Raw genomic sequence first — 49,431 nt, forward strand, 5'->3', positions numbered from 1 at the left:
GGGCGATCGTTGGACGAACCGTTCACCCGACCTCGGGAGGAGCACCATTCCGCGATGACAGTCACCGAAACCTACGAGCGGCGCTCGTACGGGCTCTGGCAGAAGCCGCGCAGCGCAGGTCTTTTCGGCCTGCGCTGGGAGGAGACCGTGCTCGGCTTCGCGGTCGTCATCACGGCGCTGATCACCGCGATGGTCGGCGGCTTCCAATGGGGTGTGATCGTCGGCGGCACCGGTGTCGTCGTGATGGTCCCACTGGTGTGGCGGACCGGAGGTCGTTCGGGCTACGAGACGGGATTGATGATGTTCAATTGGATGCGTTCGCGCAGTCGTGGCGAGCACGTGTACCGCGGTGGCCGCTTTTCCCGGATCCCGGGCGGCGTCACCCGATTGCCCGGACTGCTGGCGCCCTCCAAGTTGTACGAGGGCATCGACGCGGGTGGCTACAGCTTCGGCATGATCCATCTCCCGCAGTTCGCCCAGTACACGGTGGTGCTGCGCGCTTGGCCCCAGGGGCACGAGGCGGTCGACCAGCCCGTGATCGACCGCTGGGTGTCGGCGTGGGGCACCTTCCTGGCCTCGGTCGGCCAGACCAGCGACATCATCGCCGTCGTCCCGGTCATCGATACCGTCCCGGAGACCGGAAACCGGTTGCTCACCGAGGTTTCCGCGATCACCCGGCCCGAAGCGCCGGAGCTGGCGCAGCAGGTGATGTACGAGCTGGCCACGGAGCTGCCGCAGGAACGAGTGCAGCTACTGCCCCGCGTGGCGATCACGTTCAAGGCCACCACCGCCGAACGCCGCAAGAACCCGGCGGAGGAAGCGGTCGAGATCGGCCGCCGACTGCCCGGCATCTGCGCCGCGCTGGCCGAGGCCGGCGTGCGCGCGCAGCCGATGTCGGCCGATGAGGTGATCGCGTTCATCCGGCGCAGTTACGATCCTGCCTCGCAGGCCGATCTGGAAGTCGCCGCGGGGGAGCCCGACGGGCACGGCCTGGATTGGGCGGACGCGGGTCCGGTGTCGCATGACGAGAAGTGGGATTGCCTGGTGCACGACGGCGGCCGGTCGGTCACCTGGGAGATGGACGCGGCCCCGGAGGGCGCGGTCGACGAGCGGGTGCTGCAGCGGTTGCTCGCGCCGAATCCCGAAGTTCCGCGCAAAAGGATCGCGATCGTGTACCGTCCGCACTCGGCCGCCGACGCCGCCGAAATCGTCGACGACGATTTCAAGAACGCGTTGGTGGCCCAACAGAGCGAACGCGGGGTCGTGTCCGCGGCGGCGACGCTGCGGGTGGGCGCGACCCAGCAGGCTCGCGAGGAGCAGGCCAGGGGTCACGGTGTGACCCGCTTCGGGGCGCTGGTGACCATCACCGAGCCACTGCGCGGCGACCTGCCGCGCATCGAAGCCATCACGCGCGACCTGTCGACCCAGGCGCGCTTGAAGATCCGGCGGTGTTACCGCTACCAGGCGGCGGCCTTCGCGGCTTCGCTCGGTTGCGGGGTGATCCTGCCGGAACACGCGACTATTCCGAAGGCACTGGCGGGGTGAGCGATTCATGGCACGCGACTACGAGCCACCCGTACGGGAGCGGGACGAGGACGCACGCCGCGGGCGGCTCGAGCAGTCCGGCCGGGACGAGTGGGGACAGCGGCCTGCGCGGCCCCGGCGCCCCGCACGGGATTCGGCGCGGGTGAGCGGCGAGGACCGGCTGGGCGTCGAAACGCCCGACCGGACGGTGGGGCGAGAAGCCGAGCGGCGCGCGCGATCGGATGCGCGCTCCGACCGCGCCCACAGCGAGCGCGGCTCCCGCGTCCACCGTGAGGCCGACTCCGACCGCGCCCACAGCGAGCGTGGCTCCCGCGTCCGCCGTTCGGCGGACACCGAGCGGATATCCCGGCGTCCGGATCGCAACGGCGCGCGGAACGATCGTGTGGCACGGCCCGCCAAGGTCGACTACACGGCCGACCGTGCCATGGGAACCCCGCACCTGGACAAGGCGGCCCGCCGCGCGAAGGCCAAAGCGGATCGACGCAAACAGTCCGGCCCTCCGCTGCTCGACGACGTCACCCGCGCCAAGCTGGAGATGATCGCCCGCGAGGGCAGCGGCTTGCGGGCGGCGTGGGCGCAGTTCCGGGTTCGCACCGACGACATCCGCCGCCGCAACTACGCGGCCCGGGCAGAGCAGACCATCGAGGACGGATTCGACCGCAGCACAGCGCAACTCACCGACCGCGGGTACGCGGGACCGGGCGGCGGCCGGATGAACGTGGTCGGCCGGCCGGTCGAATACCGCGCCACCACCGCCCAGGTCGCGGGTTTGTGGCCGTGGTCGGTCGGCGCGGGCGCGCCGCTGATCGGAACGCCCCTCGGCTCGCATCTGCACACTGGGGCCCCGGTCTGCTTCGACCCGATGAACTGGTTCATGCGTGGCAGTTTCATCACCGCGCCGAGCCTGTTCGTGCTCGGCCTCAACGGTTTCGGCAAGTCCTCGCTGGTGCGCCGGATCGTACTGGGCGGCATCGCGCAGGGCATCACGCCGTTGATCCTGGCCGACGTCAAACCGGACTACCGCAAAATGGTCGAAATGGTCGGCGGACAGGTGATCGACCTGGGGTACGGGCACGGCAAGCTCAACCCGCTGGCCGCGGGCGTGCTCGGCGCAGTGGTGCCGCGGCTGGACGAGTTCCCGGCGCTACAGCTGCAAGTGTTGCAGGACCTGCGGGCCAGGCAGGTGACGCTGATCGCCGGTCTGGTCGAACTGGTGCGCGGCGACCGCGTCCGCGACTACGAGGAGACGCTGATCTCCACCGCGCTGCGCATCCTGTACCGGCCCGGCAGCGGATATACCCCGGATAAGCCGCCGATCATGGAGAACCTGCTCGACGTGATCGTCAGTGGCGGTGAGGAATTGATGCTGGATGCCGGTGCCGACAGCCCGGCCGAGTACCAGGAGGCGATCAAGGGCCTGCGCCGCTCGCTGCGCGCGCTCACCCAGGGCCCGTTCGGTGCGGTATTCAACGGACAGACCACCGTGCCGATCGACACCAGCGCGGTCGCGGTGTGCATGGACGTTTCCCACATCCCTACCGGCGACAAAAAGCTCAAGGCCGCGGTCATGCTCGCGTGCTGGGCGGACGGATTCGCCTCGGTCGAAGCCGCGCACGTCCTGGCCGACGCGAAACTCGGCGCGCAGCGCTATTTCCAGGTGGTGATGGACGAGCTGTGGCAGGTGCTCGGTCTCGGCGACTTCATGGTCGACCGCGTCGACGAGCTGACCCGACTGCAGCGCGGCATCGCCACAGCGCTGATCATGATCAGCCACACCATCAAGGATCTGCAAGCACTCGGCTCCGAAGCCGCGATCGCGAAGGCGCTCGGATTCCTCGAGCGGGCGCGGGCGAAAATCTTCGGCGCGCTCCCGGCCGAGGAGATCAAACGACTCGACAGCACGGTTCCGTTCACATCGGCCGAGGAGGAGATGGTGACCGGATGGTCCGCGCCGCAAGCATTGACGGGCGAGGCGCTCAAGCCGGGGCAGCAGCGGCCGTCCCCGCCCGGTACCGGTAAATTCCTGCTGAAGATCGGTGAGGACCGCAGGCCGGGCATTCCGTTCCACATGGAATTCACCCTGTCGGAGAAGGAAAGCGGGATCCACGACACCAACCAGCGGTTCAGCGAGTTCACCGAAGCCACGTCACGGGGGACGGATTCGCCCGGGAGTGCCGCATGATGCCGCATCGGTCCTACCGCCGGGTCTCCCCCGAGGTGCGCGATGCCGCCGTCGCGCAGGTCATCGCGTTGACGGGCAAGTTACGCAGCGAATCGGAGGCCTGTCGCGTGGTCGCCGAGCAGATCGGTGTGCACACGAATTCGGTGCGCAATTGGGTTCGCGCGGCCGAAGGCCCCAGCTTGGAGCGCATGGACGCGACCGCGTTGCGGCGTAAGGTCGCTCTGTTGCAGCAGCAATTGGCGGCCGCCGCGGAGATGAACCGCACCTTGGCCGACACACTCAACGAAGCCCGGCGCCGGAGGTGAACCACGCCTGCGCGTGGCATGCTGCCCGAGTGCGGCGGCGATGAGCGGCAAATCGTTGTTGTGGACCGCGCTCGGCGCGGTACTCGGACTGATGACCATCGTGCTGGTCATCGTCATGCCTGCGGTCGATGACGCCTGCGAGGGCGGTTCGGTACTCGGTTCGCAGTCGGCACTACCGCCGCTGGGCGGTATTCCCCCGGGTGATCGCAGCGCTGCTGTGACGGCGAGTCCCGCTGCGCCACAGACCAATCCGATCGCGACCGCGACCCCGTCGCTGGCCGCGCGAGTCGGTTCGCTGCGCCGCACGATGCCGCTGGCCGTCGGAACCTTCACCGTGTCGGACGTTTTCGGCTCGCGTGGCGGCGCGCACCGGGGCGTCGACCTGGCCGCCGCCGACGGGACCCCCATCTTCTCGGTTTCCGACGGCCGTGTGGTCGCTGCCGGCCCGGCATCGGGTTTCGGCAATTGGATCGTCGTCGATTCGGTGGATACCAACGGTCGTTCGTACTCGGCGGTCTACGGCCACATGTGGGATTCGGGTCTGCTGGTCCGCGCCGGCGACACGGTGACCGCGGGCCAGCGCATCGGCGCGGTCGGTTCAGCGGGCGAATCCAGTGGGCCGCACCTCCATTTCGAGATAGTGCCGGGCGGCCGGTTCACCGGCGGGCGGCAGATCGACCCACTGCCCTGGCTGGATGGCGCGCCGACGCCGGATGTCGGTGGTGCGCACGCCTATTCCGCCGACCCGCGGTGCAGCCTCGGCTTCGGTACCGTCGGCGGCGCGCTGGCCGCGGGCAAAGTGCCGCAGGAACTCGAGCTCTGGTATCGCCGCGCGGGTTCGATCTGCCCGCAGATCACGCCGTCGCTGCTCGCCGCGCAGGGGAGACAGGAGTCCGGTTTCCGGCGCGGCGCGATCTCGCCGGCGGGTGCGCAGGGCTTGGCCCAGTTCTTGCCGAGCACTGCGGCGAGCATCGATCCCGATGACGGGCGACCGTACGTCGTCGATGCCGACGGCAATGGTGTGGCCAGCGTCTGGGACGACGGTGACGCGATCATCGGACAGGGCCGCTACATGTGCGCGATCGCGCACAAGGTCCTGCGGTGGCAGTCCGAGGGCAGGGTGCAAGGCGACGTCGTCGCGCTGACGCTGGCGGCGTACAACGCGGGTGAGGGTGCGGTGCTGGCGTCGGGCGGGATGCCGAACCAGGTCGCGGCACACTACGCCGAGACCCAGCCGTATGTGCGCAACATCCTCGCGATGGAGGCGCAATATCGCGCGCCGGGTTCACTCGGCCGGTTCACACCGGGGCAGGGCTCGACCGGCGACCAGATCGTCGAAGCGGCGCACGAATGGCTCGGAACGCCCTACGTCTGGGGCGGTGGCGGGCCGCAGGGGCCCAGCGGTGGCGGTCTGGATGGACCGGGCCTCACCTCGGCGGCGGTCTTCGCCGCATCCTCCGGCGCGGTGATGTTGCCGCGCACGGCCGAACAGCAGTGGGAGGCAGGCGTCGAGGTTCCGATGAGCAGAGTTCAGCCGGGTGATCTCGTGTTCAGTTCATTCGGCCCGCGCGGACCTGCGCTGGTCGGCATCTACACCGGAAACGGCCGGATGCTCCAGTCGGCGCCGGGTGTGGACGCCCGATCCGCCGGCGGCGTCTCGCAAGTCGCGGTGCCGGGAGACGGCCGGGCGAGGAGGGTGCTGTGAGCGAGCGCGGCCGGCGAGGCGCGGGCATGAGCGTCCACCGGCTCGAACGCGAGGCCGCGACACCGCCGCAAACCGGCAGCGCACGGCTAGCCTGGAAGGACAAAGCAGGTGCACGCGCGAAGCTGGTGGTGATGCTGGTGCTGACTCTCGTGGTGCTCGGCGCGGCCTGTGGCCGCTCGGACCGTACGGACACGGGATCCGATGCGGCGCATCCGGCTACATCCACGACCCGCTTACTCGAGGTCGTTCCCGCGCCGGATCCGGTGACGCCCGACGGTGTCGCGGTCGCCGCCTTGCGGGAGATCTACCGCTGGGAACCGGTCACCGAAACCCAGGGTGCTTCGCTGGCACGGGCACGGAAGTTTCTCGGCCCCAGTCTGATTCGTATGCTGGACACGGCGCCGACCGCGCTGGAGACACCGAAGGCGACGCTGCAGTGGTCGGATTGGGCGAGGGAAGGAGCGCGCGTGGAGGCGTTCACGTTCGCGTCCGGTGAGAAGGCCCCGACCCTTACCGATCCGAATATCCAGCAGTTCAAGATCGGGATCGAGCAGACCGTCGTCTACCCGAACGGGCGCACCGAGCCGTTGCCGCCCGCGACGGTGATCGCCACCGTCGTGCGAACACCCGACGGCTGGCGGCTCGACGCGTTCCGCTGATCACTCGTTTATCCACCGGACGGCCGAGCAAGGAGGCACACATGGCGAAGAACAAAAAGGTGACGGATCCGGCCATACCCGGGCCCGATGTCAGCCTGATCCTGATCTACGCCGGCTTCGCGGTCTTCGGAACCCTGTGGCTCGCGCTCCATCTGGGCAACCTGCTCGCGGGCAGTCCGCAGAACGTCCCGGTCAACCCCATTGCGATCGCCGCCGACCTGGCCCGGGGAAAGCTGCAGTGGCCGGCCGCGGCCACGGCGATCGTCTTGCTGGTGATCATGAGCGTCGTCGGCTACCTGGTGATTCTCAAGCAGCTGCGCAAGCGTAACTCCAAGGGCCGGCTGGCAGTCGACGACAAGGCTTACGTGATGGGCAGTGGCGGCGCGATCTCGATGCTCACCGAGGCGGGTGTCCGGGAGAAGGCCAAGCAGCTCGGTGTGAAACTTCGCGACGGTGGGGTTCCTGGCGTGCCGATCGGTATCGGCGTGGCAGACGGCGCCATGCTCTACGGCTCGTATGAGGATCTGCACCTGGATATCTGGGGCCCGCGGCAAGGCAAGTCGACCTCCCGCGTGATCCCGGCGATCCTCACCGCGATCGGGCCGGTGCTGGCCACGTCGAACAAACGCGACGTGGTGGACGCCACCCGAGACGTTCGGGAAGCCAAGGGAAGCCCCACCTTCGTCTTCGATCCGCAGCAAGTGGCAGGCGAACAGCCGACCTGGTTCTGGGATCCGTTGTCCTGGGTGGATGCCAGGCGCGAGGGCTGCGAGATGCGCGCGGCGCGACTGGCCGGGCACTTCGCAGACGGTGACGACGGCAGCGACAGCAGCACCGACTCGTTCTTCGATCCGGAGGCCGAGGATCTGCTGGCCGGCTTGTTCCTCGCCGCCGCTGTCGGTGACCGCAACGGCAGCCGCCCGATCGTGCAGGTCTGGGAATGGGTAACCAATCCGCAGGACACCGAACCCATCGAGCTCCTGCGCGCCGCCCGCCACCACTACACGGCATCGGGCCTGTCCTCGCAGTACAACACCGACCCGCGCACGCGCAGTGGCATCTTCGGCACCGCCAAGAAGATGATCCGCTGCCTGAAGCTGTCGAACGTGCACCCGTGGATCACGCGGGGGGGCGACCGCAGGCAGTTCGACGAGCTGGAGTTCCTGGAGCACAACGGCACGCTGTACAGCTTGTCGCTGGAGGGGCGCGGGTCGGCCGCACCGCTGGTGAGCGCGCTCACCGAGGCGGTGATCGACGTCGCGATGCGCAAAGCCTCGCAGTCGGCCGGCGGGCGACTGGCGGTTCCCTTGCTCGCGGTGCTCGACGAGGCGGCGAACGTGGTGCGCTGGAAGGATCTGCCCAAGCAGTACAGCCACTTCGGTTCCCGTGGCATCGTGGTGATGACGGTGCTGCAGTCCTGGGCGCAGGGGGCGCGCTGCTGGGGGGAGAGCGGCATGAACGCCCTGTGGTCGGCGGCGAACATCAAAGTGCTCGGCAGTGGCGTGGACGACACCAAGTTCCTGCAGGAGCGTTCGGACGTCCTCGGCGAATACGACGCGATCTCGCGCTCGATCTCCGAATCCAAGGGCAGCAAGAGCTATTCGCGCTCGCTGAGTTCATCCAAGACGTTTACCGTCAACGCGCTGGCGACGCTGCCGCGCGGCCGAGCGATTCTGTTCCCGTCCGGTGCGCCGCCGGTGCTGCTGCGCACGGTGCCGTGGTGGGAAGGCGAGTACGCTGCCGACGTGAAGCAGTCGATCTCGCATCATGATCCACAGCGCAAGACCGAGATCACGGATCTGATCGGCGCGCCTTCGCTGAGCAAGTCGACGCCGCCGCCGGAGTACGGACCGATCGAGGAGGTTCGGCCACTGTGACCGAACAGCAGCAACAACCGATGATCTATTCGGGCGTGGTGGATTTCGTCGAGAACTACCTCTCCTTGATGTACCGGCGGCAGGTCACCGATCTCAGCGACACGGTGTGGTGCCCGGAGTGGTGGCAGCATGCCGAGGCGATCGCTCGGCTGGACGCACTGTGGCGGGCCTGGGAACACTACCGCCAGGACGGACGGACCGGCCTGAGCGTCTGGTTCCTGGATCACGCGGACCCGCATATGGCGAAACTGCTGGATCCGAAGGGGCCGTTCAAGTACTGCAGTGTGCGCAATGGCCACAAGGACATGCTCAGCCCGTTGCCGACGAAATCGCCGCAACACGGCATGTTCGGCGATCCCACCATCGGCGACCTACCCGTGTAATCGGTTGCACAGCAGGTCTTATCGTGATTACCACAGGAAAGACGAACGCCCGCTGGATAATTCCAGCGGGCGTTCGCAGTACTGATTATCTTGTGCGTTCCAAGCCGCGAGATTCCTGTTCCCGCGCCCCTCTGGTCACCGTTGGCGCTTCGCCGGGGCGGGTGCGCACCGCTTCGCCCGGTGCCTGTGCCTGCCCTACCTCGATCAGCATCCGCACCGCGGCCAGCTCCGGCGCGACACCCATTTTCGCGAGATGGGCGGCGATCGCCATCCGGCGTTCCGCGGAGTCGTATTGCAACGCGGGCCTGGCGTGGGCGGCGGCATTGGCGGCCATCCGCGACGCTTCGGCTTGCGCGGAGAACCGGTCCTTGTCCAGGGACACACCTCTTTCCGCGATCGGCTTCTCGATCAGCCGGGCGAGTTCGGTGTTGCGCGGGTCCTTGGCCTTCGCGTCGCGGGCCTCACGGACCTGCAGTTCCCTGGCCTCCTTGATCCGGGCCTCGGTGAGCTTGACTCGCGCTTCGACTTCCTTCTGACCGCGCTCGCGGGTCCTCAGGGCAACGAGCGTCGCAAGCTGCAACATTGTCCTCATCATGGCTGCGGTTTCCCGGCCGATGTCGTCCAGTTCCTCGGACATGGCTGCTCCCCGATGCTGCAGTGATCACTATGGATGATGGTGGTGCTTCGTTACGGACGCCGCCACGCGAACTGTAGCCCCGTGCAGCGGGTCCCGCCTGCAAACGCGGACACCCGGAGTGCTCGCGGCGCAGCACACACTCTCTACCAGCGCAAACCTACCGAGAGGGTGACTACGCTGCGGGAACTCCTAGGATCGAGGTTACCCGACGAAGGTCGGCACAATCGAACGAGTGTGCCGTTTATCAGCATATATCGCACATTTCCGGCATGGCGCGAAACGCGCCGGACGATCTACGGATCAAGGGCACCCTAGCCGAAGAAAGGATCGCCTATCCTCGCTCGGGTTGGCCTGTCGCCGACCCGACTCGGGCCCGCGGTCACGGCGCGGTGGCGGGCCCGAGAGTTCGATGATCAGCGGTCGATGCGCAACGCCTGGATGGTGACCGGCTGCTTCGGCTTGCCGTCGCCGGGGCCGTTGGAGTTGTCCTGACCCACCTGCGCGATCTTGTCGAGGGTGCCGAGGCTGTTCGCGTCCACCGTGCCGAAGATCGTGTACTGCGGCGGCAGTTCGGAATCCGCGTACACGATGAAGAACTGGCTGCCGTTGGTGCCGGGGCCCGCGTTGGCCATGGCGAGGGTGCCGCGCTTGTAGATGATCGCGTTCTGCACGGCGTTCGGGTCGTCTTGCGCGTACTGATCGGTCGGGTACTCGTTGTCGAATTCGTAACCGGGACCGCCCATTCCGGTGCCGGTCGGGTCGCCACACTGGAGGACCTTCAGGCCCTCGTTCGCGGTCATCCGGTGGCAGTTGGTCCCGTCGAAGAAGCTCTGCGCAGCCAGGCTGACGAAGCTGTTCACCGTGCACGGCGACTCGGCGTTGTTCAGGGTCAGACCGATCGGGCCCTGACTGGTCTCCATGCTGACGCTGACCTTGGCATCGACGCCGGTGGTCGGGATCCCATCGGCCTTCGGTTTGTTCGCCGGCTTGTCCGCGGGCTTTGCGCTGTCGCGGTAGGCGCAGGCGACTGTCGCGGGCTTGGCCTTCGCGGCAGGCGGCGCGGCGGCCGACGGGACAGTGGGGGTGCTGGACGCTGCGGCGGCGTCGGAGCTGTCGTCCTCGCCGCGGGTCAGGAAATACACGCCTGTGACGGCAGCGACCACCAGGACGACCCCCAGCACCGATCCGGCGATCGTGAGTTGCTTGCGCTTGCGTGCCCGCTCGGCCCGATTGGCCAGCTGACGCTCCAGCTTGCGTTTCGCCGCTGCTCGTCGCTGTTCATTGCTCGGCACTACCACGTTCCTCCCGTATCCGATGACATCGGGATAAGAGTGTGCCATTTCTTCCTGAGACTGATCAGGATCCTTCCTGAGAGTCGGTTCGGCAAACCGGTTGGACTTGCGGGGGCGTAGTGGTGGAAACTGGAGCATCGTGACCAAGACCAGCAGCTTCTCCGCCCCGAAGGGGGTACCGGACTACGTGCCACCCGGCTCGGCCGAGTTCGTCGCGGTACGCGACGGCCTGCTCCGCGCCGCCCGATCGGCCGGGTACGGACATATCGAGCTGCCTGTCTTCGAGGACACCGGCCTGTTCGCGCGCGGTGTGGGCGAGTCGACCGACGTGGTCACCAAGGAGATGTATACCTTTCCCGACCGCGGTGACCGCAGCGTTACCTTGCGCCCCGAAGGGACCGCGGGCGTGATGCGCGCGGTCATCGAACACGGCCTCGATCGGGGGCAGCTGCCGGTGAAACTGTGCTACGCCGGTCCGTTCTTCCGATACGAGCGACCGCAGGCCGGCCGGTACCGGCAGCTGCAACAGGTGGGCATCGAGGCGATCGGCGTCGATGACCCGGCGTTGGACGCCGAGGTGATCGCCATCGCCGATGCCGGGTTCCGTGGGCTCGGTCTGGATGGATTCCGGCTGGAGATCACCTCGCTGGGTGACGAGACGTGCCGGCCGCAGTATCGGGAACTGTTGCAGGAGTTCTTGTTCGAGTTGCCGCTGGATGCGGAGACCAAGCGGCGGGCCCAGCTCAATCCGCTGCGTGTCCTGGACGACAAGCGGGCCGAGGTGCGCGAGATGACCGCGGGCGCGCCGTTGATGATCGATCACCTGTCGGGGTCGGCCAAGTCGCACTTCGAGCAGGTGCTCGGCCACCTGGAGGCGCTCGGCGTGCCCTATGTGGTGAACCCGCGCATGGTGCGTGGTCTGGACTACTACACCAAGACCACGTTCGAATTCGTCCACGACGGCCTCGGCGCGCAGTCCGGCATCGGCGGCGGCGGTCGTTACGACGGCCTGATGGCCGAGCTCGGGGGGCAGCCGCTGTCGGGCATCGGTTTCGGCATCGGCGTGGACCGCACCATGCTGGCGCTGGCGGCGGAAGGTAAGTCGGCGGGCAATCCGGCGCGCTGCGAGGTCTTCGGGGTGCCGCTGGGCGATGCGGCCAAACAGCGGCTGGTCGTGCTGGCGGCGCAGCTGCGAGCGGCCGGTGTGCGGGTCGATCTCGCTTACGGCGGGCGCGGCGTGAAGGGTGCGATGAAGGCGGCCGACCGATCGGGGGCGGCGTTCACCCTGGTACTCGGCGACCGTGACCTGGCGGAGAACACCATCGGGCTCAAAGACATGGCGACTGGTGAGCAGCGGCAGATCCCGCTGGCCGAAGTAGTCGGTGTGATCCGGGAATCGCTGGCAGGATAGGCGCACCTTCGCCTTCGCTGCGGCCGTGCGCGGTCTGATGGCGGACTACCTGGCTGCGTCGATTAGGCCTACCTCCGCGTTCGCTGCGGCGGTGCGCGGTCTGGTGGCGAACTACGCCCGGCTGCGTCTATTCGGCGCGGCGAGCCGCGCCTGGACCACCGGTATGACCGCTGAGGCCGGGTAGTCTGCGCCGAGGCCGCCGCCCGCCTCGGAGGCGTGACCGGCGCACCGGGTGCTGGGCGTGGCGAGAGGGCGGAACTGTGTCGATGAATTCTGATGACGAGCAGGCGGTCGCGCCGGTGGGGCTCGATTTGGTCGCGCCCGAGCTGTATGCGCCGATGCTGCGCCGCCTCGCGCTGGCCGCGTCGGGTATCGGGCTCGGCGCCGCGCTGCTGGCGGCGACCATGGTGAGCTGGCCGGTCGCCATCGCCATCGGGGTCGTTGTGGGCGCGCCCACCGTCTTGTACGCCGTTGCGTTGCGTCGGCGGCGGATGTGGCTGGCGGGGACGGTCGTTCACGCCCGCAGGCTGTTAGGGGAGCGGCGGCTGGAGATGGCCGCGGCGACCGGTGTCGAGGTGCTGGTGTTCCCTGCTCGGCTGAGCAGGATCGTCCTGCGGGTCACCGCGGGAGAGGTCTCACAGGTCATCCCGCTCGCGATGTACACCGATGCGGGCAGTGGCCGCGAGCTGCATCTGCTCGGCCTGCGCAGGCTCGCTGACGCGCTCGCCGCCAGTCGATTGGCCGCGGCCGTGGCCGTTTCCGCGCTGCTGGTGCATCAGTTGCGGGCCGAGGCACGCGATGCCGGGCTGGAGGAGCGGCCGCTATATCGCGCCGTGCAGCTGGCGCGAACCAAGGACGCGGTGTCACCGATCGTGCTGACCGACACCGAGGTCGCCGCACTCGGCTGACCCGTCGCCCCGACTTCGCCGAGCGCGATGTCGCCCTGGCCGGCGCGCTGTGCTACCCGACCTCCCAGGTTTCCGTTCCGGTGAGCAGAGCCTGGAGCGATTGCGGACCTATCGGGTTTCTTTCTCGCGCGACCTCGGTCTGGTGTCGCACCGCGTCGTCGTAGGTCGGCCGGGAGACGCTGCGGAAGACACCGGTGACGACGCGGTCGAGCCCTTGGTCGGACAGCCGTGACAGCGCGTAGGCGTACTCCGGGCTGTCGGCGTACGCGTCGTGCACCACGATGTCGGGCTCTGCGACGCTGTCGGTGCGGGCCACGTCGAGCCCGAAACCGCGCTGGACGACCGCGAATTCGCCGTCGGCGCCGAACCGGATCGGCTCGCCGTGCCGTAGTGGGATGAGGTGATCGGCGGCGTTCTCCCGGCGCAGCACATCGAACGAGCCGTCGTTGAAGATCGGGCAGTCCTGCAGGATCTCCACGAACGACGTGCCGCGGTGCTCGGCGGCGGCGCGCAGTACCTCGGTGAGCCCCGCGCGATCGGAGTCCAGGGCGCGAGCGGCGAAAGTCGCTTCCGCACCCAGCGCCACCGACAAGGTGTTGAACGGATGGTCGGGCGAGCCCATCGGGGTGGACTTGGTGATCTTGCCCTGTTCCGAGGTGGGGGAGTACTGGCCTTTGGTCAGCCCGTAGATCCGATTGTTGAACAGCAGGATCGTCATGTTCACGTTGCGACGCAACGCGTGGATGAGGTGGTTTCCCCCGATGGACAGTGCGTCGCCGTCACCGGTCACCACCCAGACCGACAGATCGGGGCGGCTGACCGCGAGACCGGTCGCGATCGCCGGAGCCCGGCCGTGGATGGAGTGGATGCCGTACGCCTCCAGGTAGTACGGGAAGCGGCTGGAGCAACCGATCCCGGAAACGAACATCAGGTTCTCCCGGCGCAAACCGAGCTCGGCGAGGAAGCCACGCACGGTCGCGAGGATCACGTAGTCGCCGCAGCCGGGGCACCAGCGGACCTCCTGGTCGGAGGTGAAGTCCTTCACCTTCTGCGGACCGTCCGCGGTCGGCACCCCGGATACCCCGGTGAGGCCCAGGTCGGTGCCGACAAGCGATGTTTCCACGATGGTCATGCGTTACCCCCAGTCGTGCGATGTGCGGGTTCTGCGGCGCTTGTGCCCGCGCTCGGGTCGGCGCAGGGTTGGCGACGGGCTTCGTCGCGCAGCGCCCGATAGGTGGCCCGCGCCCGTGCGGCGAAGGCCTTGTTCTGTTCCATCTCCTCGATCGACCCGTCCAGTGCCGCGTCGATGACCCCGACCAGCTCCTGGGTGGAGAACGCCGTGCCGGCGACCTTCGTCCACGGCCGCACGTCGACCAGATACCGCGCGCGCAGCAGCATGGCCAACTGGCCGCCGTTCATCTCCGGTGCGACCACGATGCGGTAGCGGCGCAGCACCTCACCCAGGTTGGCGGGCAATGGATTCAGATGGCGCAGGTGCGCTTGGGCGACCGGTACGCCGCGGCGGCGGACGCGCCGGCAGGCTTCGCCGATCGGGCCGAAGGAGCTACCCCAGCCGATCAGCAGCAATTCGGCGGTGCCGTCCGGATCATCCACCGCTAGATCCGGCACGGTGACGCCGTCGATCTTGGCCTGGCGCAAACGCACCATGAGCTCATGGTTGGCGGGATCGTAGGAAATGTTGCCGCTGCCGTCCGACTTCTCGAGTCCGCCGATGCGGTGTGCGCGGCCCTTGGTGCCGGGGACCGCGAGCGGGCGCGCCAGCGTGTCGGGGTCGCGGGTGTAGGGCTGGAACCCGACGGCGTCGTCGCCTTCCGGCTCGAACGCCGGATCTATCGGAGCCAGCTGCGCTACCTGCGGAATCGACCACGGTTCCGAACCGTTCGCGATCGCTCCGTCCGACAGCAACAGCACCGGCGTGCGATAGGTGAGTGCGATCCGTGCCGCGTCCACGGCCGCGGCGAAGCAGTCAGCGGGGGAGCGCGGCGCGACCACCGCCACCGGGGATTCACCATTGCGGCCGTAGAGGGCTTGGAGCAGGTCGGCCTGCTCGGTCTTGGTCGGCAGGCCAGTGGAGGGACCGCCGCGCTGGACATCGATGACAACCAGCGGCAACTCCGTCATCACGGCCAAGCCGATGGTCTCGCTTTTGAGCGCGAGGCCGGGTCCGGACGTGCTCGTGACGCCGAGCGCGCCGCCGAGCGAGGCGCCCAGCGCCGCGCCGATCCCAGCGATCTCGTCCTCGGCCTGGAAGGTGGTGACCCCGAAATTCTTGTGCTTGCTCAACTCGTGCAGGATGTCCGACGCGGGCGTGATGGGGTAGGTGCCGAGGAATACCGGTAGGCCGGCGAGCTGGCCGGCGGTGATCAAGCCGTACGCGAGCGCGGAGTTGCCGGTGATCTGTCGGTAGGTTCCCGGCGGCAGCTTCGCCGGGGCGATCTGGTAGGTGGTGGCGAAAGTCTCGGTGGTCTCGCCGTAGTTCCAGCCCGCCCGGAACGCCAGCACGTTGGCCTCGGCGATCTCCGGCTTGGTCGCGAACTTCTCCCGCATGAACCGCTCGGTCGCGCCGATCGGGCGCCCGTACATCCAGGACAGCAGGCCGAGGGCGAACATGTTCTTCGCACGCTGGGCGTCCTTCTTGCCGACCCCGGTCGATTCCGTGGCGCCCAGGGTGAGCGATGTCATCGGGACCCGGTGGACGACGAAGTCCGACAGGGTGTCGTCGGCCAGCGGGTCGGTGGTGTAACCGACTTTGCCCAGGGTGCGCGTGGTGAACTCGTCGGTGTTTGCGATGACCGTGGCACCGCGCGGAAGGTCCGCCAGATTTGCTTTGAGCGCCGCGGGGTTCATCGCGACCAGCACGTCCGGCTGGTCGCCCGCGGTCAGGATGTCGTAGTCGGCGATCTGGATCTGGAACGACGAGACGCCGGGCAGCGTGCCCTGCGGCGCCCTGATCTCGGCCGGGAAGTTGGGCTGCGTCGCGAGGTCGTTGCCGAAGGCGGCGGCCTCGTGGGTGAAGCGATCGCCGGTCAGCTGCATGCCATCGCCGGAGTCCCCGGCGAACCGAATGACGACCTTTTCCAATTTCGCTGTGCCGACATCATTTTGGTGTGAAACCATCTGCCTGCTTCACTTCCTCGTCGCTGAGAGGTGCCATCGCCAAACTACTCCGTCGAACGTGGTGCGCGCCGCAGCGCGCGGGCCCCGGAGGGTATTCGGCGATGGCGGCGTCAGGCGAACAATGCCAGCTGCGAGTCGATCGTGTCCGCGGTTTCGGGTTGTGTCTCCGGTTCGGCTTGCCTGCGCGGCGCCAATCCGTGCCCGGCCAGCAGTGGATCGACACGCGCGCGCAGCCAGGCCGAGTACTCCGGCGTTACGTACGCGCCGCGGCCATAGAGCCGGCGATAGCGACGCAGCAGCGCCGGATGGTGTTCGGCCAGCCAGGACAGGAACCAGCCCCTGGTGCTGCCGCGCAGGTGCATCGGGAACGCACTCGCCGAGTACGCCCCGGCCTCGGCGATCGCGTCGAAAATGGCGTCCAGATGCGCACGGCTGTCGGTGAGGCATGGGATGACCGGCGCGACCAGGACGTGGACCGCGAAGCCCGCGTCGGTGAGCGCACGCACCAACTCCAGGCGCGCACGCGGTGCTGGGGTCCCCGGCTCCAGGCTGCGATGCAGGTCTTCGTCGAGGATCGCGATCGACACCGCCAGGCTCACCCGCACCTCGCGGGCGGCCCAGGTGAGCAACGGCAGATCCCGCCGCAGCAATGTGCCCTTGGTGAGGATGGAGAACGGGGTGCCGGACTCGGCCAGCGCGCGAATGATGCCCGGCATCAAGCGATATCGACCCTCCGCACGCTGATACGGATCGGTGTTGGTGCCGAGCGCGACCGGTGCACGACGCCAAGATCGCCCGCCGAGTTCCTTACGCAGCACCGCGGCGATATTCGTTTTCACCACGATCTGCGTGTCGAAATCCCGTCCCGCGTCGAAGTCCAGATACTCATGCGTGCCGCGGGCGAAGCAGTAGCGACAGGCATGCGAACAGCCGCGCATGGGATTGACCGTCCACTGGAACGGCAGATTCGCGGCCTCGGGCACCTTGTTCAGGGCACTCTTGCACAGCACCTCGTGGAACGTGATGCCCTCGAACTCGGGTGGCCGCACGGTCCGCACCAGCCCGGCCCGGGACAGCCCGGGCAGGGCACCGTCCTCGGCGTCCAGGGTCTGGCTTTGCCACCGCACCGCCTTAGTCGAACATGTGTTCTAATATCTGTCAAGCGAATCGCCGGATGCCGGGTCTGTGCGAGCCGAACGGGGTCGCCCGAAGAAGGCGCCGTGCGGCGGGTTCGGGCTCGAAACTTGCCGGTGCCGTCCGCTATATTGGGCGCAACCGTAGCGGCCCTTGCCGATTCGGCAGGGAGCGGGAGCGGTCACGACGAAGTTTATGACGGCTGTTTACGACGGCTGTTCATGACGCATGTTCACAACGATTTGGGGGGCAACTCGATGAGTGATCTCTCGGTGGAGACCGAAGCGGTCCGGGTGTTCGCCGCCACGAACGCCGGCATCGCCGGTGATCTGGCCGGGGCGGGCAGTATCGACACGGCGAAGAATCTGGCCGCGCTGGTTCCGGTGTTCGGCCTGATCGGAGCGGACTACCTGGCGATGTTCGCCGCCGCGCAGCTGTTGCAGGCCAAGGACATCAACGATCTGTCGGCCAAGTACGCCAAGTTGTCGGATTCGGCGTTCAGCGCCGCTGCGGCCTTCGAAGCCATGGACTGGTCTAACGCGAGCGCGCTCGCATCGAAAACAGGCGAGATCGGGGGCGTGCTATGAGACCACTCGACAGCGGTGTCATCGCGCCCGAAGGGCAGGCCGTCGCGCACGCGGCCGAGCAGAATGTCGCCATCGGCCAGCAGACCGTGCTGGACGCGCTGCAGAATTCACCGGCCTCGGCGGTGCTCGACCTGCCGCTGCCACAGCTGCCCGAGGATATGCCGCCGATCGAGCCGCCCGCATTCGTATTGTCGCGCAAGGTCTCCGAAGATCAGCAGACGCTCGGCGCGATCCCCGGCGGTCTGCCCGGCCTGAACGGCGCGCCCAGCGGCGCGGATGTGCCCGGTGTGCCGCATGAGGTGTCCGCCTTGCTCGGTGACGTGCACGCGGTGGCGGCGCCGGTGGTCCAAGCCGCGCTCGAGCACACCAACGGTGTGCTGAGCGGTGCTCTCGCCGATGCGCCGAACTCGATCGCCGCGGCGGTGAGTCAGGCGGCGGCCGCGCTGCCGCCGCTGCCCGCCGACCCGGTCACCGCGCTGATGCAGGGTGTGGCTCTGCCGGCGCTGCCCGGCGTGGACGTGCTGATGAAGCCGATCCTCGACCTGCTCGGCAGCTTCGGCACCGGCATCATCGGTGCATTCGATCCGACCGCGATTCTCAGCCAATCCTCCAAGATCATCGAGCTGGCCATGCAGGTGGGCAAGGGCAGCATGGCGACGGTCGAGCAGGTGTGGCAGGGCCAGGCATCCCGCAACGCCCAAGCCACGAGCCAGCAGGCAAACGTCGAGGGCCGGGAGACCGGCCAGCGCGGCATAGATATTTCCGAACTCACCCAGCGTGCCGCGGCGGTGGTGCAGCAGGGCAACGCGCAGCTACTCGGCATCGCCACGTCGTTCGCCACCCAGGCGACCGCGCTCGCCCCGGTCATCCTCACCCCGCCCGCGCAGGCGACGCTGATCGCGTCGGCCACCGAGCACCTGGGCCAGGCCGTCGGCGTGGTCAACGCCACCCGCGGTGATCTGGCCGGCAAGACCGCCGAGCTCGGCGGTATGGTGCAGCAGTTGGTCGGCCCGGAGGCGCAGGAAGCCGCGCAGTCACTGGCGCAGAACGTCGGCCAGCCACTTCTCGAGCAGGCGCAGTCGACCGCGACCGACACCGCGACCAAGGCGGCCGGCCTGGACTCCGCCACACCGAGCACGACGAGCCCTACGACCACGCCCGCGTCGGTGCACAGCACGTCCAGCCCGAGTACCACCAACCACGGGGCGCCGTCCGGATTGTTCGGCAGCCCCGGTCGGCCGGGAACACCGAGCACGCCCTCAGTGCCCAAGCCCAGCAGCCTGCCCGGCGCTCCGGTCGTGCCGATCCGCCCGGCCGCCGGTCTGCCCGGCACGCCGTTCGGTACCGGCACGCCTGGCGCTACCACGGCCGGAGCAAACAGCTTCATGGGCAGCCCGGCCGCCGCCGCGGGGCAACGCAGCCAAGACGAGGAACACTCGCGCACGGTACAGCCATACTCGAGTCCTACCGGCAACGACGATCTCACCGGTCCGTTAGGGGAGTCCACACCGGAGGTCATCGGTGCGACGCACTCCGACGAGATCATCAGCTCGGACTACGAACAGGATCAGTTCTAGCTGGTCGAGCCGATGATTCGAGCCAGGCTCGGGCTGATCCGCCCCGGCCTGGCTCCGTGCGGTCCTCAGTTGTCCGGGACGAACGCGTCGAGCAGTGTTCTGTAAAGGTCGGCGAAGCGTTTGCGCGCGGCCTGCTGCTCGGGGCCCAGCCCGTCGGTGGCCTCGGGCGCGTACACGACCAGGTGCACGTCCTGTTCCGCTGGTTGCGGCATGTAGTCGATGATGCGGCTGCTCCGGTCGGCGGCGCTTGGCACACCGAGATCCACCGTGGCCAGCGCAGTGGTCTCGGCCACCGCGGCTTTCAGCGCATCGGGACGGATACGACCGTCGATCCGTTTCGGCGGCGTCTCCGGGCGGCGACCGGCGGCAATGGCGTCCGGACTGCTGACTGCCCGGCCGTCGGCGAAGATCTCCAGTTGCGGGCGCAGATCGGTCCGAGTCTGCCAGCCATCCGGGATGGTGGTCAGGGTGAACAAGGCCAGTGGTGCCGCGATCGGCGGCAGCGCGCCGGGCCGGTCGGTGGCCGGGTCGGCTACGGCGGCGCCCGAAGCCACCCCGAGGGTCAGCATCACAACCAGCAGAACGGCTTTCGTTCCTCGCATCTATCCCATCTTCCCGTGCTGTCCGTATTCGCCTGCGGCATAGGCGAACTGCGGTCGATCATGACAGCGCGCCGCCCCGTGGTGGGGACCGGCGCGCTGTCCTCTCGATCGAATCCGGTTCTACCGTATGGCGGACGGGTTGTTCAGGTCCGGTGCCGCGTAGGTATCGCAGGCGCGGACCTGACCGGTCCGGTAGCCGGTGAGGAACCATTTCTGCCGCTGCTCGGAGGAACCGTGCGTCCACGCTTCGGGATTCACCCTGCCCTGCGCGGCGCGCTGGATCCGGTCGTCACCGACTGCCGCGGCCGCCGACAGCGCGTCGCCGACGTCCTGATCCGACAATGGCCGTAGGAACGGCTGGTCGCCCCCGGGGGCCGGCAGCTTATCCGCGAAATGCGCCCAGATCCCGGCGTAGCAGTCGGCTTGCAGTTCGGTGCGCACTGCACCGGACTGCGGGCCGCGAGGATCGCGCTGTGCGCGGCCGATGTCGCCCAGCTGATTCTGGATGTGATGGCCGAACTCGTGCGCCACCACGTATTCCTGCGCGAGCGGACCGCCACTGGCGCCGAAACGATCCACCAGGTCCTGGAAGAAGCTGGTGTCGAAGTAGGCGGTGTGGTCGGCCGGGCAGTAGAACGGGCCGACATCGCTGGTGGCGTTGCCGCAGCCGGTCGAAGTGGCGCCGGAGAACAGCACGACGTCCGGCTTCACATAGCGCTTGCCGGTCTGCTTCGGCAGCTCGGCCGACCAGACGGCGTCCAGGCTCTGGGCGGTGAGCGCCACCCGGCAGTCGACGTATTTGTTGGCGTCGGCGCCGGTTTTGCAGTGACTCGGGGTGCCCGCTGTGCCGGGCTGCGTCTGGCTCTGGTTCGGCGCGCCGGTGAAGTTGCCGAGGACCGATCCGGGGTCGCCGCCCAGCAGCAGGGTCAGCACCAGCAGGATGAGCCCACCCGCGCCGCCGCCCAGCGCGAGCTTGCCGCCCAGGCCGGGGCCACCGGACGAGACCCGATCCGGGTCGATCTGCATGCCCTCGTTGAAGGTCATCGTCGTCGCTTCCTATGTTGGATTCGCCGCGACCGCGTCGCGGCTATTCGCAGCCCTGGAAGGCTCGCGGCCGAGCGGCCGAGACTCGTGACTTCGTCGCGTGCACTTCGGCCGCTCGGACGCGAGCCGGCCGCGAATGGCGCTCGTAGGGCTCGCGCCCGTGGTGGGCGGGTTCGTGTGGCCCGTGCCGGTATGCAGTGGCGGGCGGGCCCGGTCGTATACAGCTTGGCACGGGTGTGGCGATATCGGTTTCCACTCGTCGAATATGTCTCACTACGATGGACCCGCACCGGGTCGCACCGCGCCGGTGCCGGACTCGTCGAAAGGAACCCCGTGCTGCGCACCCACTTGGCCGGTTCGCTGCGAAGCGAGCATGCCGGTCTGACCGTCACTCTCACCGGCTGGGTGGCGCGGCGGCGTGACCACGGCGGGGTGATCTTCATCGATTTGCGCGACGCGTCCGGCGTCGCGCAGGCGGTGTTCCGCGAGGGCGCACCGGCCGAGCATGCGCACCGGCTGCGCGCCGAGTATTGCGTACGTGTTACCGGCACCGTGGAATTGCGGCCGAGCGGCAACGAGAACCCGGAACTGCCGACCGGCGCCATCGAGGTGAATGTCACCGAGCTCGAAGTGCTCAACGAGAGTGCCCCGCTGCCCTTCCAGCTGGACGAGCAGCCAGGTGAGGAGGCGCGCCTGAAGCATCGCTACCTGGATCTGCGCCGCGAGGGCCCGGCGCACGCGATCCGGTTGCGGTCGAAAGTCAACGCCGCCGCCCGCGAGGTGCTGGCCCGGCACGAATTCGTCGAGGTCGAGACGCCCACCTTGACCCGCTCCACCCCGGAAGGCGCACGCGACTTCCTCGTGCCGGCCCGGCTGCAGCCGGGCAACTTCTATGCGCTGCCGCAGAGCCCCCAGTTGTTCAAGCAGTTGCTCATGGTCGGCGGCATCGAACGGTACTACCAGATCGCGCGCTGCTACCGCGACGAGGACTTCCGTGCCGACCGGCAGCCGGAATTCACCCAGCTCGATATCGAGATGAGTTTCGTGCGCCAGGAGGACGTGATCCTGCTGGCCGAGGATATTCTCGTCGCGCTGTGGAAGCTGATCGGCCACGAGATCCCCACACCGATCCCGCACATGACCTACGCCGAGGCAATGCGCCGGTTCGGGTCCGACAAGCCCGACCTGCGGTTCGGCGTCGAGATCACCGAGTGCACGGAGTTTTTCCAGGACACCCCGTTCCGGGTTTTCCAGGCGCCGTACGTCGGTGCGGTCGTCATGCCGGGCGGCGCGAGCCAGCCCCGGCGCCAGCTCGACGGCTGGCAGGAGTGGGCCAAGCAGCGCGGCGCCAAGGGGTTGGCGTATGTCCTGGTGAACGAGGACGGCACGCTGGGCGGTCCGGTCGCCAAGAACCTCAGCGACGCGGAGCGGGAGGGGCTGGCCAAGCACGTCGGCGCGGTGCCGGGCGACTGCGTGTTCTTCGCGGCCGGTGCGGTCAAGGCGCAGCGCGCGCTGCTCGGCGCGGCGCGCGTCGAGATCGCCCGCAAGGTCGGGTTGATCGATGAGGACGGCTGGTCGTTCGTCTGGATCGTGGACGCGCCGCTGTTCGAGCCCACCGCCGAGGCGACCGCCAGCGGTGACGTGGCCGTGGGGCATTCCGCGTGGACCGCGGTGCACCACGCGTTCACCTCGCCGAAGCCGGAATCGCTGGACACCTTCGACATCGACCCGGACTCCGCGCTGGCCTACGCCTACGACATCGTGTGCAACGGCAACGAGATCGGTGGCGGCTCGATTCGTATCCACCGCCGCGACGTCCAGGAACGTGTGTTCAAGGTGATGGGCATCAGCCACGAGGAGGCGCAGGAGAAGTTCGGCTTCCTGCTGGACGCGTTCGCCTTCGGTGCCCCGCCGCACGGCGGTATCGCCTTCGGCTGGGACCGGGTTACCGCGCTGCTGGCCGGTGAGGACTCGATCCGTGAGGTCATCGCGTTCCCGAAGACCGGCGGCGGCGTCGACCCGTTGACCGACGCGCCCGCCTCGATCACCGAGCTGCAGCGCAAAGAGGCGGGGCTCGACGTCAAGCCGGTGCCGGAGAAGGATTAGGTCACCGCGCCGGCCGAGGCGGGCACCCTGTCCGGTGCCCGCCTCGGCCGGCGCGCTGATCGGTATTGCTTCCAGTCACGCCGCTGCCCGCGGCCGGATTTCGCCGTTGTCGCAGCACTGCTGAGGGCATGTGAACGGCGTTGCTTCGCATGGGCGGCTCGCGGTGCAGGTCGCGGCCGGGGATCAGCGCGCTCGTTCCCGTTCAGCGCGGACATCGAGGCCGGTCCGAGGGGCCGCAGCGCCGGATGGAGCCGGGGGCACCGATCGGCGAGTGCGGTCCCGGTTCACGGCGCCGAGACCGTGCCGCCGGTGAGCGTGCGGTAGGCGTAGGTCACCGCGATGATGGCGACCGGGCCCGCGATCAGCAAGCCAAGGCCGCACAGCAGCAGTCCGAGGAAAGTCACCACCAGCACCGCAAGCGCGAGCAGCAGCACCTGCCAGGCGTTGGCGATCACGAGGGTGACGCTCGATTTCAGCGCCTCGAACGGACCTTGATCCTGATCGACGACGAAGTGCAGCGAGAACATGCACAGCACGCCGGCGATCAACCCCGGGATCAGGCAGATCGCGCTGCCGAGAAAGGTCAGCAGGAACGCCAGCAGTGCCGTGAGCAGCACATTCCCCGCGTTCAAGAAGCGGAAGTACGCGCCGAACGGCGGTGGCGTGCCGTCGGTTTCGTAGAGCGCGCCCCGCACCATGGCGGCCTGCAGCAACCACACCCCGGCCATGATCGCCAAGAAGATGAGCAGCAGCGGCAGCATCGTCGTCGGTTCGGTGAGTTGCACCACGAGCACGAATGCCAGGTAGATGACCACGCCCACCGCGGTCACCCCGATCCATGGTCCCGGGTTCGACCGCAACCTCGCCCAGCCGAAGCTGAGCGCCCGGCCCACGTCGAGGGTGCCGGGACCTGTGGGAACCTGCTGGTAGCCGTAGACCGGCTGTGGGGGTGGCGCGGCGCCGGGCGGCGTCCATCCCGGTCCGGTTCCCGGCGGGCCATAGCTGGGGTGCGGTGCGTCCACCGGTGGTGGCGGTTCCAGCGGTTCGCTACCGTATTGCGCGGCGCCGGGGCCCTCGAACTGCGGATATCCGGCCGAGCCCGCCATTTCGTGGCGAGCCTGGCCGGTCCCGGGGCCGGGCGGCTGCGGAGCCGGATTCTCATGCTGCCCTGGCCGCGCCGCGAAGCGCTGGTCGTCGTTCGGGTCGCCGGCGCCGCCAGCTGATTTTGGTGCGGGAGGCGGGGTTTCGGTCACGGGTAGACCTTTCCACTCAACTGGTTTGTGGTGTGGCGCACGGCAGTTGACGATGAGAAAACCCGACCGATGCACAGGTGTCAAGCGGGCGAATGCCGCCTTCGGAGCTCCACGCGGACACGCCGGGCGACGCGGAAAGGTTGTCCCACCGCTCGCTAGAAGTGACCCGATGCGAGTAGCTTGAGAGGCGATGACCGCACTATTGGCCGAACGCGCCGCCGAAGTCGTGTCCGCAGCGCAACAGTTGCTCACAAAGCGAATGGGTGCTCCGGTAAAGCTGAGTGATCCGATCGAACTCAGCGGTAGTGGTAGGACAACGGTCCTGCGTGTGCGTGTAGCGGAGAATGCCTTCTCGTTGCCGCGAACCCTGATCGTCAAGCAGGTCCGCGGGGCCGCTCAGGATCGCCGGACCGGCGGCCTGGCCCCCGGCGTCGCCAGCATCGACTCCGCGTTTCTCCGCGAGACCGTGTCGTATCAGTTCACCACCGCACTCAGCCGCGAGCAGCGGCCGGGTGCGTACCTGATCGCACACAGCCTCCCCGACCGGTTGCTGATCCTCAGTGACCTCGGCGAGAACTCCCTGCTCACCGCCGTGCTGCAGTCCGGCGACGAGCCCGCCAGGCGCAACTCGCTGATGGCGTTCGCGCAGGCGCTGGGCCGGATGCATGCCGCCACCGTCGGCCGCGAGGCGGACTTCGTGGCGCTGCTGCGCCGGGTCGAGGTGATGCACCGGGTGGACGGTATCGCGCAGCAGGCCGAGACGGCGATCGCCGAAGTGCCCGGGATGCTGCAGCGCGAACTGGGCATCGAGGTGCCCGGTGAGATCGCCGAGCGGATCGTGCGCGGGAATCGCCTGTACTCCGCCGGCCGCTTCCGCGCGTTCAGCCCATCGGACCTGTGCCCGGACAACGTGATCTTGAACGATGAGGGTGCCCGCTTCCTCGACTACGAGTGGGGCGGGTTCCGTGACGCCACCCTGGACATCGCCTATGCGCTGGTGTCCTTCCCCGGCTGCCTGTGCGACGTCGAGCTCTCCCGCGAGCGCGCCGGGCAGATGGTGGAGGCATGGCGCGCCGAGGTCGTGGGCGTGTGGCCCGCGCTGGCCGACGACGAGCTGCTGGCCGAGCGCATCCTCGAAGCCCGGCTGATCTGGGTATGGCTGTCCACCTACTGGTTCCTGACCGCCGACCACACGCGTATCGCGGCCGCGCGGGAGCACGGGCTGTCGGTGCCGCGCTCGGCGGCCCTGATCAACCGCTGGGCCGCGCTCGCCGAGGACGCCAGGTGCACCGGCGACGACGTCGTCGGAGACTTCGCCGAGGACGTCTCGGCGAGGTTGGAAGAGCGCTGGTCGGAGTAGGTCTCCAGACGGCGTCCAGCACTCGCTGGACGGGCGGGACCGACCCCGCCACGGTCGATCAGAGCGGTGTCGGCCACGGCTCGATCCGGCCGCCGGAGCGGACGGCGAACGAAGCGCCATAGCGCACAGCGGAATTCGGGTCGGCCACGTTCAGCAGGTAGTACCAGTCCATCTGCGCGTGCTCCGCGGTGACCTCCAGCACGCCGTAGCCGTGCGAATCCAGCTCGACATAGCGCAGATGGTGGTTGACCGCCTTGATCGATTCGGCGATCGGTGTTGCGTTCGCCCGCACCATGTCGCCGATGCTGGTAGAAGTCACCGACGGCACGACGAACTCGGCGCCCGCCGTGGCCCCGTTCGGATAGTTCGCCGCGTCCACGGGCAGGTCCGCCGCCCACGAGGAATGGATGTCGCCGGTCAGAAAGACCACGTCGGAGATCCGCTGCTCGATGATCGCCTGGAACAGGCGGGCGCGATCGGCGGTGTACCCGTCCCACTGGTCGCCGTTCAGCGACAGGCCGGACTGTGGAATGCCCATCGTGCTGGTGATCGCCGCCGTGGTGGCCGGTTCCAGCGGCGGAAAGACCAGCGGGGCGATCATCACCGAATTGCCGACCAGCTTCCATCGCACCGGCGCGGACGCCAAGCCGGCGGTAAGCCACTCCATCTGCGCCTTGCCGGTGATCGTGCGCGCCGGGTTGTCGGCTCGGCGCCAGCCGGCCCCCGGCTTCGCCTCCTGGTCGCGGTAGCTGCGCAAATCCAGCATGGCGAGTTCGGCCAGGGTGCCGAAGCGCAGCCTGCGGTAGATGCGCACGTCGGCGCCGGACCAGGCCGCGCGGACCGGCATCCACTCCAGGTATGCCTGCGCGGAAGCCGCTCGCCGGTCCGGCCAGCTGCCCTCGGTCACCGGGTCGTGGTTGGCCGCGCCGCCGGACCAGGAGTTGTCCGCCGACTCGTGGTCGTCCCAGGTGCAGACGAACGGCAGCGCGGCATGCAGGTCGAGCAGGTCGGGATCGGTCTTGTACTGGGCGTGCCGGATGCGGTAATCGGCCAGGCTGACGATTTCGTTGGCTGGGTCGTGCGGTCGAACCATGCCGTTGCCGCCGCCGTACTCGCCGCGGCCGTACTCGTAGATGTAGTCGCCCAGATGCACGATCGCGTCCAAGTCGGAACGCTCGGCCAGATGCCGGTAGGCGCCGAAGTACCCTGCCTCCCAGTTCGAGCACGAGACCACGCCGAACCGGAGACGTTCAGGGGAGTCCGTCGCGGCGGGCGCGGTCTTCGTGCGGCCGACCGGCGAGGTTTCACCGAGCGCGCTGAAGCGGTAGAAGTACTCGGCTCCCGGCTCGAGACCGGTGACGTCGATCTTGATGGTGTGGTCGGTGTCCGCGGCGGCCGTGGCCGTGCCGGACGCGGCGACCGAGGCGAACCGCTCGTCCGTGGCCATCTCCCAGTGCACGCTCGCCGGGGCACCGCGTCCGGAGCCGGGTGTCGCGTCATCGGCGACGGTGACGCGGGTCCAGATGATCACGCCGTCGGGGAGCGGATCGCCTGAGGCCACGCCGTGCCGGAATATCGGCGTCACGGCGCGGGCCCGCCCCGCGCCGAATACCGCGGTGGCGGTGGCTGCGGCCGCCGCGCCACCGCGCAACATGGTGCGGCGGGTGACGCCGACGGGGGACGCGGGATCTGAAACGGGCATGTTTTGCGGCACGGGGGTTGATCACATCGGAAGAACTGGCGACTCGCAACTCGGCTCGGGGGCGCGGTTTCGGACCTGCGCAGACCCCGATGGGGCGAGCGTGGCGAACTTCGAGGTGGCTGAGTACCGACCTGGACACCGAGTCGGGCCGCGCTCATGCTGTGGCACGATTTGGGCTGCTGTCGGTGCGGATCGGTAACGTGCATTTCGTGAGCGATGGTTTGTTCGACGTGCCCGGGGCCACGATGCCTCCGGAGCACTCGATCGACACGGTGGTGCGCAGGGACGCGGGTGCACCGCTGGCGGTGCGCATGCGCCCCGCCGTGCTGGAGGAAGTGGTCGGCCAGCAGCATCTACTCGGCCCGGGCTCTCCGCTGCGCAGGCTGATCGAGGGCTCCGGCGCGGCATCGGTGCTGTTGTACGGGCCGCCGGGCACCGGAAAGACCACCCTCGCCGCACTCATCTCACAGGCGACCGGGCGCCGTTTCGAGGCGCTGTCGGCGCTCTCGGCCGGGGTCAAGGAAGTTCGCGCGGTCATCGATCTGGCGCGTCGCAGGTTGTCGGTGGGCGAGCAGACCGTGCTGTTCATCGACGAAGTACACCGTTTCTCCAAGACCCAGCAGGACGCGCTGCTCGCCGCGGTGGAGAATCGGATCGTCCTGTTGGTCGGGGCGACCACCGAGAATCCGTCGTTTTCGGTGGTGTCCCCGCTGCTGTCGCGCTCGCTGGTGCTGCAACTGCGCTCGCTCACCGAAGCCGACATCCGCCAGGTGCTCACCCGCGCGATCACCGACCCCCGCGGGCTCGACGGGGCGTACATCGTCACCGATGCCGCGCTCGACCATGTCGTCCGGCTCGCGGGCGGTGACGCCCGGCGGGCACTGACCGCGCTGGAAGCCTCGGCGGAATCCTCGCTCGACGGCACGGTCGACGTCGACCTCGTCGAGGCCAGCGTGGACAAGGCCGCGGTGCGCTACGACCGGGCCGGTGACCAGCATTACGACGTGATCAGCGCGTTCATCAAGTCCATTCGCGGTTCGGATGTCGACGCCGCGCTGCACTACCTGGCCCGGATGCTGAGCGCGGGCGAGGACCCGCGCTTCATCGCGCGCAGACTGATGATCCACGCGAGCGAGGACATCGGCATGGCCGATCCGACGGCGTTGCAGACGGCGGCCGCCGCCGCGCAGGTGGTCCAGCTGGTCGGGCTGCCCGAAGGGCGGCTCGCGCTGGCGCAGGCGACGATTCACCTGGCGACCGCACCCAAGTCCGGCGCCGTCGTCGCCGCGATCGGCGCGGCCATGAACGACGTCGCGGCCGGCAAGGCGGGCGCGGTCCCACCGCACCTGCGCGACGGCCACTACGCCGGTGCGGCCGCACTCGGCAACGCGCAGGGCTACCGATACCCGCACGATGACAAGGACGGCGTGCTGGCCCAGCAATACCCGCCCGACGAACTGGTCGGCATCGACTACTACCACCCCACCGACCACGGCCACGAACGCGAGATCGGTCCCCGAGTCGACAAATTGCGTCGCATCATCCGAGGGTGATCCGCCAGCCGCTCGGCAAGAGGCATTCGGCGAGACCGTCGTCGCTGCCCACGCCGGTGGGAGCGGTGTCGGGGAGCGAACAGTTGGGGCGCAGTTCGCCCGACCCGTCGCGCGGATGCGTCGCGCGCCGGTCGATGGATATTCGCGTGCACCGCCCCGGTAGGCTGGATATCTGTGCAGACCCACGAGATCCGACGGCGTTTCCTGGACCATTTCCTTCGTGCCGGCCATACCGAGGTGCCCAGCGCCTCGCTGATCCTGGCCGACCCGAACCTGCTGTTCGTCAACGCAGGCATGGTCCAGTTCAAGCCGTACTTCCTGGGTCAGGAGGAGCCGCCTTATCCGCGCGCGACCAGCGTGCAGAAATGCGTGCGCACCGGCGATATCGAAGAGGTCGGTGTCACCACGCGGCACAACACCTTTTTCCAGATGGCGGGGAACTTCTCCTTCGGCGACTATTTCAAGGAGGGGGCGATCACCCTCGCGTGGGATCTGATCGCCAAGCCGCAGGACGAAGGCGGTTACGGATTCGATCCCGAGCGCATCTGGGTGACCGTGTACCAGGACGACCCGGAGGCGGCCGAGATCTGGCGGCGCGTCGCGGGCATTCCCGAGGAGCGCATCCAGTTCCGCGACGGCAAGGACAACTACTGGGATATGGGCGTGCCCGGCCCCGGGGGCCCCTGCTCGGAGATCTACTATGACCGCGGGCCCGAGCACGGCCGCGACGGCGGTCCGGTCGCCGACGAGGACCGCTACCTCGAGATCTGGAATCTCGTCTTCATGCAGGACATCCGCGGTGAGCTGAGTCCCAAGGCGGGGCACTCACCGGTCGGGTCACTGCCGAAGAAGAACATCGACACCGGTATGGGCGTCGAGCGGATCGCCTTACTGCTGCAGGGCGTGGACAATGTGTACGAGACCGACCTGCTGCGCCCGATCATCGACAAGGCGGAGGAATCGACCGGTCGCTCCTACGGCGTTCGGCACGAGGACGACGTGCGCTTCCGGGTGATCGCCGACCACGCTCGCACTGCCGCCATGCTGATCGCCGACGGCGTGAATCCGGGCAATGACGGCCGCGGTTACGTGCTGCGCCGTCTGCTGCGCCGCATCGTGCGCTCGGCCCGGCTGCTCGGTGCCGAGAAGCCGGTGATGGGCGAGTTCATGAAGGTGGTCAGTGACCTGATGGCCCCCTCGTACCCGGAGCTGGCCACCGACTTCCGCCGCATCGAGACCGTCGCGGTCGGTGAGGAGACGGCGTTCCTCAAGACGCTGAACACCGGCTCCAGCCTCTTCGACAACACCGCCGCCGCGGTGAAGGCCGAGGGCGGCTCGAGGATCGCCGGGTCGGATGCGTTCACGCTGCACGACACCTACGGCTTCCCGATCGATCTGACCCTGGAAATGGCCGCCGAGGCCGGGCTGTCGGTCGATGAGGAAGGTTTCCGCGCTCTGATGGCAGAGCAGCGCAAGCGCGCCAAGGAGGACGCGCAGGCGCGCAAGCACGCGCACGCGGACCTCACGGTCTACAAAGAGCTGGTCGACCGCGGCGCCACCGAGTTCACGGGTTTCGACGAACTCACCTCCGAGGCCACCGTCCTCGCCTTGATCGCCGATGGCGTGCGGGTGCCGACGGCGACCGCGGGCCACGACGTCGAGGTGATCCTGGACCGCAGCCCGCTCTACGCCGAATCCGGTGGCCAGATCGCCGACCGTGGCACCATCACCGCCTCATCGGGCCTGAAGATGCGCGTGAACGACGTGCAGAAGATCGCCAAGAAGCTGTGGGTGCACAAGACGACCGTGGAACACGGCCAGATCACCGAGGGTGATGTGGTGCTCGCGCAGGCCGACCCGGCCTGGCGGCGTGGCGCTACCCAAGGCCACTCCGGCACGCATATGGTGCATGCCGCGCTGCGGCAGGTGCTCGGCCCGAACGCGGTGCAGGCGGGCTCCCTGAACAAGCCCGGCTACTTGCGGTTCGACTTCAACTGGCAGGGCCAGCTGTCCGACCAGCAGAAATCCGATATCGAGGCGGTGTCGAACGACGCGGTGGGCGCCGACTTCCCGGTGAACACGTTCGTGACCGACCTGCCGAAGGCCAAGCAGATGGGTGCGCTCGCTCTGTTCGGCGAGAACTACGGCAACGAGGTTCGGGTGGTGGAGATCGGTGGCCCGTTCTCCATGGAGCTGTGCGGTGGCACGCACGTGCAGCATTCCTCGCAGATCGGCCCGATCACGGTGCTCGGCGAGTCGTCGGTCGGCTCGGGCGTGCGTCGCGTCGAGGCGTTCGTCGGCTTGGACTCTTACCAATACCTGGCCAAGGAGCGGGCGCTGCTGGCCGGCGTCGCCTCCGCGTTGAAGGTCCCCTCGGACGAGGTGCCCGGGCGCGTCGAGCAGTTGGTGGAGCGCCTGAAGGCGGCCGAGAAGGAACTGGAGCGCACCAAGATGACCGCGGTGCTGGCCTCGGCCGGTAAGTTCGCCGACGAGGCCGAACGGATCGGTCGTCTGCTGCTGGTCGCCGTGGCCGCGCCGGAAGGGGTGCCTGCGGGCGATCTGCGGACACTGGCCACCGATATCCGGGGCCGGTTCGGCAGTGAGCCCGCTGTCGTGGTGCTGCTCGGCAACACCGAGGGCAAGGTGCCGTTCGTGGTCGCGGTGAACAAGCCCGCCCAGGGACTCGGCATCAAGGCGGGGGATCTGGTCGGCAGCTTCGGCCCGAGCATCGCCGGGCGCGGCGGAGGCAAGCCGGAGATGGCGCAGGGAGCGGGGTCGGATCCGACGGGCATTCCGGCTGGCCTGGCCGCGGTCCGCGCGCGGGTGTCCGAACTAGTCGGGTGATGGCCGACCCCGAACAACCTGAGAGGTCGGCGCGTCACGGCGCCGACCGGCCGCATCCCGCCACCGATCCCGGTCGAGGCAGACGGATCGGGGTCGACGTCGGCAGTGTCCGGATCGGGGTCGCCGCGTGTGACCCCGACGGTATTCTCGCCACCCCGGTGGAGACCGTGCCACGCGCGAAACAGCGGCAGCGCACCTGCGCCGCACCCGATATCGCGAGAATTGCCGAAATTGTGCGGGAGTACGAGGCCGTCGAGGTCATCGTGGGATTGCCACGAACGCTACGCGGGGAGAAGGGCGCTGCAGCTACGCTGGCCACCGCATTCGCTGAGCAATTGCGGGCTGCTGTCGCGCCGGTGCCGGTCCGGCTTTCCGACGAACGTTTGACTACCGTGTCAGCTGCACGTGCATTGCGGGACAGTGGAGTTCGCGCGCGTGGCCAGCGGCAGGTGATCGATCAGGCGGCGGCTGTATCGATCCTGCAAGGATGGTTGGACGAACGGAGTGCGGTGTTGAGGTCGGTGGAAGCGGGACGCTCTGCGTCGTCCGGGGACGATGCATGACGGATCGGTGGGCACGGGCCGAGGAACTGTTCCGACAGCGTGAAGCTGATCGGCGTTACCGCAGGGACGACCGGGCCTGGGCCGAACACGACGAGAATTACGACAACGAGAATTACGACGACGAGAATTACGACGGCGAGAATTACCGCAGGGACCAATACGGCGGGGACCATTACAGCGGGGACTATTACGACGACGAAACGACCGTCATCCCTCGCTATGTCGACGACGTCGACGACCACGTCGAGGAGGAAGAGGAGCAGGCGCTGTTCGCGCCACCACCGCCTGCGTCGCGGCGTGGCGGGCAGTCTACCGGGGCGACACGCGCGGACGCGCCGCGCCGCGCGAAGCGCGTCCAGCCCGAGCGCTCTGGTCGCGCGCAGCGCGGCAAGCGGTCCCGGGCCGCCTCGCGTAAAGCCGTCGAGCGCAAACGGCGGCGCCGGAACATGTGGATCGTCGGGGGCGTCTTCGTGCTGCTGTTCACCGGTGCAGCGATCTTCGCGGGCATGAAGCTGATCGCCGGCTTCGGTCCGCCGGAGGACTACGCGGGTCCACCCGGACCGCTGGTGATCGTGCAGGTGCACGACGGCGACACTTCGACGCAGATCGCGGCGACCATGCTCGAGCGCGGTGTCGTCGCGAGCACCGGCGCGTTCGTCGAAGCGGCGGTGCGGAATTCGAACATGAACTCGGTGCAGCCGGGCTTCTACGCGATCCCGAGCCACAGTCCCGCCGTGCAGGCGGTGGCCGCGCTGGTCGGCAAGCAGTCGAGGGTCGGCAACCTGGTTGTCTCGGAGGGGCGGCTGCTGCACGACCAACACGATGTGAGCACCGGCGGGCGGTATGACGGCATCTACCGCAAGATCGCGGAGGCCAGCTGCGTCGGCACGGGCACCAACCAGAAGTGCGTGACCTACGAACAGCTCGATGCCGCGGGCGCGAGCCTGGACCTGTCCGCGCTCGGGGTGCCCGAGTGGGCGATACGGGGTGTCCAGGACTGCCCGGACCGGACCAGGCAGCTGGAAGGCCTGATCGCAGCGGGCACCTGGGATTTCGATCCCAGCGCCCCACCGGAGCAGATCCTGCGACAATTGGTGACCGCGAGCGCGAAGAGTTATGAAGCCACCGGACTGGTGCAGTCCGGCGGCGAGACGAAACTCACGCCGTATCAGACGCTGGTCGCCGCTTCACTGGTGGAACGTGAGGCGAAACCCCAGGACATGGGCAAGGTGGCGCGGGTGATCGTGAACCGGCTGCGGGTCGGCCAGATGCTGCAGTTCGACTCGACGGTGAACTACACCTTGGATCGCACCGAGGTGGCGACGACCGATGCCGACCGCGCCGAGGAAACCGCCTGGAACACCTATGCGATGACCGGCCTGCCCAAGACCCCGATCGCCGCGCCCTCGTTGAACGCGTTGCGTGCCATGGAGAGTCCGGAGGTGGGACCGTGGCTGTACTTCGTCACCGTTGATAAACAGGGCACCACCCTGTTCACCGACGACTATCAGGAGCACCTGCGCCTGATCGCGCGCGCGCAGCGCAGCGGCATTCTCGACAGTTCGAAGGACAGCGGTGGCCGATAGTCGCAAGGCGGCGGTGCTGGGCAAGCCGATCGCGCACTCGCGATCGCCACAGCTGCACCTGGCCGCATATCGTGCGCTCGGGCTGAATTGGAGCTACGAGCGCATCGAATGCTCAGCCGAGCAGCTGCCGGGGTTGGTCGACGGGCTCGGGCCGGAATGGGTCGGGCTTTCGGTGACCATGCCCGGCAAGGAAGCGGCACTGGCCTACGCGAACCAGCGCACCGATCGGGCCGTGCTGGTCGGATCGGCCAACACCTTGGTCCGCACCGAAGCGGGCTGGCTGGCTGACTGCACCGACGTGGATGGTGTGCTCGGCGCGCTCCGGGGCGGTGGTGTCAGCGATGTGACCGAGGGCGTGGTGCTCGGTGCGGGCGGCACCGCGCGTCCCGCCCTGCTCGCGTTGTCCGAGCTGGGCGCGAAGTCGGTGACCGTGGTCGCGCGGGATGCCGGACGGGCGCGCGGCGCATTGGAGCTCGCCGAGCGGCTCGGGATGATCGCGGTATTGGCGGGCTTCGATGCCCGTTCCCTTCAGGCGATCTGTGCGTCGGCAGGCGCGGTGGTGAGCACCATTCCCGCCCCAGCGGCCGCAGTCGTCGCCCCTTCGGTAGCAGCCGCCGCGGTGGTGCTGGACGCGATCTACAACCCCTGGCCGACACCGCTGGCCGATGCGGTGGAGCGGGCCGGGCACACCGTGGTCAGCGGCCTGCAGATGCTACTGAACCAGGCATACGGGCAGGTCGAGCTGTTCACCGGGCGCCGTGCGCCGCGCGCGGAGATGGCGGCGGCGCTGGACTAGCTCTTCCGCTGCGTGACCAGCGGGGTTGTCTTGTTGCCCAAGGCATTCCACTGGCCGGCGGCAAAACCTGAGAGGTGGGTGCCGAGCAAGGAGGGGCGAGCGCTACTGCCACGACGCGGCGATCAGTTCTTCCGGCCGGACACGGTTGGTCGCTGGGGAAGAGGGTCGTGGGGACTCCGGCTCAGGCCGTCGCCCACGCCGAAACCCGCGCGGTGTTCCAGAAATTGCGCGTGCCCGCGAAACGCGCGATCGTTCGAGACCGCCGGTAGCGGCCAGCTCGACCGCACCCGGCGTTCGCGTGAAGTGAGACCGACGCAGGCCGTCGGCGCTGCCGGAAAACACGCAGGCCGTAGGCGCTGCCGGAAAACACAGTTATGGTCATTCGCATGAGTGCTTGGTGCTTGCGGGCCGTCGTGCTCAGCGCGCTGGTCGTGGCGTTGCGTGCCTTGCTCGGGTTCGCGATGGTGTACTGGCCGACGCACGGGGCACTGATGCGCAGCGGGTGCCTGCTCGTGCTGGTCGTGGCCATCGCGGCTTGGGGTGTGCTGGACGGACGCCGGGACCGCGTCGCCGGCGGGGACGCCGAACGCGGCGCCGATCTGACCATGATGTGGCTGAAGGCCGCCGTCGCTGGTGGTGTGGGCAGCGGCCTGGTGGCTTGGATCCTGGACTTCGTTCCCCACTTCGATCTCGGTGACAATGGCCTGCTGTTCGAGGTCACGGCGGGCGCGTCGTTCATCATCCTGCTGATCTTCGTTCCGGCGCTGATCGGCGTGGGCATCGGCCGGATGCGGGCCGAGCGGCACAACGGCAAGGGGCGCCCCACTCCGCCCTCGTTGCACTCCGCCGCGGGCAGCGTGATCTGATCGCACGAAACGGCGCGGCTGGTACGGACGCGCCGTTTTCCTGTCTCGAGCCAGCGCCGGTCTATAGCAGGATCGCGCCGCCGCTCGGACTGTCCTGCCTGGCGATCGCCGAGTAGGCGGCGGCCAGCAGCGCTGGGTCGGGCCCTTCCAGGCGACCGGGCTTGGCCAGGCCGTCGAGCACGACGAAGCGCAGCACGCCGGAGCGGGTCTTCTTGTCGGTCTGCATGGCGTCCAGCAGCTGGGGGAGCGCGTCGGCGTCATAGCTGGTCGGCAACCCGATGGCGGTCAGGATGGCCCGGTGCCGGTCGGCGGTGGCGTCATCGAGGCGCCCCGCGAGGCGCCCCAGTTCGGCGGCGAAGACCAGCCCCACCGAGACTGCCGCGCCGTGCCGCCAGCGGTAGCGTTCCCGCCGCTCGATCGCATGTCCGAGGGTGTGGCCGTAGTTGAGGATCTCGCGGAGGCTGGACTCCTTCAGGTCTGCCGCCACGACGTCGGCCTTCACCTGGATCGCGCGGCGGATCAGCTCGGGCAGCACCGGACCGGTCGGCTCGAGTGCGGCCTCTGGGTCACGCTCCACGAGATCTAGGATCACCGGATCGGCGATGAACCCGGCCTTGATGATCTCGGCCATCCCTGCCACGATCTCGTTGCGCGGCACCGTTTCCAGCGTGGCCAGGTCGACCAGCACGGCTGCGGGTTCGTGGAAGCACCCGACGAGGTTCTTGCCTGCCTCGGTGTTGATGCCGGTCTTGCCGCCCACCGCCGCGTCGACCATCGCGAGCAGTGTGGTGGGCACATGCACGATACGCACCCCGCGCATCCAGGTGGCGGCGACGAAACCGGCCAGGTCGGTCGCCGCGCCGCCGCCGATGCTGACCACGACGTCGTTGCGGGTCAGGCCGATACGCCCGAGCACCTCCCAGCAGAACCCGGCGACGGCGAGATCCTTGCCTGCCTCGGCATCCGGGATCTCGATTCGATGTGCGTCGATGCCGGTGTCGGCCAATGCTTTCCGCACCACCTCGGCGGTCTCGGCGAGCGGCGGCTGGTGGAAGACCGCGACGGTGCGCACCCCCGTGGTCGCCCCGGCGACCGCTTCGACGAGTTCGCCGAGCAACCCGCGGCCGATGATCACCGGGTACGGGTCGGCGGTCCGGACTTCGAGACGACTCGGCTCTGTCACGTGGCTTGCTCCGATTCTGTTGCTGCTGTTGTCGACTGTTGCCGTGCCCTGGCGCGGGCTCGTCGTGCGCGGGCACGCCTGGTTCGGCCGCCTGCTGATAGGTCACCGGCGCCGGCTGCGGCGGACGCATCGGGTTCGCTCGTGGCCCCTCTGCGGGCGCGACGGACCCGACCGGTTGCGGTGTCGCTCGGTTCCTGCGCGCGACCGGCGGCGGTATCGGTGGTCTCGCCGTGCTCCGCGGCTCGGCGTCGAGCCGCAGCCCTGGCTCTAGCGCGGCGCCGGGCCCGGGATCGGCCACTGCCCTGCGGGGTGGCGCTGGGCGGCCGGCGATCCGGGTCGGTCGCGACCGGCTCTGGCGGTGCCACGCCGAGCTTGGACATGATCATCCGTACCACCCGGCTTGGACTGCGGCCGTCGGTCCGTACCCGGATGGTGGCCACCTCACGGTAGAGCGGTCGGCGCGTGCGCATGAGTTCGCGGTACTTCGAGCCGGGATCCGCGCCGTTGAGCAGTGGCCGCTGCGTGCTCGCTCCGGTACGCCGAAGGCCCTCGGCCACACTGATCTCCAGGTAGACGACGGTGCGGTTGCCCAGCAGCGCCCTGGTGGCCGCCGACAGCACGGCGCCGCCGCCGAGCGACACGACTCCGCGCTCGGCCAGGATGGCCCGCCGCACCACCTGCTCTTCGATTCGCCGGAATCCGGGCTCGCCGTCTTCGGCGAAGATCTCGGCAATCGTGCGACCGGTCTCGCGTTCGATGCCGGCGTCGGTGTCGTACAACTCGACGCCGAGCTCTCGGGCGAGCTTGCGGCCGATCGTGGACTTGCCCGCTCCCGGTGGTCCGACCAGCACCACGCGCGGGACGCGCGGATCGGTCTGCACGATCATTGTGACCGACTGTCCGCGGAAATATGCGGACGGATACCGATGCGCTTGATGTAGCTGGTGATGTTGTCGACCGTCTCGGTGAGCGAGTCGCCGCCGAACTTCTCCAGCGCGGCCTGAGCCACGACCAGCGCCACCATCGATTCGGCGACCACGCCCGCAGCGGGCACGGCGCACACATCCGAGCGCTGGTGGATGGCCACCGCTTCGGCGCCCGTCGTCATGTCGACCGTGGACAGCGCGCGCGGCACCGTGGAGATCGGCTTCATCGCCGCACGCACACGCAGCGCCTCGCCGTTGGTCATACCGCCCTCCAAGCCGCCCGCGCGGTTGGTCGAGCGCTGCACACCGTCCGGACCGGGCCGCATTTCGTCGTGCGCCTGGCTGCCGCGGCGGCGCGCGGTCTCGAAGCCGTCGCCGACCTCCACCCCCTTGATGGCCTGGATGCCCATGAGCGCGGCCGCGAGACGCGAGTCGAGCCGGTTCTCGCCGCTGGTGAACGAGCCGAGGCCGACCGGAAGTCCCTCGACGATCACCTCGACCACGCCCCCCAGGGTGTCGCCATCCTTCTTGGCCGCCTCGATTTCGGCGATCATCGCGGCCTCGGCGTCTTTGTCGAACGCGCGCACCGGGCTCTCGTCCACCGTGGCGAGATCGGTGGCGGTCGGCACGACGCCGGTCGTGTTCTGCGCGGTGCCGATCGAGACCACGTGTGAGACGACCTCGGCGCCGAATGCCTGGCGCAGGAAGTTGCGCGCCACGGTGCCCGCTGCCACGCGCGCCGCGGTCTCCCTGGCGCTGGCGCGCTCGAGGACGTTGCGGGCGTCGTCGAAGTTGTACTTGAGCATGCCGGAATAGTCCGCATGCCCGGGGCGGGGCCGGGTCAGCGGAGCGTTGCGAGCCAGCTCGGCCAGTTCGGCGGGATCGACCGGGTCGGCCGACATCACCGTGACCCATTTCGGCCACTCGGAGTTCGCCACCTCGATGGCGACCGGGCCGCCCATCGTGCGTCCGTGCCGCACGCCACCGATGACGGTGACCTTGTCGGCCTCGAACTTCATCCGTGCGCCGCGCCCGTATCCCAGCCTGCGGCGCGTCAGCTGCGCGGAGATCTCCTCGGACGTCACCTCGACGCCCGCCACCATCCCCTCCACGATGGCGACGAGAGCGGGACCATGGGATTCTCCGGCAGTTATCCAACGCAGCACGTCGACTATCTTCCCATGTCGGCGCCCGTGCTCCGGAAAGTGGCCGGTCGTGGCCACGGGCACGCCGTCGGCAGGCCCGATCACGCGGTACGGGGCGGTCAGCGGGCGATCACGATGGCGCGATCCACCGACCGCAGCAGTGCCTCGCTGACCGAGCCGAACAGCAGGCGACCCAAGACACCACGACCGCGGTTGCCCACGACGAGCAATTGGCCGTCGCGTGATCGGTCGAGCAGGCGGCGCTGCGGACGGTCGCGGACGACCTCACGCTGAATAACCACATCCGGGTACCGCTCCTGCCATCCGGCCAGGCTCGTGGCCAGTACCGCTTCCTCGGTCCGGCGCAACGCCGTCCAGTCGATGCCGGCTGCCGCCGGTGGCTCGACCGCGCCCCAGGTGTGCACCGCGATCAACTCGACCCCGCGCAGGGATGCCTCGGTCACGGCCACCTCGATAGCGGCCTGCTCGGCGGTGGATCCGTCCACCCCGACGATGACCGGGTGGGTGCCGGCGCGGTCCCACAGCGGCGCCTCGGCGGGCACCACCGCGACCGGGCAGTCCGCATCTCTCGCGACAGCCGTGCTGACCGACCCCAGCAGCACGCGCCGAATCCGGCCGAGGCCGCGTGTGCCGACCACGAGCATCGTGGCGCTGCGGGAGCGCTCGATCAGCGCGGTGGCGACGTGCGCGGTGCGGATTTCGGTGCCGATCGCTATGCCACGCACCACGTCCGCGGCAGCCTCGGCTGCCTTCGCGGCGCGTTCGATCGCCTCATCGGCTTCATGCACCCGCAGCAGCGCGGCCGGACGCGGCGGATCGTCGGTATCGGAGGCGGGCGGCGACTCCATGACGAGCTGGATGTGCAACGGCGCGTCGTGCAGAGCGGCGGTCTGTGCCGCCCAGCGCACCGCGACGATCGACTCGGCGGACCCGTCTGTTCCCACGACGATCGGCCTCCGCGACGGATGCCTCGAATTCACTCGGCGGCTCCTTCTCGACGCTGCATCGCTGTCCTGGCGCACTCGAGTGGCAAGTCGCCGAACAGCCACGCCTCGCTTTCGCAGCTCGGGCGTCTGCTCGGAGAAGCCATTGTCTGCGATTGATGTTACCGACGAATTGCGCTGGATTCGCTGGCATCACCATCCGTTTGGTGGGTCGTCCTGCTCGCGCCTTCGATGCGGAGCCTTCCGGGCGGTGACAGCGGAACTCAGCCCGAGTCGATCACCGGGGCCGCCAGGACCAGCAACGTCGACAGACACATCGAGGGACCGTGGGGCACGGTGAACCGGGTGCTTCCCGGGCCGTCGGTGTCCGACGAACGCACGCGCCGAGCCACCAGCGCCACGGACGCGAGGCACGCGGTGAGCATCGGTGCGCCGAGCGCCGCCCAGGCCCACGCCTGCGCACCGCCGAGTGCGGTCGCCCCACCCAGGCTGAACGCGAGTTTGACGTCCCCCGCGCCCAGCGCGGCGGGTGCGGCCAAGTGCACGAGTAGATAGGGCGTAGCGAGAAACACCGCACCGAGCGCTACGACGGCGAATTGCTCTGCGATCAGGGCATAAACGAGTACCGCCAACGCGCCCAAACCGGTCAGTCTGTTCGGGAGGCGCCGGTCGCGGAGGTCGAATACGGTCAATGCCGCACACCACATGACGAGGGCGGTGAATGCCAAAGGAGACATGCCTCCACCTTCGCCTGGCGGTGGCCTCCCGGGAATCGACGCGGGCCGAATTGTGGAGAACATGGCCGAATGTGAACAGTGGATGTTCCGAACATGGGTCTCGGTGGACGAAATGATCTGTGCACCATTGCATTACGTCGGGATCCCCACTGATCGAGCCCGGTCGGCCGAGTGTCGAGCACGTGTTGTGTGTCGGGCTGCGGCGTGTCGGCGGTAGTTTTGACCCATGCGTTCCGATCGCCCGGGCCACGCGCCCGACTACGCGGCACGGCGTGGCGCGCTGCGCAGCCTGCTGGTGGAGAACAGGGTGGACGCCCTGCTGGTCACGGATCTGGTGAACATCAGATACCTGACCGGGTTCACCGGTTCCAACGCGGCGCTGCTCGTGCACGCCTGGGACACGCGCTCCGCCGAGGACCGCAGCGTGATCAGCACCGACGGCCGCTATCGGACCCAAGTCGCCGAGCAGGTCCCCGACCTGCGGGCGGAGATCGCTCGGGCCGGCGCACGCCGGATCGTGCAATTGGCCGGGGAGTGGCAACTCGGCCGGGTCGGCTTCGAAAGCCAGGTCGTCACCGTCGACCAGCACCGCGGCTTCCTCGAGCAGCGGACCGGTCTGGACTTTGTCGCGACGCCCGGACTGGTCGAGCAGTTGCGCATGGTCAAGGACGGCTACGAAGTCGACCAGCTGCGCGCCGCGTGTGCCGCCGGCGACGCCGGTCTCGCCGCGCTGCTGGAGCGCGGTGGACTGCGCCCCGGCCGCACCGAGCGTCAGGTGGCCCGGGATCTGGAATGGGCCATGTTCGACCACGGCGCCGAAGCGGTGTCGTTCGAGACCATCGTGGCGACCGGAGCGAACTCGGCGGTCCCGCATCACCGGCCGACCGATGCGGTCCTGGCGGTGGGCGACTTCGTCAAGCTGGACTTCGGCGCCGTGATCGGTGGCTACCACTCCGACATGACCCGCACTTTCGTGCTCGGTGCGCCGACCGACTGGCAGCGGGAGGTGTACGCGCTGGTCCAGCAGGCGCAGCGGGCCGGGCGCGAGGCTCTGGGCCCCGGGGTGCCGGTGGCCGACGTCGACGCGGCGTCACGCGCGGTGATCGAGGCTGCCGGGCACGGCAAGTTGTTCGTGCACGGTCTCGGGCACGGGGTGGGGCTGCAGATCCATGAAGCGCCCGGAATCGCGAAAACCGGAACCGGTACACTTTTGTCCGGCGTGGCGGTGACCGTCGAACCAGGTGTGTACTTTCCCGGCCGCGGCGGGGTCCGGATCGAGGACACGCTCGTGGTACGCGAAGGGGGCCCGGAGCTGCTCACCCACACCAGTAAAGACTTGACCGTCGTCGACTGACGCCGGTCGGCCCGAGACCAAGTGGTAGAACGAGGAGATCCGAAGACAGTGGCGGACACCAGCGACTTCAAGAACGGCCTTGTGCTGAAGATCGACGGTCAGCTCCAGCAGATCACGGAATTCCAGCACGTCAAGCCGGGCAAGGGCCCTGCCTTCGTGCGGACCAAGCTGAAGAACGTCGTGTCCGGCAAGGTGGTCGACAAGACCTTCAACGCCGGTGTGAAGGTCGAGACCGCCAACGTCGACCGCCGCGACATGACCTACCTCTACCACGACGGCTCCGACTACGTCTTCATGGACGGCGAGACGTTCGACCAGCTATCCATCACCGAGGAGACCATCGGCGGCGGAGCGCGTTTCCTGCTGGAGAACATGACCGTGCAGGTCGCCACGCACGAGGGCGCTCCACTGTATGTCGAGCTGCCGGTCTCGGTCGAGCTCGAGGTCACCCACACCGATATCGGCCTGCAGGGCGACCGCTCCACCGGCGGCACCAAGCCGGCCACCTTGGAGACCGGTGCCGAGGTTCAGGTCCCGCTGTTCATCAACACCGGCGACAAGCTGCGCATCGACTCACGCGATGGCAGCTACCTCGGCCGGGTCAACGCCTGATCCGCGCACCAGCCGAACCGGGATGATGTAACCGTGGCGGAACAGCCCGTGGACAAGAAGTCCACGTACAAGAAACTCGGTGCTCGGCACAAGGCCCGCCGGCGTGCGGTGGACCTGCTGTTCGAGGCCGAGGCCAGGGACGTCGACGCCGCCGAGTTGCTCGACGAGCGCGCCGAACTCGCCACCCGCGACCAGGCGGTCGCGCCGGTGCACGCCTACACCCGTACCCTGGTCGAGGGCGTTGCCGACGACCTCGACCGGGTAGACGGAACCATCGAGTCCTACCTGCAGGACTGGACTCTGTCGCGGCTTCCCGCCGTGGATCGTGCGATCCTGCGCATCGCGGTGTGGGAGTTGTTCCACGCGACCGATGTCCCACCGGTTGTCGCCGTGGACGAGGCAGTGGAGTTGGCGAAGGAGCTGTCCACCGACGACTCTCCGTCCTTCGTCAACGGTGTGCTCGGTCGAGTCGTCCTGGTTGCGCCGCAGGTGCGGGCCGCAGCGGCCGCCACCCGCGCGCCGCGCCGGGACCCGGAGGCGTGAACGCGGCTTTCCTCGGGAGGAATCCGTACGCTGACCGCGCGTTTGCGTGAGGTCGACAGCGCGACGCGACCGGTACCGCGATCAACTGGCGCGCGGATGGGCGCACCTTGCTGGGTGCGATCGACCCGGACGGCATGACCGATCCGTACGTCGTCGTCCTGTGCAGGGCGCATCCGCTGAGGCTGTCACGAAATCGGACGCCCGCCGCCGATCGTCGTCCGCCATCGCTCGCGCCACACTAGGATTTGCGCGAACAGCGACACCTTTGCGGCGAAACGGCGACCGAGGAAGGGACCGTCGATGGAGCGTACGACCTGCCTGGTGGTGGGCGGCGGACCGGCCGGGATGATTCTCGGACTACTCCTGGCCCGGGCCGGCGTAGCGGTCACGGTACTGGAGAAGCACAAGGACTTCTTGCGGGACTTCCGCGGCGACACCGTGCATCCCACCACCCTCGACCTGCTCGATGAACTGGGGCTCGGCGCGGAATTCGCGAAACTGCGCGCGCGAAAACTGGATCAGGTGCTGCTGCCGGTCGCGGGTGGTGTGCAGACGTTCGTCACGCTGAAGAATTTGCCGGGCAAGCACAAATACGTCGCCATGGTGCCGCAGTGGGATCTGCTGGATCTGCTCGCCCGCGCGGCCGAGGCCGAGCCGAGTTTCCGGCTGCGGATGAACACGGAGGCGACCGACCTGATGTGGCTCGACGGCCGGGTCGGCGGCGTCGCCTACCGGACCCCGGGCGGCGCGACCGGCGTGATCGAGGCCGACCTCACGGTGGCCTGCGACGGCCGGGGCTCGGTGCTGCGGTCGGCGGCGGGCCTGCCGACCCGCAAGTGGTCGACGCCGATGGACGTGTGGTGGTTCCGCCTGCCGCGCACCGAGATCGATCCGGCGGGCGCGCTGCCGGTCGTCACCGCCCGGCGGGTGGCGATCCTGCTCGATCGCGGCGACTACTGGCAGTGCGCGACCCTGATCGCCAAGGGAGCCGACAAGTCCGCCCGCCGTGGACCGGTCGAGGACATCATGCGGTCGCTGGCCGACGCCGCACCCTGGCTGAACGACCGTGTCGACGTCCTGACCAACTGGGACGAGGTAAAACTGCTGGAGGTGAAGCTCGACCGCCTGACCAAGTGGTACACCAACGGCCTGCTCTGCCTCGGCGACGCCGCCCATGCCATGTCTCCGGTCGGCGGCGTCGGCATCAACCTGGCCGTGCAGGACGCCGTCGCGGCGGCGAGGACTCTCGCGGCGCCGCTGCTCGCGGGCACGGTAGGCACCAGGGATTTGGCGAAGGTGCAGCGCCGGCGGTGGCTTCCGACGGCGGTCACGCAGGCGATGCAACGTTTCCTGCACGGATGGGCCATCGCACCGGCCCTCGAGGGGCGCGTCGATATCGCCAGCGTGCCGCGCGCCCCCTTGGCGGTGCGCGTTCTGCGCCGAATTCCCGTGCTGCGCAGCGTCCCGCCATTTTTGCTCGCCCGCGGCGTCCGTCCCGAACACGCCCCGCACTTCGCTCGCCCGATCTGATTTCCGGCGCTGAAAAGGGGCAGGCTCGGGCCGGAGCCGGACTTCGAGGTGATCGCAAGCCTTCGTGAGTTAGGTGGAACCGGTGGGCGGGGTCGCAATCCATCCCGCGACGACCGCTAAACCTGTGGGGCGGTGCACGGCGAGGAAGCCGAAGGGCCGGTCGAACGTCACCGAGACAACCGTCGCTTGGTGGCTACGCAGTACCGCGCTCGCCGCGCGTAAGCCGAACGCGGTCACCGCGGCGGCTTCGAAACCCTCGTGGCTGAATCGGGCCAGGACCTCTTGCGCTCCTTGCCCGATGCACAGCGGTACCGGGGAGATGGCGGGAAAGCGACCATTGGTGCAGTCGGTCGCCGTGGTCAGGCCGAACAGGACCGACCTGGTGAGCAGATCGTGCGTGGACCGAACCTCGAAGGGGGGCAGCCGAATCCACAGCTGATCGGCGTTGGTGCGGACGGGCTCGGTGCGCACGGTGAGCCCCGGGCCTTCGGTCCCGACCGGCAGGCCGGTGCGGATCGGCACCTCGTCGGACAAGGCCGCCAGCCCCGTCTCCAGTACGGTGCCGGGCGCGTCCGGACCGAGCAGGAGGTGGACGTCGAGATCAGCGGCACCTTCGACGACCACTCGCGTAACAGGCTGCGGTGCGTCCAGGATCGCGGCGTTCGCGAGATCGGTGCTCGTCCGGGACAAACCGGGCCCGCGATGCCCCTGCCAGGGGCCGTCTTTCGGTGCCAGCATCCCGATATCGAACGGCGCGCGCCACCGTGTCTTCGCGACAAGCGCGGTGGCGAGCGCCATCAGCGTCTCGGGATTCACCGAGAGGGGAAAGCGCTCGATGAGCCCATCGGTGTGCGCGGCCGCCCAGTTGTCCAGCTCAGCTTGCCCGGTCAACCGGGCGAGGACGCCTCGGGGCAGCCGCTGCGACCATTCCTCGTGCAGCGCAAGATCGTGGCGAACCCACACCCCGAGCGCGGCCGACACCGCCTCCGCCCGGTCGATATCGCGCAGCAACCGCAGCGCCGCGTCCTGCCCGGTCGCTGCGGGCAATCCGACCGCCGCGGCGAGCTCGTCCCGCGCCGAGCCCTGCGCCGCCGTCGCGAGCAAGGCCAGTAACGGCCACACGCCCGCGCCGGACACGACGAAGTCGCTCCGGCCCGCCACCGCACACCATCGAGCCGTGAGCCCATTGGCCGCACCGACATGCAGTTCCAGGGAAGTCCGCACGACCCCACACTATCCGCGGCGGCGCCAGGCTCGCGTTCCTACGACACGGTCGGCGAACGGCGGAAAGAGCGGGTGGACGCGGCGCGTAACCGGCGCGCGATCCTGGACGCCACCGCTGCGCTGCTCGCCGAGCACGGTGCCGAGGCGATCACCATGGACCGCGTGGCAGCCGCCGCCGGGGTCGGAAAAGGGACGATCTTCCACCGGTTCGGCAGCCGCGCCGGGCTGCTGCACGAAATGGTCGCCGAGAGCGCGCTCACGCTCATGACAGCGATTACCAGCGGCCCGCCGCCGCTGGGCCCCGGAGCGCCCGCTGATGCCCGCCTCGTCGCCTACTTCGACGCGATGACGCGGCTGGTGATCGACAATTCCGAGCTGATGGTCGTCTATCGCACCGTGCCACCGCATCCGCGGACCGCGGAGTTTCACGCGTTCTGGGACAACCACATCACCATGCTGCTGCGCGAAGCCCGTCCCGACCTGGATGCCGAGGTGGTCGGTCGGTTGCTGCTCGGCACGCTCAGCGGCGAGCTGGTGCAGCGGATGGTCCGCGCGGGTGAGACCGATCGATTGCTGGCCGCTGTCCGCGAGCTGGTCGAGTCGGTGCTGCGCACGCCCTGAGCGCTCACGTCCTCTGCCACGGCGCCGCGGGCCGGAACCTGGCGGTCAGTCGTGCGCGAGAATGGCGTCGAAACGCTCGTCCGCGCGATCGAGCTGTTCGAGGATGTGCTGGCGGACATGCTCGGCGAGGGGTGTATCCGGCCGGGTGACCAGGTCGCGGTAGACCGGGGTGAGCGGACGATACTTGGCCGCGAGTTTGGGCATCGCGGGACCGGCGTAGAGGATGCCGACGCCATTGTCGGTGAAGTCGGAGAGTTTGATGACGCGGGCCCATGGATCGCGGTCCAGGTTGGTCGCGATGTGCTCGCGGTACTGGGCTTGCCGGTCGCGCGACGGGTCGGGTTGCGGATTGGTCACAGCAGCTATCAGGTCGGCCACACGTTCGCCGAACCGGTCGGTGAGCGTACTCAGGGCGGCGTCGATGGTTGGACCGGGGCGGTCGGCGGCCAGTTCGCTCGCATGATCCTCGACCGAATCGTGGAGCAGGCCTGCCGCGACCACGTCGGGATCGGTGACCTCGTAGTAAGTGATGATCCGAATCGCCACACGCAGCAGATGGCTGAGATATGGTTCGCGGCCATAACGATCATCGCGATGCAGGTCCGTCGCGAGATCGAGTGCCGCCGCGAGCCGCGTCGTGTCGGGCAGTTCGGCGATTTCCAGCAGTAATCGTTCACGCAGACCAGCCTCGCCGTAGACCTCGCTGATCGTGTGCAGCGGCATCACGGCCAAGACCCCCGCCCCTGGATTGCTCATGGTGCCAGGCTATCGGGATCGGGTGACAAGCGAAAATGGTCGATACTGCCTCGGCGCTCGTCGCGCCCGCACCCTGTTGCCGAACGCGCGACGACGCGGGGCTGACCCGGGTGGGCGTCGCCCGGCGTGCGGTTGCGAGCCGAGCGGCGCCCGCGATTTCGCGGAGGTCTCCGCGCGTTCGTGCCCCTTGCGACGGTCACTCGTCCTTGGGTACCAAGGTGTTCTGCCTGGCCGCCGTGTACCAGCGATTGCCCTGCTTGACCAGGACGTAGAGCGCGATCATGGCGTGATCGCTGTCGAGGAGCGCGCCGTCGGCCGTGGTCGCCCACGCGCGTTTGTGCGCGATCGCGACGTCGGGGCGCAGGAACGTGATGTCGGCGACCTCGTAGCGGGCGTACTGGTCTTTCAGGAACCCGGCGAGACCACGGCGGTTCGCGTCGAGCAGCGAATCGAATCCGGCGATCAGCATGCCCGCCGCGTTGACGACAGCCGCGTTGGCGGTGAAGTCGGCGCTCAACAGCGCGGCATCGTTGGTATTGAACGCGGTCTCGGCGTTGGCGACGATCTGTCGAATCGCGGCGATGTCCTCGGTGTGGTCGACGGTCGTGTCCTCGACCAAGGGCGGTGTGAATGCTGTTGTGCTCATGCGAATGAGCTTCCGACCTCGACAGTGGTTGAGGTCAAGCGTCGCGCGCTGTTGCCCTGCACACAGCGGGCGGCCACGTCAGCGCACGCCGCGCGGACGGAACTGGATGCTGATCCGCGGGCCGGTGGGCTTGCGCGTCTTCGGCACGGCGTGCTCCCAGGTCCGCTGGCAGGAACCGCCCATGACCAGCAGATCGCCATGTCCCAGCACATATTTCATGCTGGGCCCGCCCCCGCGCGGCCGCAGGAGCAGCGCTCGCGGCGCTCCGATCGACACGATCGCGACCATGGTGTCGTGCGTCGCGCCGCGGCCGAAGGTATCGCCGTGCCAGGCGACGCTGTCGCGCCCGTCCCGGTATTGACGTCCTCCCTGCCCTGAAGGACGGGGATTCCGGCCTGCGAGCGGTATGCCGCGCTTCCGGTGGGTTCCTGCTTCACAGCCGGTTGCGCACCCGAAGACGCGACTGACACCAGCTCCACAGGCGTTGAACTGTCCGCACGTCCGGCGGCCAGAATGTTCATCGCGGCGTTCGAATCCCGGTCGTGGGATACGCCGCAGGTACACGTCCACTCGCGGACGTGCAACGGTTTCGGACCGTCGATCGCGTCGCATACCGAACACATCTGCGACGACGGGAAAAACCGATCCACCTTCCCGAAAGTGCGGCCATACCTCGCGGCCTTCTCCTTCACCATGCGAGTGAACAGGCCCCACCCCGCATCGTGCACCGACTTCGCCAGCCTCGTCCGCGCGAGACCTTTCACGCACAAGTCCTCCACGTACACCGCTTGGTTGTCGCGGATGATCATCGTGGAGTGCTTGTGCGCCCAATCCCTGCGCGTATCGGCCACTTTCGCGTGCGCCTTCGCAACCTTCAATCGAGCTTTCGCCCGATTCGCCGAGCCCTTCTCCTTACGAGACAGAGACTTTTGCGCCTGGCGAAGCGTGCGTTCGGCCTGCCGCAGGAACCTGGGCGAAGCGATCGTCTTGCCGTCCGACAGGACGGCGAATGTCGTCAAGCCCAGGTCTATACCCACCTCGGAATCGACCGAAGGTAGCGGTGCGTCGCCCACCCGCACCACGAACGACGCGAAATACCGGCCCGAGGAATCCTTGATCACTGTCACGCTCGACGGGTCCGAGGGCAGCTCCCGCGACCAGCGAACCGCTACGTCCCCGACCTTCGGCAACCGCAACTTCCCACCGGACGTGACCGTGAACCGCGCGTTCTTCGTGAACCGGATCGACTGCCGATTGTCCTTGCGGGAACGAAAACGCGGCGGTGCAACCTTCGCGCCTTTGCGTTTCCCGGATACCGACTGAAAGAAGTTCCGGTAGGCGGTGTTCAGATCGGCGAGGGCCTGTTGCAGGACCACACTGGACACCTCGGCCAGCCACTCGCGTTCCAGCGTGTTCTTTGCTTCGGTCAACCGTTTCGACAACTCGCTGTCCGGGATATACGCAAGCTTGCCGTCGAACGCGGCCCGGCGAGCCGCCAGCGCATCGTTGAACACCACCCGCGCGCAACCGAACGCTTTCGACAACGACCGCTGCTGACCCACGGTCGGGTAGAG

The 49,431-nt window shown here is 68.4% G+C and carries 41 protein-coding genes and 3 pseudogenes (1 of these 44 only partly in view); 25 read left to right on the plus strand and 19 right to left on the minus strand.

The window, feature by feature from the left end:
- The 8 genes in view from ACT86A_RS07615 to ACT86A_RS07650 are tightly spaced (at most 41 nt apart) and all read left to right on the plus strand, a layout consistent with a single transcriptional unit that may run on beyond the window.
- Nucleotides 1-58, plus strand: the 3' portion of a protein-coding gene (locus ACT86A_RS07615; RefSeq protein ID WP_445091269.1) for a hypothetical protein. 1,415 nt of this gene lie to the left of the window's left edge; only the last 58 of its 1,473 coding nucleotides appear in the window; its start codon lies beyond the left edge, outside the window; it ends in the stop codon at nucleotides 56-58.
- Nucleotides 55-1,545, plus strand: a complete 1,491-nt coding sequence (locus tag ACT86A_RS07620; protein ID WP_445091270.1) for an SCO6880 family protein — start codon at nucleotides 55-57, stop codon at nucleotides 1,543-1,545. The genes ACT86A_RS07615 and ACT86A_RS07620 overlap by 4 nt, the downstream gene beginning before the upstream one ends.
- A 7-nt stretch (nucleotides 1,546-1,552) precedes the next feature.
- Nucleotides 1,553-3,727, plus strand: a complete 2,175-nt coding sequence (locus tag ACT86A_RS07625; RefSeq protein ID WP_445091271.1) for a putative type IV secretion/conjugal transfer ATPase — start codon at nucleotides 1,553-1,555, stop codon at nucleotides 3,725-3,727.
- Nucleotides 3,724-4,032 carry a transposase gene (locus ACT86A_RS07630; RefSeq protein ID WP_445091272.1) on the plus strand — a complete coding sequence of 103 codons (309 nt, stop codon included), beginning with the start codon at nucleotides 3,724-3,726 and terminating at the stop codon, nucleotides 4,030-4,032. The genes ACT86A_RS07625 and ACT86A_RS07630 overlap by 4 nt, the downstream gene beginning before the upstream one ends.
- Nucleotides 4,033-4,072: 40 nt before the next feature.
- Nucleotides 4,073-5,737 (plus strand): peptidoglycan DD-metalloendopeptidase family protein, encoded by a 1,665-nt coding sequence (locus tag ACT86A_RS07635; protein ID WP_445091273.1) that lies wholly within the window; start codon nucleotides 4,073-4,075, stop codon nucleotides 5,735-5,737.
- Nucleotides 5,734-6,396: a hypothetical protein gene (locus ACT86A_RS07640; protein ID WP_445091274.1), complete on the plus strand. Its 663-nt coding sequence runs from the start codon at nucleotides 5,734-5,736 to the stop codon at nucleotides 6,394-6,396. Before ACT86A_RS07635 ends, ACT86A_RS07640 begins: the two co-directional genes overlap by 4 nt.
- Nucleotides 6,397-6,437: 41 nt before the next feature.
- Nucleotides 6,438-8,273 (plus strand): type IV secretory system conjugative DNA transfer family protein, encoded by a 1,836-nt coding sequence (locus tag ACT86A_RS07645; protein WP_445091275.1) that lies wholly within the window; start codon nucleotides 6,438-6,440, stop codon nucleotides 8,271-8,273.
- Nucleotides 8,270-8,656 carry a DUF4913 domain-containing protein gene (locus ACT86A_RS07650; RefSeq protein ID WP_445091276.1) on the plus strand — a complete coding sequence of 129 codons (387 nt, stop codon included), beginning with the start codon at nucleotides 8,270-8,272 and terminating at the stop codon, nucleotides 8,654-8,656. The genes ACT86A_RS07645 and ACT86A_RS07650 overlap by 4 nt, the downstream gene beginning before the upstream one ends.
- Nucleotides 8,657-8,741: 85 nt before the next feature.
- Here ACT86A_RS07650 and ACT86A_RS07655 read toward each other — a convergent pair whose 3' ends face one another.
- Nucleotides 8,742-9,293, minus strand: coding sequence for a hypothetical protein (locus ACT86A_RS07655; RefSeq protein ID WP_445091277.1), 552 nt, complete (start codon nucleotides 9,291-9,293; stop codon nucleotides 8,742-8,744).
- Between the two features lie 413 nt (nucleotides 9,294-9,706).
- Nucleotides 9,707-10,585 carry a peptidylprolyl isomerase gene (locus ACT86A_RS07660; protein WP_445091278.1) on the minus strand — a complete coding sequence of 293 codons (879 nt, stop codon included), beginning with the start codon at nucleotides 10,583-10,585 and terminating at the stop codon, nucleotides 9,707-9,709.
- Between the two features lie 139 nt (nucleotides 10,586-10,724).
- On the opposite strand from ACT86A_RS07660, the gene hisS reads away from it, so the two are divergent.
- Together hisS and ACT86A_RS07670 are read left to right on the plus strand one after the other, a co-directional pair.
- Nucleotides 10,725-11,996, plus strand: coding sequence for a histidine--tRNA ligase (gene hisS, locus ACT86A_RS07665; protein WP_445091279.1), 1,272 nt, complete (start codon nucleotides 10,725-10,727; stop codon nucleotides 11,994-11,996).
- Nucleotides 11,997-12,262: 266 nt separating this feature from the next.
- Nucleotides 12,263-12,904, plus strand: a complete 642-nt coding sequence (locus tag ACT86A_RS07670; RefSeq protein ID WP_445091280.1) for a hypothetical protein — start codon at nucleotides 12,263-12,265, stop codon at nucleotides 12,902-12,904.
- A gap of 52 nt (nucleotides 12,905-12,956) precedes the next feature.
- Here the strand turns inward: ACT86A_RS07670 and ACT86A_RS07675 are convergent, their stop codons facing one another.
- From ACT86A_RS07675 to ACT86A_RS07685, 3 genes are all read right to left on the minus strand, one after another.
- Complete coding sequence (locus tag ACT86A_RS07675; RefSeq protein ID WP_445091281.1) at nucleotides 12,957-14,036, minus strand: 2-oxoacid:ferredoxin oxidoreductase subunit beta; 1,080 nt, start codon at nucleotides 14,034-14,036, stop codon at nucleotides 12,957-12,959.
- Complete coding sequence (locus ACT86A_RS07680) at nucleotides 14,033-16,042, minus strand: 2-oxoacid:acceptor oxidoreductase subunit alpha (RefSeq protein WP_445091282.1); 2,010 nt, start codon at nucleotides 16,040-16,042, stop codon at nucleotides 14,033-14,035. The genes ACT86A_RS07675 and ACT86A_RS07680 overlap by 4 nt, the downstream gene beginning before the upstream one ends.
- 110 nt (nucleotides 16,043-16,152) lie before the next feature.
- Complete coding sequence (locus ACT86A_RS07685; protein WP_445091283.1) at nucleotides 16,153-17,169, minus strand: Rv2578c family radical SAM protein; 1,017 nt, start codon at nucleotides 17,167-17,169, stop codon at nucleotides 16,153-16,155.
- Nucleotides 17,170-17,433: 264 nt separating this feature from the next.
- On the opposite strand from ACT86A_RS07685, the gene ACT86A_RS07690 reads away from it, so the two are divergent.
- Nucleotides 17,434-17,763: a type VII secretion target gene (locus ACT86A_RS07690; protein WP_445091284.1), complete on the plus strand. Its 330-nt coding sequence runs from the start codon at nucleotides 17,434-17,436 to the stop codon at nucleotides 17,761-17,763.
- Entirely contained in the window at nucleotides 17,760-19,340 is a 1,581-nt protein-coding gene (locus ACT86A_RS07695; RefSeq protein ID WP_445091285.1) for a hypothetical protein, read from the plus strand. The genes ACT86A_RS07690 and ACT86A_RS07695 overlap by 4 nt, the downstream gene beginning before the upstream one ends.
- Before the next feature lie 65 nt (nucleotides 19,341-19,405).
- On the opposite strand, the gene ACT86A_RS07700 is transcribed toward ACT86A_RS07695, so the two are convergent.
- On the minus strand, nucleotides 19,406-19,942 hold the full coding sequence (locus tag ACT86A_RS07700) for a hypothetical protein (RefSeq protein ID WP_445091286.1): 537 nt from the start codon (nucleotides 19,940-19,942) through the stop codon (nucleotides 19,406-19,408).
- A gap of 120 nt (nucleotides 19,943-20,062) precedes the next feature.
- Nucleotides 20,063-20,986: a KPN_02809 family neutral zinc metallopeptidase gene (gene ypfJ, locus ACT86A_RS07705; RefSeq protein WP_445091287.1), complete on the minus strand. Its 924-nt coding sequence runs from the start codon at nucleotides 20,984-20,986 to the stop codon at nucleotides 20,063-20,065.
- Between the two features lie 333 nt (nucleotides 20,987-21,319).
- On the opposite strand from ypfJ, the gene aspS reads away from it, so the two are divergent.
- Nucleotides 21,320-23,092 (plus strand): aspartate--tRNA ligase, encoded by a 1,773-nt coding sequence (gene aspS / locus ACT86A_RS07710; RefSeq protein ID WP_445091288.1) that lies wholly within the window; start codon nucleotides 21,320-21,322, stop codon nucleotides 23,090-23,092.
- 284 nt (nucleotides 23,093-23,376) lie between these two features.
- Here aspS and ACT86A_RS07715 read toward each other — a convergent pair whose 3' ends face one another.
- Nucleotides 23,377-24,345: a DUF7847 domain-containing protein gene (locus ACT86A_RS07715; protein ID WP_445091289.1), complete on the minus strand. Its 969-nt coding sequence runs from the start codon at nucleotides 24,343-24,345 to the stop codon at nucleotides 23,377-23,379.
- 190 nt (nucleotides 24,346-24,535) lie between these two features.
- Here ACT86A_RS07715 and ACT86A_RS07720 point away from each other — a divergent pair, with 190 nt between their 5' ends.
- On the plus strand, nucleotides 24,536-25,705 hold the full coding sequence (locus ACT86A_RS07720; RefSeq protein WP_445091290.1) for a phosphotransferase family protein: 1,170 nt from the start codon (nucleotides 24,536-24,538) through the stop codon (nucleotides 25,703-25,705).
- A gap of 58 nt (nucleotides 25,706-25,763) precedes the next feature.
- On the opposite strand, the gene ACT86A_RS07725 is transcribed toward ACT86A_RS07720, so the two are convergent.
- A complete protein-coding gene (locus ACT86A_RS07725) occupies nucleotides 25,764-27,407 on the minus strand; it encodes an alkaline phosphatase D family protein (RefSeq protein ID WP_445091291.1) in 1,644 nt (547 codons plus the stop codon).
- Between the two features lie 245 nt (nucleotides 27,408-27,652).
- Between ACT86A_RS07725 and ACT86A_RS07730 the strand changes: the two genes are divergently transcribed.
- The 6 genes from ACT86A_RS07730 to ACT86A_RS07755 all read left to right on the plus strand — a co-directional run bounded on the left by ACT86A_RS07730 (nucleotide 27,653) and on the right by ACT86A_RS07755 (nucleotide 35,615).
- Nucleotides 27,653-28,960 (plus strand): replication-associated recombination protein A, encoded by a 1,308-nt coding sequence (locus ACT86A_RS07730; RefSeq protein WP_445091343.1) that lies wholly within the window; start codon nucleotides 27,653-27,655, stop codon nucleotides 28,958-28,960.
- 174 nt (nucleotides 28,961-29,134) lie between these two features.
- The gene (gene alaS, locus ACT86A_RS07735) at nucleotides 29,135-31,804 is read left to right on the plus strand and encodes an alanine--tRNA ligase (protein ID WP_445091292.1); all 2,670 of its coding nucleotides are present in this window, start codon (nucleotides 29,135-29,137) and stop codon (nucleotides 31,802-31,804) included.
- The gene (gene ruvX / locus ACT86A_RS07740; protein ID WP_445091293.1) at nucleotides 31,804-32,367 is read left to right on the plus strand and encodes a Holliday junction resolvase RuvX; all 564 of its coding nucleotides are present in this window, start codon (nucleotides 31,804-31,806) and stop codon (nucleotides 32,365-32,367) included. The genes alaS and ruvX overlap by 1 nt, the downstream gene beginning before the upstream one ends.
- On the plus strand, nucleotides 32,364-33,953 hold the full coding sequence (locus tag ACT86A_RS07745; protein ID WP_445091294.1) for an endolytic transglycosylase MltG: 1,590 nt from the start codon (nucleotides 32,364-32,366) through the stop codon (nucleotides 33,951-33,953). The genes ruvX and ACT86A_RS07745 overlap by 4 nt, the downstream gene beginning before the upstream one ends.
- Nucleotides 33,943-34,749, plus strand: coding sequence for a shikimate dehydrogenase (locus tag ACT86A_RS07750; RefSeq protein WP_445091295.1), 807 nt, complete (start codon nucleotides 33,943-33,945; stop codon nucleotides 34,747-34,749). Before ACT86A_RS07745 ends, ACT86A_RS07750 begins: the two co-directional genes overlap by 11 nt.
- Before the next feature lie 386 nt (nucleotides 34,750-35,135).
- Nucleotides 35,136-35,615 (plus strand): B-4DMT family transporter, encoded by a 480-nt coding sequence (locus ACT86A_RS07755; RefSeq protein ID WP_445091296.1) that lies wholly within the window; start codon nucleotides 35,136-35,138, stop codon nucleotides 35,613-35,615.
- Between the two features lie 61 nt (nucleotides 35,616-35,676).
- Here ACT86A_RS07755 and aroB read toward each other — a convergent pair whose 3' ends face one another.
- The 5 genes and pseudogenes from aroB to ACT86A_RS07780 all read right to left on the minus strand — a co-directional run bounded on the left by aroB (nucleotide 35,677) and on the right by ACT86A_RS07780 (nucleotide 40,571).
- Nucleotides 35,677-36,798: a 3-dehydroquinate synthase gene (aroB, locus tag ACT86A_RS07760; RefSeq protein ID WP_445091297.1), complete on the minus strand. Its 1,122-nt coding sequence runs from the start codon at nucleotides 36,796-36,798 to the stop codon at nucleotides 35,677-35,679.
- Nucleotides 36,799-37,166: 368 nt separating this feature from the next.
- Nucleotides 37,167-37,685, minus strand: a pseudogene (locus ACT86A_RS07765) (shikimate kinase); the annotation flags it as partial.
- Nucleotides 37,682-38,890, minus strand: a complete 1,209-nt coding sequence (gene aroC, locus ACT86A_RS07770; protein WP_445091298.1) for a chorismate synthase — start codon at nucleotides 38,888-38,890, stop codon at nucleotides 37,682-37,684. The pseudogene ACT86A_RS07765 and the gene aroC, both read right to left, overlap by 4 nt.
- Nucleotides 38,891-38,988: 98 nt before the next feature.
- A complete protein-coding gene (locus tag ACT86A_RS07775) occupies nucleotides 38,989-39,834 on the minus strand; it encodes a universal stress protein (RefSeq protein WP_445091299.1) in 846 nt (281 codons plus the stop codon).
- 263 nt (nucleotides 39,835-40,097) lie between these two features.
- Nucleotides 40,098-40,571 carry a prepilin peptidase gene (locus ACT86A_RS07780; protein ID WP_445091300.1) on the minus strand — a complete coding sequence of 158 codons (474 nt, stop codon included), beginning with the start codon at nucleotides 40,569-40,571 and terminating at the stop codon, nucleotides 40,098-40,100.
- A 226-nt stretch (nucleotides 40,572-40,797) separates the two neighbouring features.
- On the opposite strand from ACT86A_RS07780, the gene ACT86A_RS07785 reads away from it, so the two are divergent.
- The 4 genes from ACT86A_RS07785 to ACT86A_RS07800 all read left to right on the plus strand — a co-directional run bounded on the left by ACT86A_RS07785 (nucleotide 40,798) and on the right by ACT86A_RS07800 (nucleotide 44,610).
- Complete coding sequence (locus ACT86A_RS07785) at nucleotides 40,798-41,925, plus strand: M24 family metallopeptidase (protein WP_445091301.1); 1,128 nt, start codon at nucleotides 40,798-40,800, stop codon at nucleotides 41,923-41,925.
- 48 nt (nucleotides 41,926-41,973) lie between these two features.
- Nucleotides 41,974-42,537, plus strand: a complete 564-nt coding sequence (efp, locus tag ACT86A_RS07790; protein WP_445091302.1) for an elongation factor P — start codon at nucleotides 41,974-41,976, stop codon at nucleotides 42,535-42,537.
- A 33-nt stretch (nucleotides 42,538-42,570) separates the two neighbouring features.
- On the plus strand, nucleotides 42,571-43,080 hold the full coding sequence (gene nusB / locus ACT86A_RS07795; RefSeq protein WP_445091303.1) for a transcription antitermination factor NusB: 510 nt from the start codon (nucleotides 42,571-42,573) through the stop codon (nucleotides 43,078-43,080).
- A 300-nt stretch (nucleotides 43,081-43,380) separates the two neighbouring features.
- Nucleotides 43,381-44,610, plus strand: a complete 1,230-nt coding sequence (locus ACT86A_RS07800; protein ID WP_445091304.1) for an FAD-dependent oxidoreductase — start codon at nucleotides 43,381-43,383, stop codon at nucleotides 44,608-44,610.
- A gap of 69 nt (nucleotides 44,611-44,679) precedes the next feature.
- On the opposite strand, the gene ACT86A_RS07805 is transcribed toward ACT86A_RS07800, so the two are convergent.
- Nucleotides 44,680-45,834, minus strand: a complete 1,155-nt coding sequence (locus ACT86A_RS07805) for a serpin family protein (protein WP_445091305.1) — start codon at nucleotides 45,832-45,834, stop codon at nucleotides 44,680-44,682.
- Here ACT86A_RS07805 and ACT86A_RS07810 point away from each other — a divergent pair.
- Nucleotides 45,811-46,455 carry a TetR/AcrR family transcriptional regulator gene (locus tag ACT86A_RS07810; protein ID WP_445091306.1) on the plus strand — a complete coding sequence of 215 codons (645 nt, stop codon included), beginning with the start codon at nucleotides 45,811-45,813 and terminating at the stop codon, nucleotides 46,453-46,455. The genes ACT86A_RS07805 and ACT86A_RS07810 overlap by 24 nt on opposite strands.
- Nucleotides 46,456-46,500: 45 nt before the next feature.
- Here ACT86A_RS07810 and ACT86A_RS07815 read toward each other — a convergent pair whose 3' ends face one another.
- From ACT86A_RS07815 to ACT86A_RS07830, 4 genes and pseudogenes are all read right to left on the minus strand, one after another.
- Nucleotides 46,501-47,211 (minus strand): HD domain-containing protein, encoded by a 711-nt coding sequence (locus tag ACT86A_RS07815; RefSeq protein ID WP_445091307.1) that lies wholly within the window; start codon nucleotides 47,209-47,211, stop codon nucleotides 46,501-46,503.
- Between the two features lie 196 nt (nucleotides 47,212-47,407).
- Entirely contained in the window at nucleotides 47,408-47,857 is a 450-nt protein-coding gene (locus ACT86A_RS07820; RefSeq protein ID WP_445091308.1) for an SgcJ/EcaC family oxidoreductase, read from the minus strand.
- Between the two features lie 78 nt (nucleotides 47,858-47,935).
- A pseudogene (locus tag ACT86A_RS07825) lies at nucleotides 47,936-48,214 on the minus strand (alpha-ketoglutarate-dependent dioxygenase AlkB); the annotation flags it as partial.
- 209 nt (nucleotides 48,215-48,423) lie between these two features.
- Nucleotides 48,424-49,419: pseudogene (locus ACT86A_RS07830) on the minus strand (RNA-guided endonuclease InsQ/TnpB family protein); the annotation flags it as partial.
- Nucleotides 49,420-49,431: the final 12 nt, after the last annotated feature.

It is taken from the genome of Nocardia glycosmidis (assembly GCF_052545115.1).

Bases quoted from the DNA above. Each gene is read 5' to 3' on its own strand.
- ACT86A_RS07620 (WP_445091270.1), top strand. From the start codon at position 55: ATGACAGTCACCGAAACCTACGAGCGGCGCTCGTACGGGCTCTGGCAG.
- ACT86A_RS07625 (WP_445091271.1), top strand. From the start codon at position 1,553: ATGGCACGCGACTACGAGCCACCCGTACGGGAGCGGGACGAGGACGCA.
- ACT86A_RS07630 (WP_445091272.1), top strand. From the start codon at position 3,724: ATGATGCCGCATCGGTCCTACCGCCGGGTCTCCCCCGAGGTGCGCGAT.
- ACT86A_RS07635 (WP_445091273.1), top strand. From the start codon at position 4,073: ATGAGCGGCAAATCGTTGTTGTGGACCGCGCTCGGCGCGGTACTCGGA.
- ACT86A_RS07645 (WP_445091275.1), top strand. From the start codon at position 6,438: ATGGCGAAGAACAAAAAGGTGACGGATCCGGCCATACCCGGGCCCGAT.
- ACT86A_RS07655 (WP_445091277.1), bottom strand. From the start codon at position 9,293: ATGTCCGAGGAACTGGACGACATCGGCCGGGAAACCGCAGCCATGATG.
- ACT86A_RS07670 (WP_445091280.1), top strand. From the start codon at position 12,263: ATGAATTCTGATGACGAGCAGGCGGTCGCGCCGGTGGGGCTCGATTTG.
- ACT86A_RS07675 (WP_445091281.1), bottom strand. From the start codon at position 14,036: ATGACCATCGTGGAAACATCGCTTGTCGGCACCGACCTGGGCCTCACC.
- ACT86A_RS07680 (WP_445091282.1), bottom strand. From the start codon at position 16,042: ATGGTTTCACACCAAAATGATGTCGGCACAGCGAAATTGGAAAAGGTC.
- ACT86A_RS07690 (WP_445091284.1), top strand. From the start codon at position 17,434: ATGAGTGATCTCTCGGTGGAGACCGAAGCGGTCCGGGTGTTCGCCGCC.
- ACT86A_RS07695 (WP_445091285.1), top strand. From the start codon at position 17,760: ATGAGACCACTCGACAGCGGTGTCATCGCGCCCGAAGGGCAGGCCGTC.
- ACT86A_RS07700 (WP_445091286.1), bottom strand. From the start codon at position 19,942: ATGCGAGGAACGAAAGCCGTTCTGCTGGTTGTGATGCTGACCCTCGGG.
- ypfJ (WP_445091287.1), bottom strand. From the start codon at position 20,986: ATGACCTTCAACGAGGGCATGCAGATCGACCCGGATCGGGTCTCGTCC.
- ACT86A_RS07720 (WP_445091290.1), top strand. From the start codon at position 24,536: ATGACCGCACTATTGGCCGAACGCGCCGCCGAAGTCGTGTCCGCAGCG.
- ACT86A_RS07725 (WP_445091291.1), bottom strand. From the start codon at position 27,407: ATGCCCGTTTCAGATCCCGCGTCCCCCGTCGGCGTCACCCGCCGCACC.
- ACT86A_RS07730 (WP_445091343.1), top strand. From the start codon at position 27,653: ATGCCTCCGGAGCACTCGATCGACACGGTGGTGCGCAGGGACGCGGGT.
- ruvX (WP_445091293.1), top strand. From the start codon at position 31,804: ATGGCCGACCCCGAACAACCTGAGAGGTCGGCGCGTCACGGCGCCGAC.
- ACT86A_RS07745 (WP_445091294.1), top strand. From the start codon at position 32,364: ATGACGGATCGGTGGGCACGGGCCGAGGAACTGTTCCGACAGCGTGAA.
- ACT86A_RS07755 (WP_445091296.1), top strand. From the start codon at position 35,136: ATGAGTGCTTGGTGCTTGCGGGCCGTCGTGCTCAGCGCGCTGGTCGTG.
- ACT86A_RS07780 (WP_445091300.1), bottom strand. From the start codon at position 40,571: ATGTCTCCTTTGGCATTCACCGCCCTCGTCATGTGGTGTGCGGCATTG.
- ACT86A_RS07785 (WP_445091301.1), top strand. From the start codon at position 40,798: ATGCGTTCCGATCGCCCGGGCCACGCGCCCGACTACGCGGCACGGCGT.
- ACT86A_RS07800 (WP_445091304.1), top strand. From the start codon at position 43,381: ATGGAGCGTACGACCTGCCTGGTGGTGGGCGGCGGACCGGCCGGGATG.
- ACT86A_RS07810 (WP_445091306.1), top strand. From the start codon at position 45,811: ATGCAGTTCCAGGGAAGTCCGCACGACCCCACACTATCCGCGGCGGCG.
- ACT86A_RS07815 (WP_445091307.1), bottom strand. From the start codon at position 47,211: ATGAGCAATCCAGGGGCGGGGGTCTTGGCCGTGATGCCGCTGCACACG.
- ACT86A_RS07820 (WP_445091308.1), bottom strand. From the start codon at position 47,857: ATGAGCACAACAGCATTCACACCGCCCTTGGTCGAGGACACGACCGTC.